Raw genomic sequence first — 57,671 nt, 5'->3', positions numbered from 1 at the left:
GTCGGTTTCAAGTACGATATGTTCCAGGCCGATATGGGGCAGAACCTTATCCAGGCCTCCGTTTTTAAACGTAGCCACCCCGCCGATACCGAGCTTAAAACCCAATTCCGTGGCGCGCCGGGCCTCGTCGAGGGTGCCGACAAAGCAATGAAAAATTCCCGTCAGACCGGGCAGGGCCAGCCGTTCGATCAGGTCGGTCGCTTCGGCAAAGGCGTTGCGCTCGTGACCAGACCGGGTGTGCATCGACACTGGCAACTGCTGGTCGGCAGCCCAGCGCAGCTGTGTCTCGAAGGCCACAAACTGCTGGTCGACATAAGTCATATCCCAGTAAAAATCCAGCCCTATCTCCCCCAAGGCCATGAATGCGTGCTGGCTGAGTAAGGCGGCAACCGAAGCCAGCTCGTCGTCGACGGTGTCGTTGACGTAGGCCGGATGCAGGCCCATCATCGGCAGACATCGGTCGGGGTATTGTTCGGCCAGGGCCATCAGTCCTGCCACGGTTTCCCGGGCGCAGTTGGGCATCCATATCTGGCTTACCTGCTGTGAGGTAGCCTGAGCCAGCATCTCGTCAACGCCACCGGCTTCCGAGTTGAACTGCGGGTCGTAAATGTGGGCGTGGGTATCAATAAGCGTCATAAAATCGGTTCTTCCAGTTGATGCGCGTCGGCAGCCAGTAAAATACGACCGACAACGGCCCAATCAGGAGTTGGTATACGTCGAATAGCAACGTATAGGGCCATAAGTGGGTTCGGCGCAGGCGGCTCAATCCAAACGAAAGTACCGCTGTCTGTACGAAAAGCCGGGTTATGTACAGCCCCACCGCCACGCCAGGCGACAGCCAGAATAGCAGACCAAGCAGCGGCAGCGTGAGGTATTGCGCATACAATAAGGCCACCATCCAGCCAGGCAGTGCTGACGCCCCCCGCATCCACCGCTTTCGCTGGTGCAGAAAATCCCGGAGGGTGCCGACTGGTTTTGTCGTGGCCAGCACCCGGTCGTCCAGCAGATTACGGAAGTCGAATCCTTTTTTCACAATGGCCTGGAACAGGGCGAAATCTTCAGCCACCGAAAACGGTAGGCCTTCATACCCGCCAACAGCCTCATAGGCCTCCCGACTCACGGCCATATTATTGCCCATGGCCGTAACGGGCAGGCCAGCGTAGCTCAGCCAATGGGTTAGGGTCAGGTTATACAGCCAGTCAATGGTTTGCAGTTTGTGAAACAGGCGGGGGCCATCGGGGAGCGTCACCCCCGTTACGATGCCTACCGACCCGGCAAAAGCCTGACTCATGCCCTCGAGCCAGCCGGGAGGTACCTGCGTATCGGCGTCTGTAAAAAACAGTCGGTCAGCCATCGAGTGTCGAGCCAGTTGAGCCAGCACATTGGCCTTTCCGCGCAGGCCGGCAACGGATGCGTCGATGTTAATCAGCTCAAGGGTTAACGGGCGGGCGGTAAAGGATTGAACCAGTGCAGCCGTCTGGTCTGACGACTGATCGTTTCCAACCAGTACGGTAAGTGTCCCAGCTGGATACTGAAGCCGGGAAATAGCTTGTAAACAATCGACAATAACGGCTTCCTCATCCCGGGCGGCAATAAGGATCGCTAGTTCGGGCCTGGCAGAAGCTGCCGGATTGGGTACAGGATTGGGGTCAGTAGCCAGCATAAACGGGTTGCGGAACAGCCCGGAAACTGAAACCCCGATCGGCAAAATGAGCCAGCATACGGGGCAGCACGTAGCGCATCGTCGGCCAGGCTTTCAGGCTGTCATGAAAAACGACAATGGAGCCCGGTTCGGTATACTGTATGGTTTTGCGCAGACATACGTCGGCTGGCTGGCTCCGGTCAAAATCGCCCGTCAGCACATCCCACATGATTACGGAATAATTCTCCATCACCTGGGCAACCTGCGTCTTCTTGATGCGGCCATAAGGTGGCCGAAACAGGTCGGTTTCGACGCCGAGCTGCTCCTGGCATTTTTGAATATTTTCCAGATAGACCGCATCGTCCGTTTTCCAGCCGTTGAGGTGGTTGTAGGTATGATTACCGACCATGTGGCCGCCCTCCAGCACCTTGTACAAAATGTCGCGGTGCTTTCTGACGTTATCCCCGATGCAGAAAAAAGTAGCCTGGGCAGCATACTTGTCGAGCTGCTCGAGTACGAATTCCGTGACATCGGGAATGGGGCCGTCATCGAACGTAAGGTAGATGGTTGGCTCGGCCGGTTCGTCGATTTTCCACCAGAATTCGGGGTAAATCGTTCGAAGTAAAAAGTTTGACTTGTGCAGGAAGAAAGACAAAATAGTGTTCGGTTTGTGGTGAACGGTACCCGGTTTGAGGGGCTAGCCCCGTTACTCCCTATTCGTCAGTCCACCGTAAACCGGATACCGCAAACTGCTAGTTCAGATCTCTGCCTTTCCATCGATAGCCTTTTCCCTGCGCAGCCAGCCCGAAAAAAACTACGTAGAATGGGTACACCAATTGGGTCAGCGGAATGTATAGTACTGACCTCCTTTTTTGCAAAAAAACAAGAACCGCCCGTAAAAACAAAAACTCGGTTACGACCTTCAGCCCTACAACGAGGAAAGTGGTATTTGCGTTTAAAAAATTGAGTAACCAGCCAGCGATCGCCACGACCGGGGTTACATTCCAGATAAACACACAGACGGCCAGCATCGTTGGAATCAGGCTGTTGTAGGCCTGCCATTTGCTGGCCCAGCGTTTGCGCTGGTTGTAAAACGCCCGCCACGATCGGTGCGGGTTAGTCTGAACAATGGCGGCCTGGCTTTTCAGGAACCGCACCCCGCGCGCATACCGGGCAGCAATCTTATGCATCAGAAACTCGTCATCTCCGGAAGCCAGATGATCGACACCCGCAAACCCGCCAACCTCGTAGAAGACCTGTTTCTCGTAACACAGGTTGGCCCCGTTGCACATGGTAGGCAGCCCCAGCGCCAGGGTGCAGGCGCCCGATCCGATCAAACTCGAAAACTCAACCGTTTGCAGGGAGTCAAACAGGTGCTCATCCGTTGTAAAGGTGACCGGCCCGAAGAGCATTTTTGCCCGCGTTTGTTCGTAAAAAGCGGCATAGGCGGCCAGCCAGTCGGGTCCTACCCGACAATCGCCATCGGTAGTCATGATCAGCTCGCCGGTAGCCTGTTCGATACTCTGACCAATAGCCCGCTTCTTGGGCGATGCCGACCCGTTATCGATTAGGGATAGCAGACGGAGCGGAAAGGAAGCCACCGATGCATACGCCTGTACCAGAGCGCGCGTATCATCGACAGACGCATCGTCGGCTACGATGACCTCAAAGCTCCGGTAGGTTTGCCGACTCAAATCATCGAGCAAACGCCCGATATTTTCCTCCTCGTTCCGGACCGGGATAATGACGGTGATACGAGGGCCGGTAACGGGCAAAGCCGCTGGTGCGAATAGGGGAATCCGTAGCCAGGTCAGCCAGAGCAGCAGGGCAAAACAGGCATAGATGACGCTGGCAGCAAGCAAAACGAACACAGATCAGATACGTTTAGGAGACAGACCATTTTAGTTTCCAGACCCAGATCAGACCAACCAGCACCGGAACAAGCAGATTAGCGACCCATAGGGTGAGCGTTGCCGTGACCAGTACCGGGACTGCAGCCTCAAACGGCGCAAACGTCCAGAGTGACGCAGCCTCCCGAACCCCAAGATCACTGAGCAGGTTAAAAGCCGGGGTAATGGTTTTGACCAGGTAAACGACCCCAATACCTGACGTTGCTATGGAAACCGGTAACGTGAGCCCTACCAGCCGTAGCGCCAGAAAAAACTGCACCGAAAAAACCAGATAGCGCAGTGCAGCGACCCCCAGCGCCAGGCTAATTTCCTGGTTGGTATACTGTCCAGCCACAGCCCAGTACCGGGCCCACCGGCGTAGCGCAGCCCTTCGAGCCAGCCACCCGAGCAGCCGCGACCGAACCAGCCCGAATACCACGCCCAGCCCTACCAGACTCAGCAGCACGACCAGCAGAGCCTGCCCGGCAGTATTGGCCCGGGCGGGTACCAGCTGGATATGATGTGCCCAGGCAAAGGCGCCAAAGATAAGCGCCACATAGAACTGCATACCGCCCGATACCAGCGCTGCCCCCACCGCTTCGCCCCGTTGTACGGTCTGCAATGACAACACCCGCCCGGCCGTATCACCCAACTGCATTGGCAACGCAAAGCCGAGGGTAACCCCCGCCAGCACGCCCCGGTAGGCAGCCCAGAAACTGGCTGGTTCAACCCGCCGAAGTAGAATCTGCCACTTCAACGCTTCCAGTCCCCAGTTGACCGGAATGAGCAGCAGCAGGCCGGCCGCCCACCAGCCCGGCTCCTCAACCGCTTGCCAGGACGTTCGGATCAGACTCCAGTCGAACGGTTGTCGCTTCAAAACATGGACTATGTAGGCTAAAAGACCAGCCAGGATGGCGATTTTTAGCCCCAGTACGATTTTTTTAGATGGTTTAAGCGACAAAACGTATAAGAAGACGTTACTTTGTGAAACGCACAACGCCGACACCCCATATGATCATCACCGCAAAAAATGCCACTGTACTGCCCGAGAAGATCATTCTGGGCATTGATCCCGGTACCCAGGTGGCCGGTTACGGCATCATTTCGGTGCAGGGGGGCGTCATGCGGATGATTCAGTATGGCGTTGTTCAGCTGAGCAAATATAGTACCTACCAGCTGAAGCTTCAGAAACTATACGAAACCGTTATCCGGCTCATTGAGGAACATAAGCCCGACGAGATGGCCATTGAAGATCCCTTTTTTGGCAAGAACGTTCAGGCCATGCTGAAGCTGGGCCGGGCGCAGGGGGTCGTGATGGCAGCTGCTCTGTCGCGTAATATTCCGATTGTTGAGTATGCCCCCCGGCGCATCAAACAGTCGGTCACCGGAAACGGGAATGCCAGCAAAGACCAGGTATCCCAGATGGTCGGCCACCTGCTCAAGGAAGATCTAAACCCGCAGTTCTTCGATGCTACCGACGCGCTGGCCATTGCCGTCTGCCATCATTTTCACGAGAACGCCCTGCCCGTAGCGCCGGGCAAGAAAAATAAAAAAGGGGCCTGGGGCGCCTTTGTTAGCGAGAACTCGGAGCGCATTATGTAGCAACTGTATGGCTACGTTTCAACGGACTATATCATTACCCGCCTTTCCGCGCGGCTTCCACCTGATTACCCGCATCATTGAACGCGAGTTTGCCGCCGAACTTCGGCAACTGAGCCAGGGTATGCTGCAGGTCTTTATCCAGCATACCTCGGCCAGCCTGACTATCAACGAAAACGCCGACCCCACCGTCAGGCAGGATTTCGAAAGTTTCTTCAACCGGACAGTACCCGAAAATGCGCCTTACTTCCGGCACAATTACGAAGGCGCTGACGACATGCCTGCTCACCTGAAAGCCGCGCTGCTGGGCCATTCGGTCCTGATTCCGATCACGAACGGGCGGTTGAATCTGGGCACCTGGCAGGGTATATACCTGGGCGAGCATCGTGAGTATGGTGGCTCCCGTTCCCTGGTATTGACTGCCTGGGGTGAGTAGCGATGCATTTTAGTATGATTCGTAGGTGTAAGTCAGCGTTTCGGTTACGGCACTGCTGACGGTTGACACCCGACTGACAGGCAGGTTTGATGCGTTGTAGGTGTACGTGTAGGTTGTTTGTATGTCCCCAACCAGTGATGAACTTGTTACCTTTTCCTGTTTGCTGATCGGGTTATTCTGACTCAGATTCAACTGGTTATCGATGCCTCCGTACAAGGTGTAGTACGGCCCAAATGATCCCGAAACAGGCAAGGGCCCGAACAAGCCCGGTGCTGGGATAATAAACGACCCGTAGAACGGATTGACTTTATCGTCGTAGGCGTAGGTTGTGCTGGAAGACCGGGAAGCAACCGGGATGGAAGGCCCTCCCAACCGAATTACATTATAATTTTCCGTAGCCTGCGTTAGGTTGAAGCCTGTAAAGGTGAATCCGCCCCCGCCGTTGAAGTTCAGGCCTCCCACCGATATGCCTTTGGAGTATCCACTCGGTTGTCCGCTTGCCAGATAGTTCAGTCCCAGACTGAATGTAGATGGCTGGTGCACGAGTCCGGACATCTGCCCGGCTCCGTTGTAACTTAGGGTATAGGTCTCTGCCCCGCTTCCCCGCCTGACAGTAGTCCGCTGGACCTGGGTAAGCTGGTTCTGGGCATTGTACTGATAAACCGTATTCTCGACCGGAGCCGCGCTGCTATCGGGCAAAAAATAGCCGACAATCAGCACCAGCCGTCCCTGCCCGTCGTACTGAAACAAACTGACCGAAGTTGGGTTGTTGGTCGATTCGCGTGTAATGGTTTTAACCCGCAACCGCCCTGGCTCAGAACCGGGAAGTGCAGACGGATTAACATGATCGTTGCAGGCGGCCAGCCAGCCTACCAGGAGTGGCAAGACCATAAAGCTGAATAGTTCACGTGTTTTCATGGTTGGTTTAGAAAAACAAAGAAAGATATTAGTACTCGAATTTAATGCTTTATCAATCAACCACTTAATGCCACTTGCTAATTATACTGAGGGGTCTTTCACGACCCCTCAGTATAATTAGCAAGTGGCATTAAGTGGCGACCACCGGACCTCAACGAATCAATCTAGTAGGTTTCATAGTCGAATCGCAGCGTTTCCAGCACCTGCCCGGTGTTTGGGTTCACAACCTGACGTAGTATGGGCAGCTTACTGGCATTGTACTGATACTCGTAGTTCAGGGTTCCGCCAAAGGTCGAAGTTTCTCTGACGACGTTATTTTGGTTTAGATTGAGCAGATTGTCGAGCCCGCCAAAATACGTGTTGATCGTTGGCTTTATCACGGGGTCGGCAAACCCTTCCGGGTAGGGAGCCGGAATGATGAAGACACCATAAAACGGATTGATCTTATCGTCGTATCGGTACGATCTGCTTGAGCGTGTGGTCGTCGTGAAGAATCGGCTGCTGTTTACCTCTGTCACGTTATTTCCAGTGTAGGTAAAGGCATCGGCCCCCGTTAGTCGAAAACTCCGAAATGTATACTCCCGCTGGCTGCTGATCAATTGACCAACCGCATTGTAACCAAGCGTCAGCGTAAAACCATTCAGGTAAGCTAGTTTTTCGGCCTGGCCCAGTGCATTGTAGGTGTAGGTGTACTGCTCTACGGGATTGGGCTTACCCGTAGCGCCCCGCCTGATTACTTCATGCCGCAACTGGATTAGCCGGTTCTGACTGTCATATTGATAGGTGCTGTACTCGACGTCGGAAACGGTACTGTCGGGCGACTGGTAGGTTTTAATAGCATTCAGCCGCCCCTGGGGGTCGTAACTGAACGCGCTGACTTTAGCCAACCCATCGGATAGATCCAGCGTCAATGTTTTGACCCGTAACCGAACAGCGGTAGAGCCAGGCGATACGACCGAATCGCGATGGTCGGTGCAGCCCAGCCATCCCAGCAGCAGCAAAAAAACCAGATAGCGTTTAAAAGGCACGGAAATCATGGTAGTATTCATACAAGTAAGACGGTTCTAAATAGGTAACGAAACCAGCTAGCAGTCACCTTATCGTTCCTAAGAACGTATCCAGGTAACTGCTTTTGGTCTGATTACCAATCGAATGTACTTACTTGCTGAAACCGTATGCCATGATCAAAATCAGTTTATTTACCTGATTTACTAACCGGTATACTTACCTATTGGTAGTTATTGTACCTTATGAAGCAGCCCCCATACTGCATCGATCGATGTAACGGGTAATTGACAGGCGCGGTTGTAACAGACGTAAACGGTAGTCTGATCATCTACTGGCCCGCGCTGGTACAGAAGAGGAAGCTCACTCCGGCCGGTGGTCCCGCAGAGGACTTTGTTCGGGTAGAAGGCCCCATCCAGCTCGGCCCGAAACCGGTCAGCCTCGGGGCCGACAATGGCCACTTCAGCGGTTGGTTTCGTGCGGAGGGCGAACAGCGCAGCCCAGTTAGTCAGGTAATCGGCGTTCTGTTGCACCAGCGGTTGAACTCGCCCCAGCATTCGGTCCGACCGGTCGGCATAAGCAGGGCGATCCAGCAAGAGACTGAGCGTATACAGGTTTTCGGCCATCATCGAGTTCGACGATGGAATCACGTTATCGAACAGCTCTTTACGGCGAGCAATAAGCTCTTCGCCATTTTTGTCGGTGAAATAGAGAAGGTCGTCAGCGCCATCGGCCTGACTGGCGTCGGCAAAGTTGGCCAGCACATACTGGGTCAGCTGATCGGCCTCCTGCAGCCAGCTCTCGGTGAATGTGGCCTGATAGAGAGCCAGGAGCCCGTCGATCACGGCTGCGTAATCGTCCAGAAAACCAGCCTGTCGGGCGCGGCCGTTTTTATACGTGTGCCACAGTCGGCCATTGCGGGCGTCGCGCATGTTCCTGAGCAGGAAAAAGCCCAGCCGAAGCGCCAGCGTCAGAAACTCAGGTTCGCCAAATACGCGATAGGCGGTCGCCAGTCCTTTCAGCATTAGCCCGTTCCAGGAACACAGGATTTTATCGTCCAGACCGGGTCGGACGCGTTCGTTGCGCAGCCGCATCAGTCGGATGTGGGCCGCATCCAGCCGTACGTTCAGATCAGCCAGTGACCAGCCCATACGTTCGGCAAAGGCATCGTCGGTTTCGGTGCGATGCAGAATTGAGCGGCCGTGCTCCCAGTTTCCGTCGTCTGTACTGGTATACAGATCGGCAAACCAGCTGTAATCGGCTCCCAGCGTTTCGCGCAGCTCGGCCGGGGTAAATGTGTAGAACTTCCCCTCTACCCCTTCGCTGTCGGCATCGAGCGCCGAGTAGAAGCCGCCCTCCGGACTGAGCAGTTCGCGCTGGGCGAAGGCAATGGTCTGGTAAACGATATGCTTGTAGAGTGTTTTTTTGGTTAGGCTGTAAGCTTCGGCGTATAACGTCAGCAGCTGTCCGTTGTCATACAACATTTTCTCGAAGTGGGGCGCAAACCATTCGCCATCGGTTGAGTAGCGGGCAAAACCGCCCCCCAGCTGGTCGTATATGCCGCCAAGCGCCATCCGATCGAGGGTAAGGGTAGTCTGGCGCAAAGCTCCTTCATTGCCCGAAACGGCGTAGTAACGCAGCAGAAACCGCCAAATGCTGGGCATGGGGAACTTGGGTGCCCGGCGCATGCCGCCTTTTTCATCGTCGGCTTTAACGGCCACTTTTCGGTAAAATCCGTCGAGGGTTTCGGGCGCAAAGAGGGGGTCAGCCTCTTTCAGCCCATACCGTTCGGCGTCGGACAGATTGAGCTCGGTGGCAAAGCCCTCGGCCGATCTGGCCAGATCGTCGCGGTGTTCGGCAAAGGCGTCGCTGATATTACCCAGCAGGTTGACCCAGTTCTGGGGGGGCAGGTAGGTTACGCCGTAAAACGGTTTGGCGTCGGGCATCAGGAAAACGTTCAGGGGCCAACCACCCTGCACACCCATCGCCTGGACGGCGTCCATATAAATAGCGTCGACGTCCGGGCGCTCTTCGCGATCGACCTTGATGCAGATAAAGTTTTCGTTCATGACCCGGGCCACGGCCTCTTTCTCGAACGATTCGCGCTCCATAACGTGGCACCAGTGGCAGGCCGAGTAGCCGATGCTGACAATAATAGGCTTATCTTCATCACGCGCCCGATTGAGGGCCTCTTCGCCCCATGGATACCAGTCGACCGGGTTGTTGGCGTGCTGCAGCAGGTAAGGGCTGGTTTCGTACTGAAGTTGATTCGGCATAGCGTTTGGCGAAGCGGTCGGTTGCCTCCGCCGGTTATCGGGTGATGATTACCTTTCGGGTTTGACTACCCAATTCGTTGGTGATCCGTAAAACATACAGACCCGCGGGCAGGGCCGCTACGTTCATCGTTTCGCGGGCCGTCCGTACCGGCTGCCGGCCTACTATCCGGCCGGCGGTGGTCTGTAGTACCAACTCCGTAGCGGTAGCGGGTGTTTGACTCAGCAGAACGGTTAGTTCAGTGGCTGTCGGGTTCGGGAATACCTCAACCGCTGGCGCAACCGGCTCACCGGCCGTGACTACCCCCATATCGAACCGGCACAGATACACGTCACGACCCGTCAGTTCAATAGTACGCTGCCATGTATTTTTGTAGCGTACGGTCAGGCTGGTTTTGGCTCCGTCGGTAGCATAGGGATTCTGGGCTGCAATCAGTATGGTGTTATTTTTCACCACCCCCCGCCAAACGGGTTGCTGCCGTTCCATCAGGTCGCGGGCGGAGGTCTCGATTACCAGTTCATAATTACCCTGAAACTGGTCAGCAAAGCGCGACAACCGGTACAGGCCATGGGTAAAATGCTCATAGGCCGCGTAGGTATCGGTTCTGGTACGCTCGAGCGATGGATTTTCCCAGAGCCACAACCCGGCCGCACCGGAGAAAAACGGAAAGATGGCAGTTGCTTCGGCCATGAAAGGCTGAATAAACTGCATCGGGCTGTTCGACGTATCGTGGTAGCGCAGCCATACCCAGGGCACTACCGGCTTGTTGCTCCAGGCCCGGTTGACCTCTACGTGAAAGAGCAGATAGGCCAGGTAATCGGGAGCCAGCGCGTTGGGATAATCGTAGAAATAATAAGCCGATGGTGATAGCGTAGTCAGCTGCTCATAAAAGGGGCCACCGACCCGCTGCTCGGTCGAATCTTTGACCAGGTAGTTGACCCGGCTCAGGTTGGTTGTCCAGTCAGACCAGCTGAAGGTCGGCACATTCAGGTAGGTATTCAGGATGGGGGTATCGGCATAGCTGCTGACCTGAATGGCCGACAGGTCGGCGTTCTGTCGCAGATACCGCGCGGCTTCGGCGTACAGATTCCGGATGGCCAGCCTGTAGGCTGCTACAAAGGCTGCATCAGATAGATTACGGTATTGCGTCGGCACCCGACTGTCCTGTTTAAGCCGAAGAATCCGGGTGTCCGTTTCAGCAATGCGCTCCACATCCAGCGTCAGCCGGTCGGCCAGAATGATGTACTTACCTTCCGCATTGCGCTGCCCACCCGAGACCTCCAGCAGCCACTGATTCCACTTGGCCCGGTAGGCCGTCAGGTCATTGCCCCAGGGACTGTCGATCTCACTCCAGGGCTGATTGGCCAGACTGGCTACACCGTAATAAACGATGGCCCGCTGCCGGGGCTGCACCACCGTTCCAAATTCACTGTCGGCAATCTGATCGATGTGGCTGAAGCCATGTTGAAGCGGGCTGCCTTTGGTGTCGCCAAAGCGTGGGCCACCATAAATGACGGGAAACGGCAGGGTGAAGGCCGGAAACTTGTCCCACTCAATCCGATTGGGCTGGCTAACGGGCGTGAACGTCAGCCGATCAGCACACTGCTGCTGGGCTCGTGCCGGACCGTTTGTACCCACCCAGAACAGAACACACAGTAAGAAAAAGCCAATTCGGACGCGCATTGCTTGAATTTTGAACAAAACTACTGAATTTTAACCCCAGGCCAGCCCCGTTCACTCGTTCTACAGGAAGAAGAGGTTTATTTCGTTACGCTGCCCCATCCATTTTATAAGCATGAAAACGTTCAAAGTTTCTCCCCTACTACTCCGGTTCGTCGTTCTAATCAGCCTGCTGAGCGCTGGAATGACCGCATGCCAAGATGACGAAGGGACTACCCCTTCCGGCGCGCAGGCCGACCTGCTGGTTGCCAATAACTGGCGTACCAACCGTGTCACAACAGTAGACGGACAGAATATTACCGTTGGCCGACTGAATCTGGCTACGCAGGTACTCTTTAATTTGAACATGCAGTTCCGGTCGAACGGTACCGTGCGCGCTTTAGATCCCAACCAATCCAATACGGTCGTGAACGGAGGAACCTGGACGCTGGCACCCGACGGTAAGTCTATCGATGTTGTAGTAACGGGTTTTACCGGCAATTTCCCGATTGTCGAACTGAATCGAAACAAATTAATTCTTCGCCAGAAAGCACCTGTCGACGGTAAAGACGCCGATATTAATCTTGAATTTATACCGACTTTATAAGGTTAATATATTATATTTTTTAACATACATTTTTGTAAAACAGCCGCATTTTCAATTACCCAGTTGGCATCATCTCTGCCTCAAATCAGTACCAGAAAAATAAGGTGTCGAACTCAAAATAGTTCGACACCTTATTTTTCTTTACCCCTCTCTGCCTCAACTCCCTTACTCTTCAATCTATATCTTATTTATATTCTTTTTAATAATTTTTCAATGCAAGCAAATCCATCGACCTACCTCTATATAATAACTACCTGAAAAACAACACATAATACTTATAGGCAAGCCCTTTGTTATTTTTTTTCAGCGCGAAACCATTTATCTAAAAAGTTACCCTGCCTAAAAATAACGTCTCACCAATCAGCCAAAACACACTGCTGCGATGAGAAACACAATAAGCTATTTCAATCGACTGGTATAACATTTGCAAGGCCTGTATTTCTATAGTTGCCAACGTTATCACCCCTCCGAATACACATCATACAAGTTGTTTTTTACCGCTTTATCCAGTTGAAAGAATTTGTTTCTGCTGGCTAGAACGTGCACGAAGCAATGTGTAATGAATGACTGCCTACTTACTTATCGTTCACAGAATGTTTTACCCATTTAGTCAGATCAATCAAATAGATAGTTCTATTCGACTGAGTATGGTTTCAGTTTGCCTTTTCAGTCTGGTCTGGTTGTGTAGCAGCTGTGTGTCTCCCAAACAAATCGTTTATTTCCAGGAGGACCCGGGCGCGAAGAGTGCTATCCAGGCGGCCGAAACCTATGTCCCCCGGCTTGGCCCCGGCGATGTGCTCGCCATTCAGGTCAGTAGCCTCAACCAGGAGGCCAGTAGCTTCTTTAATCCTTACATGCTCATGCAGACGAACAATGGGCGCACTCAACCCAGCGTCCCAACTGGTCTGCCCGAGATGGCGGGTTACCTGGTATCTCCCTCTGGCACTATCGAGTTACCGCTCGTCGGCACAGTACCGGTTGGCGGTCTGACCGTTGCGGAGTGCAGCGCGCTGATCCGGCAGAAGCTTACCGCCTATCTTAAGGAGCCTACGGTCAACGTCAGAAATCAAAACTTCCGCATTTCGGTACTCGGCGAGGTGGCGCGTCCGTCGCTCTTTACGATCCCAAATGATCAGATAACCCTCATCGAAGCGTTAAGCCTGGCCGGCGACGTCACGATCTATGGCCGTCGGGATAATGTGCTGATCATTCGGGATGAAAACGGCCGAAAAACGTTCACGCGGATCAATCTGACCCAGCGCCAGCTGTTCCGATCTCCGTATTACTATCTGCATCCCAACGACATCGTCTACGTGGAACCTGGCAAAGCCCGCGTTGCCAATGCCGATCGCTTCTATCTGCTGGTACCTGCGGTATTGAGTGCCCTGTCTTTCATTGCTATCCTGTTTACCGGTCGCTACTAACCTACCAGTTATGTCGAAAACTGCTCCGTATTCATACGTTCCGTATCAGGTTATGGATACCGATAATGCCATAGGTGCGCACCTGATGCGGTACTTGCGGCACTGGTACTGGTTCGCGCTTACAGTGGGGCTCATGATCCTGGTAGCTTTTATCTACCTACGGCTCAAACAACCGGTATACCGGAGTCAGGCCAGCCTGCTCATTAAGGACGAAAAGAAAGGCCTGGACTCTGATAATATCCTGAAAGAGCTGGAGATTTTCGCTCCCAAGAAAGTAGTCGAAAACGAAATCGAGATTCTGAAGTCCTATACGCTGATGGACAAGGTGGTTCAGCAGCTCAACCTGGAAATCAGTTATTTTAAGGATACGCCCTACGGTCAGCGCGAAATATACCAGTGGACACCTGTCCGGCTGATTATTGAACAACCCACAGCCGACTTGTACCGCGACGAACCGTTCAGGATCACTTTTTTAAACGCGACGAGCATCCAGCTCGACGACCAAATTTATCCCCTGAATACCAGTGTTAAGACGCCTTACGGACGGCTTCGTTTTTTTTGTCCCCAGCCGGTTTCGGCTCGTACCGAACCCATTTCCGTACAGGTAAGCCCCCGCTCCCGGGTAGTTACCGATCTGCTGCGACTCCTGAAGGCCGAACCGACCAGCAAAGCATCGACGGTTATTATGCTGACCATAGAAACGGGGGTACCTCAGAAAGGAGAGGCTCTGCTGAATCGGCTGATCGATGTGTATACGGAAGCCTCCATTCTGGATAAGAACCGGGTCGCGTCCAATACGCTTAATTTTATTGATGACCGGCTGCAACTGGTTTCCGGCGAGCTCCAAACGGTTGAGAAAGGGGTAGAACAATACAAATCGTCGCAGGGCATTACCGATCTGGGTACACAGGCCAAAGGATTTCTGGAAACCGCTCAGCAGAACGACGCCAACCTCAGCCAGGTCACTATCCAGCTCGAAGCCCTGCGCGACATCGAAACGTACATCAACAGCCAGCCTGAATACCGCAGCGGCACTCCCGCTACGCTGGGCCTTACCGACCCTACCCTGCTGGCCCTGATTGAGTCGTTCACCAAGCTGGAAACCCAGCGCGAACACCTCGCCCGCACCACCTCAGAGCGGAACCCGCTAATGCAGACCGTCAACAGCCAGCTCCGATCCCTCAAAACCAGTATTTCGGAAAACGTAAGCACCATGCGCAATATGCTGGCTAGCGCTCAGCAACAGTTTCAGGCCAACAACCGGAAACTGGAAGGCACCATCCGCACGATTCCGGCTAAAGAACGGACGTTGATGAATATCACCCGTCAGCAGGCTATCAAGAACGAGTTATATACCTACCTGCTGCGCAAACGTGAAGAAACCGCGGTATCCTACGCGTCGGTCATTTCTGACTCACGAATTGTTGACGTTGCCCGCACGGATGCGAAACCCGTAAAACCCAATCAGCAGCTGATTTATCTGCTTTTTGGTCTGGCGGGCTTGCTGCTGCCCGTCCTGGCCTTTTCGGTGTACGATGCGATCAACAACCGCGTCATCCGCCGGTCAGATGTTGAGGAGGGCACGCAGGTTCCGATTCTGGGCGAGATTGTCCGGAAGAAACAGGCAGAAGCGCTGGTGGTGGGAGCCCGCAGTAAAACGGTTATTGCTGAACAGATCAGAACCCTGCGCACCAACCTGAATTATCTGCGAAACAGTCGGGGTGGCAGTCAGGTACTGCTGTTTACCTCCAGCATTTCAGGCGAAGGCAAGTCGTTCATCTCCCTCAACCTGGGGGCCAGTCTGGCCCTTATGGGCCTGCGTACGGTAATTCTGGAAATGGACCTGCGGAAACCGCGCCTGCGCCATTCGCTCAACTACCCCAATGGGCTGGGTCTGAGCGACTACCTGACCGGCGAAACAACCCTGGAGCAAATCGTTAACCCGCTGCCCAACAACGAAAATTACTGGATTATTACCAGCGGCACCCTGCCTCCCAACCCCTCGGAACTGCTGGCAGGGTCCCGGCTCGAAAAGCTGATTCATGATCTGCGCCACCATTTCGATTATATCCTTATCGATGCCCCCCCCATTGGGCTGGTGACCGATGCGCAGCTCATCGCTCCGTTCGCCGACGCTACGCTATACATTGTCCGGCACGATGTCACCCCCAAGAATTGCCTCAAGATGGTGGAGTCGCTGTACCGCGAAAAACGATTCAATAAACTCAACATCGTGCTCAATGCGGTCAGGAATGATGCCGCCAATTACTACAGCTACGGTGGCTATAACAGCGACCGGTACCCGTACGAAACGGTGAAGAAAAAAACATTCTTAAGTCGGTTTAAACTCAATGCCTAACCTCGATTTTCATGGTTACTGATACGATAAAAACCTACTCCCGAAAGCGTCATGCCGTGGCTGACGCCGGTACCCCCTCGTCTGGCTATTGGGGGAAACGCGTATTCGACCTCACGATCAGCCTGTTCATAATAGTCTTTGTGCTGAGCTGGCTCATGCCCGTCATCGGTCTTGCCATTATCCTCTCGTCACCGGGTCCGGCCCTGTTCGTGCAAATCCGGTCGGGTCGAAATGGACGTCAGTTTCGCTGCTATAAATTCCGCACTATGTTCATTGCCCCCCGGCATAACCATCCGTTCCGGCAGGCCTTTCCCGATGATCCGCGCGTTACACCTTTAGGGCGACTGCTCCGCCGAACCAACCTGGACGAAATCCCCCAGTTTCTGAACGTACTGCTGGGCAATATGAGTTTGGTAGGTCCGCGCCCCCACCCAATTGAACTGGATGCCCAGTACTGGTATAAACTACCCGGATACGCGCGCCGGTATGATCTGAAACCAGGCATTACCGGGCTGGCCCAGGTCCGCGGCTATCGGGGCGCGGTAATGAACCCGCTCATGATGAAGCACCGGGTTCGTTACGACCGTTTCTACATCCAGAAAGCCTCTCCAATGCTCGACGTATCCATTTGCCTCCAAACCCTGGTAACCATGCTTACGGGCAATACCGATGCATTCTGATGTCGATCAAGCGCTTTGCCCTCCAGCGTTTAAACCGCATCGACACCCGTAGTCTGCAGGTGTATCGAAACATTGTCGAATCCGTTATTCTAAAGGGAGCCAGTGTTTTGATCGGCTTCGTTACGGTCACCTTAACGGTTCGTTACATTCCCGTCAATGACTTTGGCATCTGGATGACCATTACCTTTCTGACCAACTGGTTTAGCCTGGTCGATGTTAGCTTCGGTAATGGCCTGCGCAACAATCTCGTGCTCTTTTTCACTACTAATGATGAGACCAGCGCCCGGGAGCACATCAGCACCCTTTACTTTCTTTCAGCCCTCTGCGCACTGGGTTTATGCCTGCTGTTTGGCCTGGCGCCCGGGCTGGTAGACTGGACCACACACCTGCATATCACCAGCGATCAGCCCGCCCGCATCAACGCCATCATTACGTACACGCTGATTGGCTTTAGCCTTCAACTAGCCCTGAAACCGATCAATTCCATTCTGCTGGCCGACCAGCGAACCGCTACGGTAGCCCGCATCATGCTGCTCATTAATGCACTGATCGTCGGGCTGATCTATCTGGCTTCGGTCATGTCGACACCTTCGCTGCTGGTCATCGCTCACATTACCAACATCGTACCACTACTTGTATTCGCGCTGACATCGGTCTATTTTTTCCGTACCCAGTATGCCCGGGTCCGCCCTTCCATTCGCCATATCAGGTTCGAACTAACCGGTAAGCTACTAAACATCAGCGGGCAGTTTTTCTTTCTACAGTTAATCAGTGTCCTCGTATTCACGTCGGGCGGGCTGTTTATCTCCTATTTTCTGGGTTCGGCCGATGTGGCCCCGTTCAGCATTGCCAACAAGTACTTCAGCGTGCTGACTTTTTTATATGGTATCGTGATCACTCCCTACTGGTCGGCGTTTACCGATGCCTGCGTTAAACAGGACATAGGCTGGATACAGAATACGATGCGCCGACTGAACCGGCTCAGTCTGGGTGTGGCCGCGCTCGCGCTGCTGATGTTCGTGGTTGCCCAGCCCGTGTTTGCGTTCTGGATTGGGCCCAAAATTCCGATTCCGATCAGTCTGTGCGGGTGGCTGACTGCCTACGTGATCAGCTTCAATTTTTTGAGCAACTACAACTATTTCGTCAACGGAGCCGGACAGCTTGGCCCGCTGGTACGAGCGTCGCTGATTGGGGCTATTCTGTATGTTCCGCTCAACTACCTGCTGTTTCGGTACGTCCAGGCCGGACCAGCCAGTGTGGTTATTGCCGGTACCATCTGGAACTGCTTTCTGCTGATCGTCTGCGCTGGTCAGTACCGGCGTTTTATCCATAACCGGGCCCAGCCTCCTGTCTATGCGGATCTTCTCAGTCATTAGACTTGTCTATCGGGCCGTTCGGTTTATTCGTCGGCGGGTCAGGCGCTGGGGTGGTCAGCAACTGACCCGATTGCGGTTCTATGTCAACGGAGCCACGATAGGGCCCGGCCTGAAAAGTTACGGCATTCCGATCGTTGACATTAATGAGGGTTGCCGCCTGATCATTGGGCACTCGCTGATGCTCAATAACGGCCTGAACCATAATCGCATCGGCCGCCAGCAACCCTGCCTGTTCATTGCTGACCTGGGCGGTACAATTCGCATTGGCGACCGCGTTGGTATGAGCGGAACAGCGCTGGTGTGCCACCAGTCTATCGTCATCGGCGACGATGTCAGCATTGGGGGCAATACCGTGATTTATGATACCGACTTTCATAGCCTCGATCCCCGGCAGCGGGGTACCAGCGCCGATAACGCCCTGGCCAGTACCGCTCCAGTGCATATAGGGAACCAGGTTTTTATTGGTGCGCACGTCACCATCCTGAAAGGCGTCTGCATCGGCGATCACGCCATTGTTGGTGCGGGCGCGGTAGTAACCCGGAACGTTCCGCCCAATGAACTGTGGGCGGGCAACCCGGCCCGGCATATACGTTCACTACACGCACCATCGACCTATGAATAAGCTGCTGCTGATGGGCCTGTGCTTCCTGGCGGCCCAGCTGACTCCTGTTGTGTATCAACTCGGATTTGGTTACCGGGAGGCCTTTCTATATCCCTCTCTGCTCAGCCATACGCTCCTAGTTGTGCCCATCTTCGTCGTCTTTCATCTCAAGAATCGATTTACGAAAGGGTTCCTGCTCATATGGATAGGCTGGCTGTTTGTGGGAGAGGTTAAAATCCTGACCTATTACGCGGTCAATCCTTACTACATCGCTATGGACGAAGGCTGTATCATTTACAACCTGTTCCTCAGCTGCCTGAGCCTGGGGATGCTTATTCATGACCAGCTGACACCTGTCAAACAAGTACCGGCTTCGGCTCAGCAAACCGGCCGTCCTCTCTTTAACGACCTAACCTGGCTGGAGTACCCACTCCTGTTTTTCCCCGTGCTCTGGTTCGCTGATTTCATTAGCCACGTGGGGTATATCCCGATCCTTTCCGGAAGCGATTTTACGGATAAAATGTACGAGATCGACTACGGGTATGTTTACAACTACGGTTTTTTCAACTGCGTGTCGGCGGTGCTGCTGTACGATCGCTACCAGCGCGCCAACCACAAAGCCGCCCGGCTTGCCTGGCTGGTTGCCGTAGTGGGGGCGGTGCTTATCATGACGATCGACAGTAAACGGCTGTTTCTGCTCGTTTCGTTGCTATCCATTTTCGCCTATGACCGAGTCCTGGCGGGTCGGGTGGCTATCAATCTCAAATCGGTAATCATGCTGGCCAGCGCCGTACTACTGTACGCCGTACTGCAAAGCCTGCGACTGGGCAATATGTCCATGTCGATTACCGGTACCGAGGGCTTCCCGCTCGGTGTCGAGTTTCGGGAGTACATCCGTGCCGTTAACGAGTTTAAGCCAGGAGAAATACCCGGCTATGATTTGACAGCCAGCACCCTGGGCTCGCTAATTAACTCATCGGTTCTGAAACTGGCGGGCTTCGACAAATCAGCGCTGGTGTCTAAGGACAGTGCCTTTTCGTTTATGAAGTTATTCGACTCCAGCAACACCCTCGGTATCCGGACGGGCCTGACATCGGAATTATACTTCGCCTACGGATTTTATGGCCTGCTGGTTATTACCGGTTTTGGATATGCCGTCAGTGCGCTGGCGTATTCGCTCTTAACGGTCAGCCGGAAATCAACCCTCGTTCTGCAAATTGTCAGTTTCTCCTTACTGGTGCTGACGGTGTTTGGGCAAAGTTCCGTAACAGCGGGTTGCCTGTGTGTCTTGCTTTACCTGTACGGCCTCATCCGGCTCGTTAGCCCCCGACTACCCCGGTATGCGTTGCCCGTTTACCCGGCCGAGCCGTCTCCTGCCTACTATAGCCGTGATCTACATTATCATCCCCGTACATAACCGGAAGGCATACACCCGGCAGTGCCTGGCCAGTCTGCGCCGGCAGACGTATGCTTCCTTTACCGTGGTGGTCGTTGATGATGGGTCTACCGATGGCACGTCAGCCATGATCCAGGCCGAATTTCCGGAGGTGGTTGTACTTTCGGGCACTGGCTCCCTCTGGTGGGCGGGCGCTACAAATTTGGGTATCCAGTACGCCCTCGACCGGATGCCTGCCGATGCCGACGCCTTTGTGTTAACCCTCAACGACGATACGCAGGTCCCCCCTGACTACCTGACCAGCCTGGTAGATTCCTGGCAGAACCATACCCCCTGTGTCGTAGGATCTATATCCGTGAATATCCATCAGCCCGATCAACTCCTCTATGCTGGAACCCGGCTGAACTGGTTCACAGCCCGGTTCACCGATCTGGCGCGAATCATGTACCGGAACCAGCTTAGCCAGCTGAAAGCCTCGAATCAACACGCCATTGACTCCGACAGCTTACCGGGCCGGGGTATGCTAATCCATCGGTCGGTTATCTCGATGGTCGGGCTTTTCGATGCACACCATTTTCCGCAGTACCTGGCCGACCTCGATTTTTCAATTCGGGCACGCCGGGCTGGCTTTCCGCTGCGGGTATCGATCAGCAGCCTGGTGTATGAACATACCGAAACGACCGGCCTGTCGATGGACAAGGCAAGGTCATGGCGCTCGTTCTGGGATAGCCTGTTTTCGGTGCGGTCGCCAGTACAGCTACGCATACGGTATCATTTTGCCCGACTCCACGCCCCCAGCCCCCCGCTGTTTCTGCTGGCTGACTTAGGCCGGATTCTGGGCGGTTACCTGGTCCGGCGGCTCAGGCGGTAGCCCCTGTGCAGACGTTCTGCCTCCTGCCGACTGAATGGTATCGGTATATAATCGAATTATGGCCTCGCGGGCTGCCTCTTTCGAGTAACGAACGTACTCAAGACGACTATGCCGGGCCAGCTTCCGGCGCAGCTCCGGTTGTTCATCTACCTGACCGACAGCCCGAATCAGGTCGTTGCTATCCCCCGTTCGAAACAGAAGTCCGGTCTGGCCATCCGTTATGATCTGATTCAGGTTGTCCTGGTCAGAACAGATAATGGGAGTACCGGCCGCAAACGCTTCCAGCAATACCGTAGGCAATCCTTCATACCAGACAGATGGTACGATCAGCGCCCGGCAGGTCTTCAGCGCGTCGATGACCGCCGTACGCGACTGCCACCCCTGGTAGTCGATCGTCGGGTGAGCGGCTGCCGCCCGCATTACCTCCGTTGCCAACGGCCCATCACCCAGAATACGCAGCGGGAACGACCGCGCCCGTGCCGCGTCGAGCAGCACATCAATCCCTTTTTCGGCCGACAGGCGGCCAATGAACAAAAAGAAAGCCTGTCGGTGCTCAACATCAGCCGCGCCTACATCGGCTACGAAATTGGGCTTCACCACGACCTGATCGGGCCGCAGTTTCAGCGATGACTGAAGTATTTTCTGACGGGCAAACTCCGTCAGCACCACAAATCGATTGACACTTCGCCAGATCCCGGTCAGCTTGTGCAACAGGGTCGTCAGCGATAGTTGAGCCGACTGCAGATACGACTCGCGGAAGCAGGCGTGACGAATACCCGCCAACGCGATCGTTTGGCTCAGGCAGGTTTCGCACGGCACAAGGCCTTCGCGCATTAAAAGTCCACTCACACAAACCAGCCGGTAGTTATGTAACGTCATCACCACCGGCACTTTACGCTGACGGGCCACCCGAATCACCGACGCCGACGCCGTATAAAACAGATTATGGATATGAACCAAATCAGGCCTGAACCGGGCAATCACCTGGTCAAGCCGTTTGCCCGATTGCGTATTATATAGCGCCTTTACTCCGGAACGAAGGGTACGGACCAGCGTACCGTCGAAGCTTTCGTTGGTAAAGGTGAGCGTTTCTACCGTGACGCCCGCATCGCGGAGCAAACCGGCTTCCTGTTCAAATACGGCGTCTTCTCCGCCCGGCTGCTGGTAGTAATTATGGATGAGCAATATCCGCATGGCTCTCGGTGCTAACCGGTAACCCGGCGATTTCGACGAATAGGGTATATAGTCAGCCAGGTCCGGATTTTATTCAGGATGCGTACCGGGACACTAAATTCCCGTTGAAACTGACGGGTATAGAACCAATTGGGTACGGCCCGGTCGGGCAACCGGAAGTGGCGCTGATGCCCGGCATCCAGCGGGGTTTTGTACCGGTCGAAGATGACCTCGGTGGTTGAATCGAGGGAGTCGATGCCGATGTTCAGGGTCTTGGAAACGGTCGGGTATACGGTCAGCCCCTTTTCCTTGAATTCACTGTAACACAACCGTATATCCCAGGCATCGATAGCTTTGGTATACGCCCGGCGCAGCATCCGGACCCGGTCGGTTCCGCCCGCGTTGAACGCCTGCCTGGCTCGCCGGTCGGTCATGAACGCATCGAAGTCGGTCAGTTCCCAATCGACCCGTTGCCAGCGGTCGGCCCAGATTCCCCAGCCCCAGGCACAAGTTCTGCCAAAGAAATAGACATCGTCGTTGTAATCGGCGGGTTGTCGAAATGGAAATGTATAGCCTCCTACCGAGAACACCGAAGGCGTGTCGGCGTACTGGGTCAGGCACTGATTCATGTAGTCCAGAAAATTAGGACTGGTCACTATATCATCTTCCAGCACGATCGCTGAGGGGTACTTGCGGAGTATTTCGGTAACGCCAGCAATGATGGAGTTGGCACAGCCTTTATTGTGATCACTATACACCCGATGAATGGTTCGGAAACCGCTCAGGCCATCCAGCAGAGCGCGTACCGCCATTACTTTTGCCGATTCGTCGGCCCGCCGGGGACCATCCAGTCGGGGACCATCCACGAAGACGTACAGATCGCTCTCGGCGGCCAGATGGTTGGCCTGCAAAGCCGTCAGCGTGCGCTGAAGCTCGTGAGTACGCTTGTAAGCGAATAAGATAATCGGGGCAGGCATACGTAATTGATCACTGGGGAATACAGGGCAAGCAGCACAGACCAGGCGACTAGCGGTAGCTGTCTGTCAATTCAGCCGGGTCAGCCGGGAGGGGCCGTTGCTGCCGGTACCACTGTTGAACCAGGTAGTAAAGAAACAGGGTGTTGGTAACGGCGTAGCGGGCAAACAACCGACGTGGCTCCTGCATAAATCGATACAACCACTCAAGGGCGGATCGCTGCATCCAGCGGGGTGCCCGCTTCTGTGAACCAACCGTTACCGGGAGCGCTCCACCAATCCCAAGCAGGACAGCCGGTATACGGTCCGACAGGGCCGCCATCCAGGCCTCCTGCCGGGGACATCCCAACGCCACGAAAACGAGCTGGGCTCCTGACATACTGATCTGAGTCGTTACCTGTGCTTCTTCGGACGGACTGAGCGGCCGGAAAGGCGGTGAATACATACCGACAATTCGTAGCGTAGGGTGGTGATGGAGACAGTAGCGGTTACACATGGCCAGCACTTCGCCGGTAGATCCGTAGATATACACGGCCAGCTGATGCCGGTCAGCTTCCTCAAACAAGGTGGGCAGGACGTCGAGGCCCGTGATCCGCTCCTGCCGGATACCATACAACCAGCGAAGCGCCCAGGTCAGCGGTACCCCATCAGCCAGCGTCCAGGTCGATCGGTTAACCGCCTGCCTGAACGTTGGATTACGGGCGGCTTCCACGATCATGTGGGCATTTGCGAAACAGGCATATCCTGACTCCCGATGCCGGGCCGCTTCGATCACCTGCCCGATAAACTGGTCGTATCCACAAGCCGTAATCGTCAGGCCAACGAGCTTATGTCGGGGGCTGGGCGCTGGCATTACCCGGGTGAGGTTAGCTTTCATGATCGGTACCTGGTCTAAACCTGTACTACCCAGACGTACAACCAGACCGGATGTAACAAGGCCTGTTCCTAAAACGTGGATCATCGGGCCTGCGAATTGGCCTGCCTGACCGGGCCAGTCGTTTGGTACCAGTTTAGCCGTACATTTACAGACTGTATAGTTAGTGCTGCGTATCCACCAGCTTCAGGTAATGAATTCTCTACATAGCTTGCTACGTCAGTTCAGGTCCCTGATTCCAGGCTGGCAGGGTGTTACCCCTGCAGAAACGACCTGTTTCTGGCAAACCGACATTCACTCGCACCTGTTACCGGGCGTCGACGATGGTGTATCGACGCCGGAGCAGGCGCTTGACTGTTTGCAGCAGCTGGCAACCGGCGGGATTCGCCATGTAATCACAACACCCCATGTCAGCCAGGACTGGTACCCCAACACCCGGGCCACCCTGCTGACGGGTCTGACTTCCCTGCGCCAGCTGGTTGCCGAACACCAGCTCCCGCTAACCATCGATATGGCGGCCGAATACCTGGTCGATGATCTTTTCCTCGACTTGCTCCAAACCGATCAGCTGCTCAGCTTTGGTCCGGAGCGGTATGTACTCTTCGAAACCGGCTGGGCCTCGGCGCCCCATTTTCTCAACGAGATTCTGTTTCACCTGCTGGCTCAGGGCTATCAGCCGGTGCTGGCCCATCCGGAACGGTATACCTACTACCACGACCAGCTAAAAACGCTGGATGAACTCCGGTCGAAGGGGTGTCTGTTCCAGCTCAACTGGGGCTCGCTGACCGGGCGATATGGCAGACGCGTAAAGACGCAGGCACAGCAACTCCTCCGGCAAAAATGGGTTGACTTTATCGGCTCCGACGCCCATCGTCCCTCCGATCTTGCCATATTGCCCACACTGATTGCGTCGGCCGATTATGAGCAGCTTCGGCAACAGCCGCTGCGCAACCAGAGCCTGCTGGGGCTGTCCAGTATCCCACCTGCTGAATCACTCTGCTGACTACTTTACCCTATGCAAAAGAACGATCCTCGAACCCTCACTGCCTGGACATTCTACGACTGGGCCAACTCTGTTCACTCACTCGTTATCGTATCGAGTATTTTCCCGGTTTATTTTTCGGCAACGGCACTCAACGAAGCCGGTGGCCCGGTCATCGATTTTCTGGGCATGTCGATCAAAAACTCGGTGCTGTTTTCCTATACGGTGTCAGCCGCGTTTCTGCTCACCGCCCTGCTGTCGCCGGTCTGCACGGCGATTGCCGACTATAGCGGCCGGAAGAAAGCATTTATGAAAGGCTTCTGTTACACGGACGCCATCAGCTGTAGTCTATTGTATTTTTTCACCCAGGATACCACTACCTTCGCCGTTATCTGCTTCTGGCTGAGCCTGATTGGCTGGAGTGGCAGCATTGTCTTCTACAACTCCTACCTCCCCGACATTGCCACCGAAGACCGCTTTGACCGGGTCAGCGCACGGGGTTTCTCGATGGGGTACATTGGCAGTGTATTGCTGATGATACTCAACCTGGTTGTTATCCTGAAGCGCGACTGGTTCGGCAATATTTCCGAAGCAATGGCGTCCCGCCTGGCTTTCCTGACCGTTGGCCTGTGGTGGATCGGGTTCGCGCAGATTCCCTTCAGCCGGTTGCCCGATGGTGTCCGCAAAGCGGCTGCCGTCAATCCGTCGGCGGGCAGCAGCTACCTGCTCAACGGATTTAAAGAGCTCAGAAAGGTATTTTCTGAACTACAGATGTTGCCGATGGTAAAACGGTTTCTGCTGGCTTTCTTCGTATACAACATGGGGGTGCAGACGGTAATGTACGTAGCCACCATCTTCGGCAGCGACGAGCTTAAAATGGAAGGACAGAGCCTGATCATTCTGATTTTGCTGCTGCAGCTCGTTGCCATTCCGGGGGCTTACGGGTTCTCGCGGCTGTCGGAGCGGATCGGGAATACGTATGCGCTGATGGTAGCGGTTGTGATCTGGATCGGTATATGCGCAGCCGCCTATTCAGTGCAGACCGAAATGCAGTTTTTCGCGCTGGCGTCGATAGTAGGCCTGGTGATGGGCGGGGTGCAGTCGCTGTCGAGGTCTACCTACTCCAAACTAATTCCGGCTACGACCGATACGGCTTCCTACTTCAGCTTCTACGACGTTACCGAAAAATCATCCATCGTGCTGGGTACGCTGTTATACGGCCTGATCGAACAACTAACGGGCAGTATGCGAAATTCGGTGCTGGCCCTATTGGTGCTGTTTGTCATCGGGTTAGTGCTGCTGTGGCGGATTCCGTCGCAAAAAATCTACCGGAGCTCATTAGAAAAAGCAGAACTTTTGTAAATTTGCTCCACGAAGGAGGTTAGCTCAGTTGGTTCAGAGCGCTGCTTTGACAGAGCAGAGGTCAGCGGTTCGAGCCCGCTACTTCCTACCAGAGAACTCGAAAGCAACCCGCTTTCGAGTTTTTTTGTGACCCGTTGGCGGCTTAAACACCCGCTGCGGGCCCACTATGCAAAACAGGCCCACGTACAACTCTGTACATGGGCCTGTTTTGCATACTCCTTTAATCATCTAGTAAGGCTGGGCCGACTGCGATTCTTCGGCGGCCTGGCGAACGCCATCAGCCTGCGTCTCCATTGGGGTAGCATGGCCATTGCTGGGTTCGCGAAGTCCCTCGGCCACACGACGGCCGTAGTCCTCATCACATTTCGTGAACAGCTCGATCATCTTATCCTGTACGATCTTATGTGCCGGCTTAAGCGCTCCAACCAGATTGTTGATCAAATCGTCGCGCTCCCAGTCCTCGAACAGGCGATACCGTTCACCCGCCTGTTTGAAGTCGTTGGTGCGTTCAATCTTCTGCCGCACCAGGTTTCCCGCTACATAGGGGGTATGGTCCGGGCCAACCTTAGCCGACTCTTTCAGGCCACCCAGCGACGAAGGTTCGTAGTTGACGTGCGGATTCTGGCCCGGGGCCGTATCGACATGGTAAGCCATCTGTCCGTCACGCTGGTTGGTCGCCACCCGTTTCTTCGGCGCATTGATGGGTAGTTGCAGGTAGTTGGCGCCCACCCGGTACCGCTGGGTATCGGAATACGACAGCGTCCGCCCCTGCAGCATCTTGTCATCCGAGAAGTCGAGTCCGTCGACCAGCACTCCGGTTCCGAAGGCCGACTGCTCGACCTCGGCAAAGTAATTCTCCGGGTTTCGATCCAGCACCATACGCCCTACCGGCAGGAACGGGAATTGGTCGGTTGGCCAGAGCTTGGTATCGTCCAGCGGATCAAAATCCAGTTCAGGGTGCTCGTCATCGCTCATGATCTGTACACAGAACTCCCATTCCGGAAACTCGCCCCGCTCGATTGCATCATACAAATCCTGAGTCGAGTGGTTGAAGTTCTTACCCTGGATCTGCTCGGCCTGCTCCTGGGTCAGGTTCCGGATGCCCTGCTTGGGTTCCCAGTGGTATTTTACCAGTACAGCTTCTCCCGCTTCGTTAACCCATTTGTACGTGTTCACCCCCGACCCCTGCATTTGTCGATAGTTGGCCGGGATGCCCCAGGGCGAAAACAGGAACGTGATCATGTGCATCGCTTCCGGCGTGTTACTAATAAAATCGAAGATACGCTCGCCGTCCTGCCGGTTCGTTACGGGATCGGGTTTGAAGGCGTGAACCAGATCCGGGAACTTCATAGCGTCCCGGATGAAGAACACCTTCAGGTTATTACCCACCAGGTCCCAGTTTCCGTCTTCCGTATAAAATTTGGTGGCGAAACCGCGGGGATCGCGTAGCGTTTCGGGGGAATGACCACCGTGGATCACCGACGAGAAGCGTACGAATACAGGCGTCTGCTTTCCTTTCTGCTGAAAAAGCTTGGCCCGGGTGTAGGTCGAAATGGGCTCGTCGCCAACGGTTCCGTAGGCTTCGAAGTACCCATGAGCGCCTGCTCCCCGGGCGTGAACGACCCGCTCCGGAATACGCTCCCGGTCAAAATGGGTGATCTTCTCCAGAAACTGGTAGTTCTCAAGCGTGGTTGGGCCACGACTGCCGACCGTACGGGTATTCTGGTTATCGCGGATGGGGTGCCCCTGCCGGGTTGTCAGGGTTTGATCATCGGTGCTGCCGTTCTGCGCTGACTGACCATTCGTTGGATGTCCGTTGCCGCTTTGATGTTGTGCTTCCATGGGTTCAAAGGCTATACTTTATTCTCTATTAAAACAACAGACTATAAAGGGTGTTTGGTCCGGTTGAGAATTTTATAGCTATTGTCCTGATAAAGAACCCGGAACCCGACAAGATTTTCATGTCGGAGGGGTGTATAGCGGTGCCTATACTGACCGGATAGCGGCAAAACGCCCCGACTTTACATAAGTCGGGGCGTCCTGTTCAGTTCGTAGAGCGGGGTAAATCAGTGATTGACCAGTACTTCCTGCTCCGGACGACGCCGGGTGCTCAGGTTCACATCGCGTAGCTCGTACTGAATGCCCTGCGCGGCAGCAATATCCTGAAAGTCGTACAGCATGTTATAAATATCGTGATCGATGAACGCAGCTTTTTGCCCGTCGACAACAACTTCATCGCCCGTACGCAGGCTCCCGAGCGCTTCTTTCAGCTGAGGCTTGCTCAGGAAAAACAAATCTTTTTCGACCAGAATGAGCACCTGATTCCCCTCGCGCACCAGCCGGAAGGTAGACTGAAAATTGGTATAGAGTACGTAGATAATGCCTACAACGGTTCCGAGCGCAATGCCCTTCAGCAGATCGGTGAAGACAATACCAAGCACCGTCACGATAAACGGGATGAACTGGCTCCAGCCATCTTTATAGCTCTTTCTGAAGATAGTAGGTTTGGCCAGCTTGTAGCCAACCATAATGAGCACGGCGGCCAGGCAGGACAGCGGTACCAGGTTCAGCAGTGGGCCACCCAGAAAGACCGCTACCAGCAGCAGCACCCCGTGCAGCACGGTCGATATCCGAGTGCGGGCCCCTCCATAGACGTTAGCCGACGACCGTACGACCACCGATGTAATCGGCAGCCCGCCAATCAGCCCCGATACCATATTGCCGACACCCTGGGCAATCAGTTCCTGGTTCGTTGACGACACCCGTTTTTGCGCGTCGAGCCGGTCCGACGCTTCAAGGTTCAGCAGGGTTTCCAGACTGGCAACCAACGCGATAGTGGCCGCGATGGCATACACGCCCGGATTGCTCAGCACGCTCAGGTCGGGAAAATCGAAGATCGAGAAAAAGCTTTTCCCCGGAGCGATGGTGGGGATCTGGACCATGTGCTGATGGGCCGTGTCGCCCAGGTACCAGGACGGTACGCTAATCCGAAAAAACTCGTTCAGCATCACGCCCATAACCACCACAACCAGTGCCGACGGAAAGTTTTTGAAGAACGCTCGGGTGCTGCGCCCGGCGATCCGCTCCCAGCCGATCAGAAACAGCAGCGATGACAGACTGATGACAACCGCGCCCGGGCTGGCCGTTTCTATGGCCCGGTATATTTCTGACAGAGTATTTTCTCCATCGGCCAGCTGCTGAAACTCGAACTCGCCCTCGTAATCATTATCACGGCCGAGGGCGTGCGGAATCTGTTTCAGAATGATAACGATGCCGATGGCTACCAACATTCCTTTGATAACGCTATCCGGGAAAAAACCGCTGAACCGACCGGCTTTGATCAGCCCCAAGACCAGCTGGAAAAGGCCAGCCAGGACGACCGCTACTAGAAATGCCTCATAAGAGCCTATTTTTGCAATAGCATCGGCCACGATAACCGCCAGCCCGGCAGCCGGACCACTGACGCTGACCTCAGAGCCCGACAGCAGACCAACGACTATGCCGCCAATGACGCCGGCCACCAGGCCCGAAAATAAAGGAGCCCCGGACGCCAGCGCAATGCCCAGGCAGAGCGGCAACGCCACCAGAAAGACAGACAGCCCGGCGGGAATATCCTGACGCAGCCAGGCTGATTGATAGCTCGTAAGCGTACGAACTGGACTTACTCGTTGCATAAAGAGGGCGGATTCGGTCAGCTGGCGAGTCGGTCAATGCCAGTCACACGTAAAACATTGCACGTTGTTTAAAGAGGTTAAAATTACTCAATTACTTATCCTGCCTTATATTTTGACCAGACTTTCTGAAAAAGAACAGCAGTTCATCCGCGAGCACCGAACCGATGATATCGGCGCGCTCCTGCTGCGCCCCAATCCCGCCGGGCTGGACCTGAAAAAGCTGGCCGCCCAGCTGAGTGCCCGTCAGAAAGCCCGGTTTAAATTGCCTACCTGGTATGAAACCGACGAACTGGTGTTCCCCCCTGCCATGTCGGTAGAACAGGCTTCTTCAGAAGCCACCGCCCGGTACAAGGCGTCGCTGGTCCAGGGCGGGTTGCTGCTCGATCTTACGGGCGGTATGGGGGTTGACACCTGGGCCTTCGCGCAGCGCTTACGTACGGTCATATACGTAGAGCAGCAGCCGGAGCTGGCTAAACTGGCTGCCGACAACCTGGAGACCCTTGGCCTGACCAACGTTAGGGTGCAGACGGGTAATGGACTGGTGGTTGTTCAGACCCTCAGCGAACCGGCCGACTGGCTGTACCTGGACCCGCACCGGCGCGACGGGCAGGGCGGCAAAGTAGTTCGGCTGGCCGACTGCGAGCCGGATCTGTCGAAACCGGACGTGCTGGCTGACCTGCTGACCAAAGCCAGTACTATCCTGCTGAAAACCTCGCCCCTGATCGACATCGACGCTACGATCCGGCAGCTAAGCGGCCCGGCACAGGGCGTACGAGCCGTTCATGTTGTCGCCTTGCAGGGTGAGGTAAAAGAAGTACTGTTCATCATTGACGGTCAGCCAGTAGATCAAGCGATGATCGAGGTTAACGCTGTTAACTTATTATCAGATAATACTATACGCATTTGTTTTCAGCGACAGGAAGAGCGCACCGCCGAAGTTACCTTTGGTCATCCAGAGACCTATTTGTACGAGCCCAACGCGGCTGTGCTGAAAGCTGGCGCCTTTCGGCTGGTTGCCTCCCGTTTTGGCCTCCTCAAACTGGCTCCTCACTCGCATTTGTATACCAGTGATGCGTTACGTGCTGACTTTCCAGGTCGTATATTCAGGGTTGATCAGTCTGTCCGGGCCGATCGTAAGGCATTGCAGGCCGTTGTGCCGGGCCTGAAAGCGAACCTGACCGTTCGTAATTTCCCGCAGACGGTTGCCGAACTGCGCAAAAAACTGGGCCTGCAGGAGGGCGGTGAACAGTACCTGTTTGCCACCACCCTGCTCAACGGCGACAAGCGGCTGATCGTGTGCCGCAAGGCGAATTGACCCCAACGGAACATTTTTACCGCCGGAACCGTATGCATGTTGGCTTACCTTCCGGTAACGCCATCCGGTATCATCCCACTGACCATACATTCAATGAAAAAGAACCTATTTCTCGCCCTGCTGATAACGCTACTGTCAGCCCGCCTGAGCGCCCAGACCATCTACGCGGGCGAAACCACCGTCGATAAAGCCAAACTAAGCGGGCTCTACCTGACCCTGCAGGGTGATGGCAAACAAATTGAAAAAGACTGGGAGACATTTCTGAAGAGCTATGGGCGCCTGTCAGCGTCGCGGGGTACGTACCGGGTTCCCAATGCGGATATTTCTGCCATCTCGCCCGAACCCATCAACCTCACCAGCACGGTAAAATCGTCCAGGACCTCGGCTACCATTTTTGCTTCTTTCGATCTGGGAAGCGGCAACTTTGTGAAGGCGGGTGACCCGGCCTATGCGGCCGCGGAGACCCTGTTAAAAGAATTTTCGAGCCGATCACAGTTTGATCAGGAGGTGCGGCTGGCGCAAACGGGTTTCGACGAAGCACAGAAGAATCACCAGAAATCGGTCCGCAACGGCGAGCGGCTCCAGCGCGAGATTGAGGCTAATGCCAAAGAAAAAGAGCGCCTGCTGAAACGTCTGGACGAAAACGCGAAGGAACTCGAGCAACTCAAGAAAGATATCGAGACCAACAAAACCGAGCAGGCCAGCGCCCTCACCGAACTCGAGAACCGTAAGAAAAACGTGGAAGCCGTTAAGGCCAAAAAGGCAAACTAAACGCAGAACTCCCCGGGGCTGCTACACAGGCTGTCGGTGTAGCAGCCCCGGGGGCTTCCGTTAGTTCCCTTCTTTGACAAATACCCGTTTTACCCGTTCGCTGACGCCGGTTAGGAGTTCGTACGGAATGGTGTCGATCTGGCGGGCCAGTTCGCTGATGGGTAGCTCAGGGCCAAACACAATCACTTCGTCACCTTCCGAAGCCGGAGCATGGGTTATGTCAATCATCACCATGTCCATGCACACGTTGCCGACAATGGGGCATAGGGTATCGTTCACCACAATCTGCCCAACGCCGTTTCCCAGCCGCCTGTCCAGTCCATCGGCATAGCCAATGGCAAGGGTAGCGATCCGGGCCTCATGGTCCAGCACCCCCCGGCGGCTATACCCGACGGACTCACCCGCCGGAACGGTTTTGATCTGGCTGATAACCGTTTTGAGTCGGCCAACGGGTCGAAGCGCGGCCGTATCCAGATGGCTGGCTTCTACCCCGTACAGGCCAATGCCCAGCCGGACCATGTCCAGTTTGTAATCGGGAAACCGAACGATACCGGCCGAGTTGAGCAGGTGCCGCACGGGCATGTAGCCCAGACCGGCTTCGAGCGCGTCGGTACACCGCCGAAAGGTTTCGTACTGCTGCTGCGAAAAGGCGTTGAAATGCGACTCGTCGGCCCCAACCAGATGACTGAATACCGTAGCTACCCGCAGTTCAGGGTGCTCCCGCAGGTAGTCGATCACGCCGGGTAGTTCGCTCTCCAAAAAACCGAGCCGGTGCATGCCTGTATCGATCTTCAGATGGATAGAGGGCACCGACAGCGGGGCAGGTGTGACCGAGTGTATGTCGTTCAGAAAGCGGGTCCACTCCTGCAACATCCGCAGGCTGTACATTTCCGGCTCCAGCTGGTATTCGAGTAAGGTAGCAAAGGTTTCGGGCGCGGGGTTCATCACCATAATCGGCAGGGTAATGCCATTCTGGCGAAGCGATACGCCCTCATCGGCATAGGCCACAGCCAGGTAATCGACCCGGTGAAACTGGAGCAGCTGAGCCACTTCGGCGCTCCCGCTTCCGTAGGCGAAGGCCTTGACCATCACCATGATCTGGGTATCGGCCCCTACTTTTTCGCGGTAGTAGTTAAGATTATGGGTCAGCGCGTCGAGATTGATTTCCAGCACGGTTCCGTGGACTTTCCGCTGCAGCCGGTTTACAATGCGCTCGAACGAAAACGGCCGGGCGCCCTTTACCAGTACCGTACTATCACGCAGATCACCAACCCGAAACTGAGTCAGAAACTCCTCCGTGGTTTCGTAAAACAGGCTGTTGTCGGCAAAAAACCGGGCGTAGCGACCCATGACCGGCCCAATCCCCACGAACAAGGCCACGTCGCCCGACCGGATCAGCCCCGCCACTTGTTCGTAGAGTTCCTCCTCGGGCTGGCCTGACTGTAGCACATCCGACAGGATTACCACCCGACGGCTCCGCGTGCTTTGCTGGTTCAGAAACCGAAGGGCCAGGGTTAGCCCCGCCACGTCGTTGTTGTACGAGTCGTCGACCAGTTCGCAATTATTGATGCCTTCTTTCTGCTCCAGCCGCATCGATACGGGCCGCAGCCGGTTCAACCTCCCCTGGAGGGTTTCCGCATCGAACCGGCGCAGGGTCAGCATCGCCACCAGACAGTGAATCAGGTTTTCGACCGAAGCCGGATCGGTGAACGGCATCCGCAGTTCATACGAACCCGCCGGGCCGGTCAGCAGCAGCCGATCGCCGGTCAGGGTGGCCTGATAGAGCGCGTCTTTGCCGGTCAGTGACCAGGTCATGAAACGCATGTCGGGGTTCACTGCTTTGAGCAGAAGCCGGATTTCTTCATCGACATCGCTGTAGTCGACACAGTATACCAGCGAGCTGGCGTGAATAAACAGCCGTAGCTTCTCGGCTATTTTCTGTTTGCGGGTCCGGAAGCCCTCGTCGTGGGCAGTACCGATATTGGTGAAAATACCCAGCGTGGGCCGGATAATAGCTTCGAGGGCCGCCATCTCGTGCGACTGCGAGATGCCGGCTTCGAAGATGCCCAGCGTATGCCGCTCGCTGAGTTCATGCACCGACAGCGGCACCCCCAGCTGCGAGTTATAGCTTTTAGGGCTTCGGGCAATTACGTATTCGTCGACCAGCAACTGGGCCAGCCACTCTTTTACGATCGTTTTGCCGTTACTACCGGTGATGCCTATCACCGGAATCCGAAACTGCCGCCGGTGTTCGGCCGCCAGTTTTTGCAGCAGGTGCAGGCTGCTGTCGACCTCGATAAATTCCGCGTCGGGGTAGTTGATCAATTCGGCCTGCCGGTCGGGGGTGAGCGCTCCCCGTTCCACGACAAACTGACGAACGCCGGTCTGGTAGAGGTCATGAATGTAGTCATGCCCATCGTGGTGGCTTCCGCGGATGGCAAAGAAAACGGCTTCGTCGGCCGCACCGGCGCGCTGTCGGGAATCGGTGAGCCAAACGGGCCGGATCGAATGTTGGGTTGGTGTCATAAGCAGGTGCTCCCTTCTGGTCACATCCAGCCCCGGCGCTTAAAGTAGATCACCTCGCCCACAGCGATAGCGGTCATAGCGGCCAGCGTCCAGAAGTAACCAGTCTGGGTGCGTAGTTCAGGCATATTATCGAAGTTCATCCCGTAGATACCGGCGATGAACGTCAGCGGAATAAAAATCGACGAAATAATTGTCAGTGTCTTCATGACCGAGTTCATGCGGTTGTTTATGATGGAATAGTACACATCCATCAGCCCCGCAATCTGCTCGCGATACGACTCCAGGGTTTCAATAACCTGGTTCACGTGGTCGGCCAGGTCGCGCAGGAACGGCATGGTTGATCGCTGGATCAGGTCCGACTCTTCGCGCAGCAGAACGCCCAGCATATCGCGAAGCGGGTTTACCACCCGCCGGATATAGGCCAGCTCCCGTTTCAGCTGGTAGAGCGTAGCCAGCGTCTGCTGGTTGGCCCGTTGCTGCACGATATAATCTTCCAGCTCGTCCATTTTTTCGCCGATCCGCTCGGTAATGACCAGGTAGTGATCAACAATCAGGTCCATGAGCGCATACATTAAGTAATCAGGGCCGTTCCGCCGGGTTTTACCCGACGACGCCTTGATTCGTTCGATGACGGGCTGAAAAATATCCATCGATCGCTCTTCCTGAAACGTGATCAGAAAATTTTTTCCCAGCACCAGACTGATGTGTTCCGCTTCGATCTCCTGCTGCCGCCGGTTGTGGTGCAGCATCTTGAGAGTCACGTATACAATACTTTCGTTGGCCTGCGTATCGTCGTAGAGATCGACTTTGGGTTTCTGCTCCACGTTCATTACATCTTCGAGCAGCAGCGGGTGTAGCTGAAACTGCTCGCCCAGTCGCTGCACCACTTTAGGCTCATGGATGCCGTCTACGTCGATCCAGGTGATGTGGGGGATCTCCTCCGCGGGCAGGCGGCACGCGCTCAGCCGCGCATTATCGTCGACATGATATTCGGTGCTGTTGTAGTCGATGCGCTTGATTCGGGTGGCGTGTTGAATTTCTTCGCCTACGTAGGTAAGCGTACCGGGCGAAGTACCGAGCATTTTCTCGGCCGAACGGTACCGTCGGTGTTTCGACATAAAGTGGCGTTTACGCGTGATTCCCTGCGTTTCGGACTCGTCTCCGTGGCTGCATTATTTTTTACGACCCAAAGATAAACCAAGTCGGTTGGTAGGTGGTCAAATGAACACAAATTCGTAGTTTACGACCATGCACCGCCCTTCCTTACTCATCGTTATTCTTGCCGGTCTGGTTACCGCCTGTAGCAGCGGTCAGACGGCCCTTCGCCACGGTCAGTTCGATCTGGCCGTGCAGCGTGCCTCGTTCCGGCTCAACCAGAACCCTGGCCTGAGCAAACGGGGCCATCGGCTGGCAGGGCTGGTTCTGAAGGAGGCTTTTGAACGCGCCTACCAGCAACACCAGTCTACGATTCAGCGCCTGTCGGCGACCGATAAGCCTCGCCCCGGCGAGCCCGGTCCGTTTCGCTGGGAAGCCGTTCATGCCGAATATGAGCAGCTCCAGACTCTGACCAATAACGCAGCCCGATGCCAGAGCTGCGCCGACTGGCTTTCGGCGTATCCGGCCTCGTATGCCGACCGCCAGAACGAGATTCGGCAACTGGCTGCCGCTGATCGCTACGAGCTGGCCGAAGAAGCCTTTGCCTACCGGGAAGAGAACCGACTCGCGGCCCGGGATGCGTATGCAAACTATAAAAAAGCGCTCGACTGGGTACCCGATTACCGCCAGGCCCGGGGCAAGGCCGCCGATGCGTTTCCGTTCGCCATTCTGCGCGTGGTCGTTGAACCCCTCAGCCCAACGAATGAAATCAGCCCGTCTGACAACGCCGAACTGGAAAAGCTTATTTTTAACGAGCTCAGGCAGAACGACATTCCCGCCCCTCTGGTACGACTTTACCCGCCCACCGAAACCGCGGGCGACGGCTACCTCATTCATGAGGTGGTTCAGATGCAGGTGACGGACTACGACTCCTACGATGAAAACCGATCTTCGTCGACGACAACGGTCTACAGCAACAAGGAGTACAAAGTGGGCGAGAAAAAAATCAACGACTCCACCACCGTCGATGTTATGGAGAAAGTATCCGGTAAACTGACCACCTACCGGCTGGAGATCAGCGCTGAACTCGCCCTCCGGCTGCGCGCCCTCGACACCCAGACCGGCCGCGAACGCTGGCACGACACCATCTGGGAAACCCGTAGCTGGGTAACCGAGTGGCAATCGTTCAGTGGCGATAACCGGGCGCTCAACGGAAGCAGTCTCTTATCGGCCAACCCATTCCCTCCGTCGCGCTGGGAACTGTACCGAAGCATGCGCGACGAACTGGCCGGCGATGTTGCTCGTCGGCTCCGGAGCCGATACGCCCGCGAGGAACCTTAATAGCCCTTCTGCTTACATCCCTGCCGTTCTTAAGACTGGATGCTGGTATCTACGTTTGTTTTCATCCACACCCCTGTTCACCATGCGCATCGTAAAAGCTGCCGGCCTGCTGGTCGGTGTCATTGCTGCTCTGGCAGCTGTCTACCTGTTCATCAGTTACTCCCACGTATCCCCCACCGTTCGGGCTAAAGAGCGGCTGTTGGCCAGCGCCCTCCGAAAAGCCGGTTACCAGCCCCGCTACTGGTTGATTTCAGGCTACCGTCCGCCCTGGCTAAACCGACTGATGCCCCTATCGGCTAAAAAAAGCACTCATCAGCAGGGGCTGGCCATCGATATTTGGGTAGGTGACATCAACCGGGATGGGAAATGGACCGATGCCGATGTACAGATCGTAGCCCGCCTGCTGGACAAATTGGACCAGACAAACCCGGCCAGCCAGGGCGGACTGGGACTTTATCATAAGTCGGCCCCCCGCATGATCCACTTCGACGTATCGGGCAAACACCGGCATTGGGATTACTGACCGGGCCCTATCTTTACCGCCCCTAACCATTGCTTTTCATGGCTGACCCCGCCCTTCTTCATCTCGTACAGGACCCAGTAATGGCTCGCATCATTGCCGAAACACCAAGCCCGAAAATTTTTGGCGACTACGCCGACGACGTTTATCTGGCGCTGCTGGAAAGCATCGTTTCGCAGCAGATCTCGGTGAAAGCCGCCGACGCCATCTTCACCCGGTTTCGGGCGCTCTTCCCGGACGGGTACCCCCATGCCGATGCGCTGCTGGCCAAACCAAACGACGAGCTGCGCGGAGCAGGGCTATCGGCCCAGAAGATCAGTTACCTCCGAAGCGTAGCGGAATTTTCGCTGAGTCGGGCGGGCCAGTCCGATGAGGCCGAACTGATGGCGTTTGACCGGGCGCGCCTGGATTCAATGACCGACGAAGCGATCGTTCAATACCTGCTGCCGATCCGGGGCGTGGGCCGCTGGACCGTGGAGATGCTGCTCATGTTCGTGCTGGACCGGCCCGATGTATTCCCAATCGACGATCTGATTATCCGCCAGCGGGTTATCCGGGCGTATCCCGAACAGACGGAGGGGCTGTCGGGCCGGGCGCTCTACAGGGCCATTCACCAGATTGCCGACGCCTGGCGACCCTACCGAACCACCGCCAGCCGCTATCTCTGGCGCTGGAACCCTACAGCCGTTTCACCAGCACCTGCACCTTAGACTGCACGCTGATCAGGACCTGCACTCCGTCGGGCCGGACCACGATGCGCTGGGGCACCATACGAAATTGGTCTACATCCAGCGCCGTTTTCTCGCCCCCTTTGCTGCGCGCAAAAGCGGTTTCGATCTTGCCCGGTATCTGATCGATCTGGGTCCGGAGCGGAACGACCATGGCGGCCTGGAGGGTATCGCGCAAACGGTCGTGCAGGAGCCAGTCGGCCGTAGCAAAAATTCGCTCTTTCGTATCGACGTCAAAGTCAACGTATTCTACTTTGAGCGTATTATTAAGGGTGTCATAAGCAGGCTGTCCCCGGAAATAGAGTGTACCGTTGACGGAGCCCCGTACGTCGGTTCGAAGAATCAGCGACCGTCCGTTGCCGTATACGGTAGCGTTCTTGACGGTAATGTTTCCGCCGGCCAGCTCCAGCTTGCGTTCGGGCAAACTCCGGGTTAGTACGCGGTTCAGATCGGCATACGGAATAAACGCCAGCACCTGCAGCCGCGATGCGTTGGGCAGCTTATTGCGCCGTTGCAGCCGGGGCAGCTTTTCCAGCTCCAGATCAACGGGCCGGGGGCCAACGCGCGTATCGACCCGAAAGGCGATCTGTAATGGTACCGTAATACGCTGCCGGTTACCATAGACCGGAGCAGCCGCCACACTGAACGGACGCGGTATCAGCCATAACTCCTCAGGCTTGCGCGTAATCCGGAGGGGTTTCTGTACGTCGCGCCAGATTTTTCGGATGTGTTTATCGAGCCGCAGCTCGTTATGAACGGCTTTATCGATGGCGAGTTCTATCTCGGCCTTGCGCTTGTTCAGGATTGTATCAGCCAGTTTGGTGATGTTGACCTTGATACCCAGCAGCCGCACCGTGGGCTTTTGTATCCACTGGTAATTCTCGAAGCGCGAACGAGTAGCCAACCGCCAGTTTTCGCCAACGGTCAGGGGCGATGCGAAATTGACCGACAACGCGCACAGGGTCCGCCGTTTCCGGTGCTTGCGGAGTCCGATGGGGTTGCTGTACCAGACTTTCAGCGGAGCCGACAGATACACCCGCTGTCGGTCATACCGAATCTGTACCGGACCGGTTCGCTCGACCCGCAGCCGCCAGGCCTCCCCTTTCTTACCTTCAAACGTCTCTTCCGTAACCAGCACCGGATTGAGCGACTGGTTGATCTTGCGTTCGAGGTCTTTAATCTGGAAGGTAATGTCTCCCGCCACATACGAAATAGGATCGGGTATGGCGGGTTCAAAATCCTGCTGGGCTGGCGCTTTGGACCGAACCCGGTTACAGCTAACCGAAAGGCTAAACGCCAGCGCAAAAACTATAAATCCGATGATCCGTTGAGCATTCATTTGCTACAACAAACCACCGGATTGCCAAAATGTTAGCCTACTAAAACAGTAGTCTTTATTTCCGAATAAGCACCCTGGGCGTCGAATCTGCTTCGCAACCGCATCCTTTACCACAACCAGCCTGTTTTACCGCCACCGACCGGTAAGCCCGCCAGCCCAGATAGCCCAGTGCCAGCCCCAATAAAAGTAAAATGATCAGCTCCTGCATGACAACGCCATTATAACGGTGAATGATAAACGATAAACGCGATTGAGATCAATATCATTCATCATTCATCATTCATCATTCATCATTCATCATTCATCATTCATCAAAATCATTTCCAGCCGTTGCGCTCGGCGAGCCGGTTGATGTGCTGGTAGTGGTGTTCGCTATGCCAGGCATAATGAGCGGCCTGCTCGGCGAGGGTATAGGTGTAGCCGCTGCCGGGATGGTAGAACGTACGGGCTAGCCCAGCTTCGTCGAGCTGACTCAGCACAGCCACCCAGCGCTGGTGCAGACTACGCAGAATAACCAGCGACGGTGCGATATCGAGCCGTGAGTCGGGCAGCGTGGCCCAATCGCCTTCTTCGTAGGGTTTTATGGTCGGATTGGCTTCGGTCAGGGCCAGCTTGGTCCGTATGTAACCGTTCATATGGCTATCAGCCACGTGGTGTATAAGTTGCCGGACCGTCCAGCCTTCGGGGCGGTAGGGCGTATCGAGCCGCTCGTCGCCCCACTTCCCAACCAGTTCGGTTAGTTTTATAGGTAACTCGTCGAGGCCGACAATATGCTGGCTGGTTTCGGCAATGGTGTAGGATTGGCCGAAGGTAAATGTTCCGATCGGGTACCGAAGCGCGTCAGAATCCTGCATAGCTGATCAGATAGTTGTTTTAGACTGAACCGGGTTGAGTGAACCCATTTTTTGTGGGTGTGAAGTACGTTTTTTTATCGGGAAACCGCATTAAGTTGGTCAGAGTACCACCAAAAGTTGTTGGGGGGTTTATGCAGGCGTGTAGCAACAGAGTTTATCCATCTGCTAGCCCTTGATCACCACGGCCGTACAATCAACTTGTTACGAACGGCACTGAGGACGGCCATATTGATGGCCAAAGAAATCCATACCGGCAAGCTGACAGGCGGGGTTGCAGCTTGTAGAGGAAAAATGCCCAGCCACGGTGTTTACTGATGGCAACTGGCTGAGCCCCAATCAGCAACCGACCCTCACTTGTTGGGGCTTAGTGTTCCCTGAAATTCCATTTGGAGTTATCGCTGCTGACATCAAATTCGGCCAGTGTTGGGGTACTGTCCCCGGAAGAGACCAGCGCTAGCTTCTTTTTCGAATTCGGCACGATCTTCGGCATTATCCGGTAGGTACCGTCTGTCAGTTGATCGATTCGCCACAGCTGTTCAGGTGCACCGGTAAAGGCCGAAACCGTGGTTACTTCGGCATCGGCAGTAGCCGCCAGGGCCCGATCGGTTCCGGCCAGCACGATTTTGTAGTAGGGGCCACCCAGATAGCCGGTGGTATCCGGCGCATCGGTAATGGTCCATTTCTGATGGGGGCGGTCCATATAGTCCCCTATTCTTACCTTGATCTCTCCGGTTGGCCAGTTTTTCATGACATCGGCTAATTGCTGAGCCGGAACCGGCTTTATGGGGTCGTTGCTGGGTTGGCCAAAGCCGCGTACAACGGGCATTCGGGTGAAATCAACGGCCAGTTCGAGGCCATAGCCTCGTCGGACAGATTCGATTTCATACGTACCTTCTTTAAACTTTTCACCGGCAACCGGCCACCCGTCTTTCCAAACCACCGGCAGTATACCCAGCACACTACGACCACCCTGCTCCAGATCGGCTTCGTAATGCAGAGACATTTTTTCAACCCCTTTCTCCAGTATGATGTGGCCAAAATGCCCGGGGCCGATCAACCCGCCCCGGGTGGCCACCACCAGTTTACCGCCCCCTTCCAGCATACTCCGGCCCACGTTATCGAGGTAAGGGCCGGTTATTTTTTTAGATCGCCCCACCACCACATTGTAGGTCGAATTGGCCCCATCGCAGCAACTGCCGTGCGTGGCCAGCAGGTAGTACCAGCCGTCGCGGTAGACGAGTGTACTGGCTTCGCAGACGATGGCTAGGTCTACGGGTTTGTTTCCGGCCTTGAGTTTTCCGGTTTTGGGGTCTAGTTCAACCAGGCGGGTATAGCCAAAATAGGTGCCATACGTCATCCAAAGACGCCCGGTAGTCGGGTCCAGCATCAGGCCGGGATCAATGGCATCGTTCTCTTCGTAGCCATCGGAGGTCGCTACGACAACTGGCTCGGAGTACTTGAAATCAGGGGATTTGGGGTCCAGACTTTTATTCCACATGGTCAGAATGGCGCCTTTGTGGCTGGGTGAGCCACCGGTGGCGCCATAGACAACCAGGTAGCGATCGCCAATTTTGAGAACGTCAGGTGCTGCGCCCCCACCCGGCCTTACCCCACCCCCGTACCAGGTCCAGCCATCGTCAGAGATCAACCCGCCACCGCCGGTCCCAAATGTGAAATACTTACCGTCACATGCAGCGATCGTTGACGGATCGTGGATAAAAGGCCTTCCGATCTGGGCTAGTACGGTTTGCGTTATCAATAAGACAAGTAAGGTTATCCGGCCAGTTACGTGCATTCGTTTCATGAAGCGGTTCGTTTTACTACCTTAAGGTTTTATCAGGAGGGCTTTTGTCATACCGACGGAAGGGGCTCTGGGCATTCAGAAAGCAGATTCCTCCTTTATCGGAATGGCAAAAAATGGATGCTATCAATTAGCCAATTACTCAGATCCGATTCGGAAGTTTTTCACGGGCTCCCCTTTTTCATCCAAAAAGCGAACACAGAAATTAGCCATACCCGGTCCGTTTATGACGGCTCCCCGAATGATGTTTCGGCCCTTTTTTAGCGTCAGACGGGCCGAGGTTCCGTTATCGGCAATCATATCCCGGTCGCCGGAAAGCAGCAGGGCTTCCTGACCATTCAACCACCACATGCTACCGGAATTACAGCCAGCCGCCAGCCGGACATTTTGCATTTCTTCGAACATTCGATAACCGTGACCAGCCAGACCAGTATGCCGTATTTTGGCTTGTTGAGGGCGTAGGTAAAATGGTATAAATTAACGTTGAAGGCCTTGCTGTCCAGCGCGTACCACCGCAGTTCCTGGGGTCCCACCTTTACGGTTTCGCCAGACCGGGGAACGGTGGCATAATCACTGGAGAAATTATCGGCCGAGAACGTGGTTCTGAGATAGTTGTCGGTGAATATATTATTTCGGGCGATATCTTTCTTTACGGGTTCCAGCACCAGCCAACGCTGAATAAAACCCCTAGCATCCGGTGCTTTTTTAGCCGCTGTAGCCGGTATGAAGTGTTTGGTGAGCGTATGAGTCGTATCGCTTTTCAACGGGATGGGCGGGAGCGGTGGGCGTTGTCCCTGCCCCTGCGCAAAGGCGGTAAAACTACCGGATTGAGATACAAATAAAACGACCAGAGTAACACCCAGCCGCCAGGGTTTAATTAGTCCATTCATAGCAGATTTCCAGGCTAAGGATCTGTGTTTCTACAGTAAGCTTAGATTGCCCAAACCTACTCTATGCCTCACTTCTAAACGAGCTGAAGGGTTTTGCCCGGAGCTACCCGGAAACGGGCCAGACGACCGGTAGGACTATACAAGTACAATACCTGCGCCGAATCAACTAAATTAGCCTTCGCGGTTTGGTTCTGCGTCACTCAATAGCGGTACGCAACGATAGCCGCGTTGATAGGTACAGATACGTTAGCCCAACAGGTAGCCAGAATCAGGGTTCACTCGCAAGTGCAACCCTACAGGCAATCAGACCCTGATTTACCAACAGTAAGCCAGTATACTGGTTAAGGCTGAGAGCCAGGCTCGTAAGTCTTGTTTGCTAATTCTTATTGTCGACCAAAGCCTTTTCGCTATGCTGTCAAAATATCTTTGGATGACTGGCTCGCTGATCATCGCTGCCCTGGGCGGTATTCACCTGTACCTCACGTTTTTTACCACTGCATTTCTGTCCGAAAACAAGCAGATGGTCGAGCAGATGAAAGCCTCTAAGCCAGTGCTGAGCCCTGCCATAAATATGTGGAAGGCGTGGATTGGATTCAACGCCAGTCACAGCAGTGGGCTCCTGTTCATTGGACTGATTAATTTCTATCTGGCGTTTCGCTACTTTGGTTATGTCCGGTCCGACCCTTTTTTCTTCATCATGACAATCCTTACGACTGGGTTTTACGCTTGGTTAGCCAGAACATACTGGTTTACGATTCCCTTCATGGGTGTGTCGACGGCCCTGATTTGCTACGTGGTTGCTTACGTAGTCATCTTAATGAACCAGTAACTCAGCGACGCCCCTATTCTGCTACTTACAGCCGTTGTCCAAGTGAGTTGACCCTCTTGAGGTCTGTCAATTACGGTTCATAGGGGCCAAGCCCCCTGTTTTATAAGCAAGCAACCGTTGACGATAAGGTTCAGAGTAACATATGCATCCCGCAGTACATGGCAACGGTGCTGAAGAAAGTAGTTTTTCTTCTCTGGCTTTGGTACCCTGATGGCGTACAGGGGCGTATCCCCTATCCGGGTTCGCCCAGCCAGAGCAAGCGTTTGCATCGCGGGAGACCAGCCCGTTTTGATTTACCCAACCCCAACGCGCAGACCGCCTACCGCTTCACCCACAGGCCAGCCATCACCCGTCCGGCTGGCGTTTGGCATTGGCTGGTGATGGTACGCCGGTAGCCTTGCCGAAGCAGGTCCTCATTGGTTCTGGCAAATTCAGCGTAGCTTATCCCGTGTCGGGCCACCCAGGCCGGTGGGTTAGGTATCTTGTCATAAATCACGCAGTAGCTGGTCTGCCCATCCATGAACGCCACGTTGATACTGGTCGGCATATACCCCTGGCGGGTCCAGGTGTTAAACTCGCGTTGGTAGGCCTCGTGGCTTAGGGCGTGCCGGGCCGCCCAGGGCGTCGTGTCAGGCCGTTTCTCGAAGACGCCCCAATACCCCAGCTGAGGTCGCTCGCCGGGCTGGTAATCGATAACCTGCAGAGTGTTGGCCGATACGCTGATGGGTCGATAGCCTTGAGCCACCAGCCGGTCAAACTGGCGTTGATACTCGCGGGCCGTTACATTTTTCACTTCGGTCCGCTGGGCGTTTGCGGACAGGTGGAGCACCACTAGCAGTGGGAGCAGATACGGTAGCTTTTTCATAATTTCGGTTCGTAAACAACTGCCCCGTTAGTCGTCTCAACCAACTCAACAACAAACCCGAATGAGCAAGCGGTCAATTCTCAACCCTAAACCGCCCCTCCAGCCCACAGCGATCGATGAGCCGCGTCACTCTAATCGTCTAGGTCCTCGTCCCACCGTGGTCCCCACGGTGAGAGCCGTTGGCCCCTACGTATTCACCATTCACAAAACAGGGACGGCCCAATCGATCCGGTATCGATTGGGCCGTCCCTGAATTAATTGAGCTTGTAACTTTTCTTGAGCAGTACCCCCTTATAGTGGGCTGGTCGCAGCGTTCCAGTGCTCCTGGATAACCCGCAGCAGTTCGGGATGTACTCCACCCCCGGCAATGACGTCGCCCCGGAACAGGTACTCCTGACCACCCGCAAAGTCGCTGACGGTACCGCCTGCTTCGCGCACCAGCAGTACCCCCGCAGCCATATCCCAGGAGTTCAGGTTGTACTCGTAAAAAGCCTCGAACCGACCCGCTGCCACATAGGCCAGGTCGATAGCCGCCGAACCCATCCGGCGCAGGCCGTGCGTTTGCTGCATCAACGACTCCAGAATATGCAGGTATGTCTGCATCTGCTCGAAGCGGTAGTACGGAAACCCCGTTGCAATCAGGCTCTCGCCCAGCGTCGGGGCCGCCGATACGCGAATGGGGCTGCCGTTGCAGTAGGCGCCCCCACCCTGCCAGGCCGAAAAACACTCGTCGCGGTTCGGATCATACACGACTCCCGCAATGGGGGTGCTGCCTTCGGCCAGGCCGATGCTGACCGAGAAAACCGGCAGGCCATGAATGAAATTGGCAGTTCCGTCGAGGGGGTCGATGATCCAGTTGAGGGCCGTCTGGTCGGCGATCTGCCCCGTTGTACCTTCTTCGGTAATAAAGCCGGCTTCGGGCAGCAGCGCGTGCAGCTGGGCAACGAGTTGCTTCTCGGTTTCCTTATCGACGTACGAAACGAGGTTGTTCAACCCTTTGTACTCGATCGCTTCACGCTGAAACTGAGCGCGTTCCTGAAGCAGGAACGCGCCAGCCGAGCGGGCAATAACCACAATTTGATCGGTCAGTTCAGCCAGATTATAGCGCATTGGTCCGTTTAGTTAGTCGGCAGGCCGTTGGAGTATCAGGCCATGATGGTACTTAACGCAGGTTCGTATAGCCCTTTGGCATCGGCACTCGTCATCACGGTATTGCCGTCGATGACGTACTCACCGGTTGCCGTTACCAGGCCCAGCTTCACGAAAGGCAGAATCGTATCTTCCAGATAAGCCTCTACCTGCTGCTGTTGGTCGGCCGATACCGATATCACCACCCGGCTCTGGCCTTCCCCAAACAGGAAAGCATCGGTCCGGTGCCGGTCGTCGGTTTCGATGGTGAAGCCTTTGTTGCCGGTCATGGCCGACTCCGCCAGCGCCACGAACAGACCGCCGTCCGATACGTCGTGGGCCGACTGCAGCCAGCCGTTCCGGATCATGGTCTTGGTCGCTTCCTGCACGCGCCACTCGGTGTCGAACTCAAAATAAGGGGCCGGTGCGGCTTTGATACCGCGGTACGAATACAGGTACTCCGACGACGAAATGTCGTTGGTCGACGGACCGATCAGGAAGATGACATCACCCTCGTTTTTGAAGTTCAGCGTCATCTGGTTCGACGGATCTTCCATCAGACCGAGCATCCCGATGGTTGGCGTCGGGAAAACCGGCCCGTCGTCCGACGACTGGTTGTAGAAGCTCACGTTACCGCCCGTTACGGGGGTACTGAACCGGCGGCAGGCTTCGCCCATGCCTTGAACGGCCTCCACAAACTGCCAATAGACCTCCGGTACGTAGGGATTGCCGAAGTTCAGGTTGTTGGTAACGGCCAGCGGCTCACCACCCGTACAGACGATGTTACGGGCGGCCTCGGCCACGGCGATCATAGCCCCCCGGCGCGGGCTGGCGTTCACGTACCGGCTGTTACAGTCGACCGTAATCACGATGGATTTGTTGCTCAGGCCGGTTTCGGGGGTTTTTACCCGCACCACGGCGGCATCGGACGGGGCGTTAGTGCTGCGGTTGGCGGTGCCGACCATGGAGTCGTACTGCTCATAGACCCACCGGCGCGAGCAGATATTGGGGTGGTTCAGCAGGTGCTCGGCTACCTTCCGGATCTCGTCGGTGTCGATATCGTCAACGTCGTCGGCGTCGAAGGCTTCGTATTCCTTTATATAGGCGGGTTCGCGGTATTCGCGCTGGTACTGCGGGGCGCCCCCACCCAGCACGAGGTCGTGGGCCGGTACGTCGGCGACCAGTTCGCCGTGGCGGTAGAAATGGAGTCGGCCTCCACCTTCCGGAGCCGGGGGGGTCACCTCCCCGATCTGGGCGCAGTTCAGGTCCCACTTGTCGAAGATGCCCTGAATGATGTGCTCCTTTCCTTTTTCAATCACCACCAGCATCCGCTCCTGCGACTCTGACAGCAAAATCTCGAACGGCGCCATGTTCGGCTGCCGGGTGGGTACGAGGTCCAGGTCAATGCGCATCCCGTGTTCCCCTTTCGCGCTCATCTCGGAAGTCGAGCAGATGATCCCGGCCGCGCCCATGTCCTGAATACCGATTACGTAGCCCGTTGCGATGATCTCCAGCGTAGCTTCGAGCAGCAGCTTCTCCATGAACGGATCTCCCACCTGTACGGCAGGCAGCTTATCGGTCGAAGCCGCGCTGATGTCTTCCGACGCGAAGGTAGCACCGTGAATACCATCTTTACCCGTGGCCGAGCCTACGATAAAGACCGGGTTCCCGACGCCGTAGCTGGTCGCTTTGGCTACCTTGCCCGCGGCCACGATACCCGCCGAGAACGCGTTCACGAGCGGGTTGGTGTTGTAGCACTCGTCGAAGAACAGTTCACCACCCACGGTCGGAATCCCGAAAGCGTTACCATAGTCGCCGATGCCTTTGACTACGCCCCGCAGCAGCCGCCGGGTTTTTGGCAGGCTCAGATCGCCGAAGCGCAGGGAGTTGAGCTGGGCAATGGGCCGGGCCCCCATCGTAAAAATATCCCGGTTGATGCCGCCCACGCCCGTTGCTGCACCCTGGTAGGGTTCGAGCGCCGAGGGGTGGTTGTGCGATTCGATTTTAAAGGAGCAGGCCAGCCCATCGCCGATGTCGACCAGGCCCGCGTTTTCTTCGCCGGCTTTGGCCAGCATCCGATCCGAGTCGCGGGGCAGGGTTTTGAGCCAGACGATGGAGTTTTTGTAGGAGCAGTGCTCCGACCACATGACGGAGAAGATACTCAGTTCCGTAAAATTGGGCTGGCGACCCAGAATCTGGACGATGCGGTCATATTCATCGGGCAGCAGGCCCAGTTTGCGGGCTGTTTCGACAGTGGGGAGAGCTTCGAGGGTATCCATTCGTGCGAAAGAGTAAGACGGAGCGTGGGGGCTGGCGGATGCCGGGTGACATGGAATGGCCGGTCTGCTGACCCGTTCACGCAGTAAATACGCCACAAAACTACGGTTTTCGGCCCAAAGAGTCCGAGGGTGGGTTGACAAATCTGCAAACGTTCGTATATTTGCATCACCACAGAGAGATGGCAGAGTGGTCGATTGCGTCGGTCTTGAAAACCGAAGACTGTAACAGGTCCGGGGGTTCGAATCCCTCTCTCTCTGCAGAAAGACCTCATATAATGTCAGAAGCCCGAGACATAGTCGTTTCGGGCTTTTTTTATGCCCTCCCCAAACAATAGATCTCAGCTACTTTAAAAACTACAGGCAGCCCCTGACCCATCATACAATCTGGTATAACAATACGCAGAAACAAACTACCGATGCGGTGAAGGTGCGGCAACAGCCCGCCCGGCCGTATTACGGCAGTCAGACGGTTAGCGTGCCCCACAGCCAAGCACCGTCAAGCTACTGCGCTATGCCGAGTCAGCCCTGAAGGCAATCTTTCGATTTGGCATCATCCTGTCGAATTTCGTTGCGGCCGATCATCGGCAACAGGGCGTATTCGTGAAGGTGCCAAATGAGCGACTGCTGACATATCGGGTGTCATAGACCGGCAGAACCGACGCCACGGCCGGGATCGGGCGCGGCTGGACAGTCAGTCGTTTACCCCCAACTAGGGACACCGGCAGGGGCGGACTGACGTGCTGGACTAGTCGCTGTTTAGGCTTTTGGCAGGATTGACAAGTGCCGCTTTGACGCTTTGGAAGCTAACTGTTAGTAAAGCAGTGCCGACTGCCAGCAGGCCCGCCAAACCGAAGACCCACCACTCGATGCTGACTTTGTAGGTGAACGCCTGCAGCCAGCTTTGCATGAGGTACCAGGCAATTGGCGACGCGATGAGGATAGCCACGACAACGAGTTTCAGAAAATCGCTGGAAAGCAGCGCCACGAGGCTGGCCGTGCTGGCGCCCAATACTTTACGAACCCCAATCTCTCTGGTACGCTGCGTCACGACGAATGATACCAGCCCGAACAAGCCCAGACAGCCAATGAAAATGCCAATCATGGCAAAGAGCGTCAGAAAATTAAACAGCTTACGTTCGTCATCGTAAAAAGCGCGCAACTCCGCATCCAGAAACGTCGGCTCAAAATAGTGGTTGGGAAAGAGGGCTTTCCAGTACTGCTCGATGTGGGCCAGCGCTTTGGTCGACTGGTCTCGTCTTATCCGGATGCTGGCCGTCTGAAAATTCCAGTCGGCATACAGGAATACGTGCGGCACGATCGCCGACCGCAAACTCTGCGAATGATAATCCTTCACCACGCCCAGAATGGTAAATGGTTTATCGTAATACAGCCGGATCGATTGGCCGATAGCCCGTTGGGGGTCCCGGAAGCCCAGATCACGGGCGGCTTTTTCGTTGATGACAGCTACTGTGTTGGTATCGGCACGAGTCCACGAGCGACCAGCTACCACCGGAATCTTGAAGAAACGAAAGTAATTGGTGTCCGCGTACTGGAACCGGAAGGTATACTCCCCGTTGGGCAGGTTGTGATGCCGTACCGTTTCCCACCACCAGTTCCGCTGGCCCGATGGCGTTGTTAACCCGAATGATACATCCTGAATGTCCGGATGCTGCTTCAGCTGCTGCCGAAACCGCTCCTGCACCACCGCGTTTCCCTTGTCGGGCATAGGAACGGTTACGACGTTCCGCTTATCGAAACCAAGGTCTTTTTCATACACGTAGCGAATCTGTCGGACACCGACAAGGGTACAGATGACTAGAATCTGGGCAATGACGAACTGAATGACGACCAGCGACTGCCGCAGGCTTACCCCCGACAGATGCGGAGCCGGCAACCGACTTCGCAAGATGCCCACAGGCTGAAAGCTGGCCATCACCAGCGCCGGGTACCCACCGGCCACCAGGGTGACCCCTATTCCCAGCAGCAACAGAAACAGACCGGTTGAGCCGTTCCACACGGCAGACTGGGCCACCTGCGTGTTCAGCAGTTGGTCAACGTACCCGACACACTGCGTGGCCAGCAGACTACCCAACCCAATGGCCCCAAAAACCAGCAGGGCCGTTTCGCCCAGGAACTGCGCTGCGAGTTGGGTTCGGCTGCTACCGAGCACCTTTCTGACGGCAATCTCGCGGCCGCGCCGGGTAGCCTGCGCCGTAGCCAGGTTGATAAAGTTAATGCTGGCCACGACAATCAGCAAGACGCCAATACCGGCGAGTGTGTAGAGCATCCACCGCGGAATAACGTAGTTGAAGGGGTCGGTGTCCATATCGAAATGGGCCTCCGTTATGGGCAGCAATTCGTACGAAACATAGTTCGATTCGTCTTTATGCAGGCTGGCAAGCCGGTTGAGCCCGCTTTCAATGGCAGACGGAGCCGCATCCGGTCTGAGCAACGCATATCCATGAAACATGGAATCGCCCCCGCCCCAGTGGTTCTCGTTGGCGTACGCATCCGACAGCCGGGGCAGCGTAGCATAAGAAATTAGCATCCGGATCGGAAACATGGTATTCGGGCGGCTCGTGCGGATAACCCCCGAAACCGTTAGGGTGACCCTGTTATCCAGTCGAACCGTTTTGCCGATGGCGTTCCCCGAAAACCACTGGCGAGCGGTTTTCTCGTCCAGAACAACCTGATTGGGCGCACTCAGCGACTGAACGGGCGAACCACTGATCCATGCCACATCGATCATCTCCAGGAGGGCTGGTGGCGCGTAGAAAACCCCGGTTGCGTTGAAAACTTGCTGCCCGATTTTGACGCTTACCGTGTTGCCGGTTCCTTTTACGCTGGCCACCTTTTCTACACCCGGAAACTGCGTCTGTACCGCCCTGACAATGCCCTGGGGTACGTGCGAGTTGACTTCACCGTATTTGTCATAGCTGCGGATCTGAAAGAGCCGGTTGGCATGTTGGTGAAACCGATCAAAACTGGATTCAAACCGAACGATCCAGAACAACACGATAGCCACGCCCAACCCCAGCGTCAGCCCGATTAGGTTGATGAGTGCGTAATGGCGGTGGCGGACCAGGTTTCGCCAGGAAGCCTTTGCGTAGTTGCCGAGCATAAGATAGCGTTTAGAAGAACCAGTCAGCCTGGGTCAAAAAACATACCAGCTCCCCGCAACCCCTCCAGCAGGCTGTCAGGGGCCATCTGCCCAGTCAGGTCTGTACGAATTCGGACACCCGTGTCCGCTCCGAGTACATCCGTGGCACAGCCGGCTGAATTAAGGAAAAGCGCTCAGTCCTTTGGTTTGTAAATAAGCCATGGCAGCTACCCATACGGCAACGGCGACAATAGCAATCAGACCAAACAGACTGATCGTAGCAGCCAGCCAGACAACGGCAATGATACTGGCGACCACCCACAGCATATCCAGCGTACAAATCAGCCTTACCACCCGGGGATTGATGGGGGTCTTAAGACTGGTAATCAGCACGAAAACGCCGAATACGAGCAGAAACAGGCCGACACCGATGAACGGATCGGTAGCCGCCACACCAAACAGGGTAGCTATGGGGCTGGCCAGCAGTATCAGCAGCAGACCCGTTGCGGCCGAGCTTACGCCATTGATGAGGAGGGTTGTTTTGAGAGAAATCATCGGAATAATCGATTGAGGTGAAGAGAATGATTTACGTCCGTTGCGGGCTTAGCGGCCCCAGAACTCGTCTTCCTGCCTGAGGTCCGCCGAAAAAATGGTCGCTGCTACCAGCTTTCCGTCCTCGACCGTATAGACGTCAATATTGTCGACGTCCAGGGTGCCCCCGCCTGGCTGCACGGCCTGCCAGTGCACCAGGCAGGCTACCTGATTACCATTAACCATCAGCGGTTTGACGTCGGTCAAGCGCAATGTACCCGCCGACGCTTCCATCATGATACCAACCATCTGGAAGACCTCCTGGCTGGATTTTTTCAGTCCGGAGAAGCGGTGGCGGCCCGGCTGCGACCAGTGGATGTTAGGGGCTACCAGCGCGGCTAGCTGGGCCTGGTCCCCGCGCTGAACGGCGGTCAGAAACCGGGTAACGATGTCGGTAGGTTGATTTGTCAGGGCGTTTGCGGACTGATTAGGTTGATGACCAGCTGACGGATAGACCTGTGCGGGTGCGGGCTGGCCAACCGCAAGCAGTGACAGCAGGCTCAGGCTGATCCATCGGTAGGCAACATGGTTTTGGCTCATACTCATTTTCGGTTTGCGTAACTGAACAGCACAAAGGTCGGCGGGCCGCTGCGGGGGGTATTGATAGTTTACGCCAAATTCAGCGTATTTTGCGCCAACGCTTACCGGCAACCGACTATGGCAACGACGCTGTCCTCCCTTCATCTGGCCAACCTGCTGGAGTATGCCGCCTGCAAAGGCATCGACCGTTCTGCCCTGCAACGCCTGCTGTATACCCCCGACGCCGACCGAACCGACGGACAGGGCCGCGTCAGTCGCAACGAGTACTGCCAGGTCTGGGAGCAGATGCTACAACAAAGCCGGGATACGCACCTCGGCCTGCATTATGGTTGTTTCCTGAATCTGAAGGCTCTGGGCCTGATCTACCAGATTTCGCTGGCGGCTTCCAGCATCGGGCAGGCGATGCGGCTGCTGGACGACTACCTTAACCAGACATTTTCGGTAGTGAGCCTGACCAGCGATATTGGTCCGGAGCATCTGGTCATTACCCTACAGAGCGACCTGCCCGAGGGGGCCGTTCGGCGGCATATTCTGGATTCGGTGCTGTTTCTGATGTACCGCGAGCTGGGCGTAATGATTGAAGGGCCGGTTTCGGAGGTGCAGCTTCCCCACGACGACCTGAGCGAGTACCGGCGGCTGTGTCAGAGTTCGGTGGTAAGGACCGACGCGCACCGGCTCCGGCTGATGACAGGGCAGGTGGCTGGCCCGATTAACCGCCGACACCTCCAGCAAATTGAAACCCTGCTCCCGGTTTTTCTTCAGCTGCTCGACCAGTCGCCCAACCCCCAAGCGCCATTTGCCCATCAGGTGCGTACCATGACGCTCAGTCTGTGCGCCCCCGAGCTGCCAACGCTGGACCAGGTGGTAGCCCAGTTTTCGCTGAGCCACCGAACGTTTCAGCGCAGGCTTACCCAGGAAAACACCTCGTTTCGGGCCATTGCCGACGATCTCAAACGGCAGTTATCGCACTATCTGGCGCAGGGCCGCTCGCTTCGTACCCAGGACATCGCCTTCGTGCTGGGTTACTCCAGCCCCAGCGCTTACCTCCATGCCGTCAAAAAATGGCAATCGCACCCTGATGGCCTTTCCGTCTGAAGCGTCAAAACGACTCATCCAATGGAAAAAACCACCAGGGTGCGGGCCTCTGGCTACTGCACAGTATGGTCCTACCCTTTTTTACCCGTCAACGCGTTCGTCTGCCCGGTTGATGGATACCCTGGCGACGGGTATAGTGTATCCTACGTGTTAGGGTGTTAGTACCCGGGCGCTGGAGGGGTTTACTTTCGGTTAGGAAAATACCTGGCCATGAGTTGCCGGAACGCATCGGTGGTGCGAAGGGAAGCAAAGTCGGGGTCTTTACTGATTCCCTCATAATCATCGTATTTCTTTTTCAGGGCTTCTTCAAGGTACTTCAAAGCATCAGCACGTTTATCCTGTAATGCATAGTTGCAAGCCATATTATACAGGTAAACGCTGGATTCGGACGGGTTCAACTCAATCGCTTTCCGGAAGCAGACTAAGCCCTCCTCGAAACGTTTGGCATAGGTCAGGCTAATGCCCAGGGTATTTAACGTTTGGGTGTTGGTTGAGTCTAGTTGCTGGGCGCGCCTGAGTGCGTTGATCGCGGCCGGATACTTCTTTTGGTCATAGTACAACCGCCCCAGCTCCCGGTGATACGACGCCCGGCCCGGATTTAACTCAATGGCCTGTTGGTAGCGGATGGCGGCTGAGTCGTACTTTGTCTGGAGGGCGTAATCGTAGCCGGAGCAGTAGTACGCCCAGGCCGTTGGATGCAACGAAGCGCTCAGCTGATAGCTCCCCTGCGCCATGGAGTGATCCTTCAGCAACATCATGCTGTTACCGATTTTGACCCAGTACTCAGCCCGCTGCGTTTTACTGTCCGTTTGTTTTACCGCTGCCATATAAGCCAATGCGGCTTCTTTGTACTTGCCCTGTTCGAAAAGTAAGTCCCCCTGTTTGACCAGTTTTTCGGTCGATCCTTCCGCGTTGGTCTCAGCTGGCTTCGACGCAACAGCCAACTGTACCTGCTCCTGAAACGACCGTCGGCTCTTCTGCGACTGAGTATACAGATCTTTGAAATTTTTTACCAGTACGGGCGAGAGTGTGGCCCCAAAAACGTCCTGCAACCGTCGGCGCTCATCGGCGATTGGATCTCGGGCATCCTGCGGGAAATCATGGATATAGATGGTTAGTTTACGGCTCGAGCTGTCGGCCAGACTACCGGTTACGGTGTATCCCTGAATTTTCCGGTTAAAGTTATCCCGCAGCCAGTTGGCTTGCGAAGTGGACGGAATCTCCCGGGTGAAGCGCGTCAGTAGCCGGTAATAAGCTGGGTCATAGCCCGTCTGAAACGAGTACCGGTAGTAGGTTTCCGCTTTTGCCCACGACCGGCCCGCCGGCGCGTGTTCAAACAAATAGCCGAGCGCATAATAGAACAAACCGGGCTGGCTGGTTCCTGCCCGCAGCGAGTCTACTAGCTGTTTGGTCGATTTTTCGGTATCGTTCAGATCGACACCCAGATAGGTAACGACCGATTGTCGCATGTAGGCGTTCAGGCTGTCCAGCTGGTTATTTTGAATAGCAGCCTGTGCTTTGGCCGGGTAATTCACCAGCCGGGCGGTCGTCTTCTGCTTATCTTCATTGGCAGCATTGAGCGCATATACGCAAAGGTCCTGAAACGAAACTCCGTTCTTCACGGCCAGTGCATATAACTTCCCAAAAGCGTCGATTACCTCCTGCCCTATGGAAGCTTTGCGGGTTTCTTTGATTCGGCGGAGTTCGTGCTGGATTGGCTCGTTGGGATCGGGCGGGAAATCTTCGATGTATAGGTCTACCGGGGCTTTATTTCCGTCGGCCAGCGTTGCCGGAATTGTAAACTTCTTACGGCCTTTTTCGGTGTTTTTCCGAAGTCTTTCAATCTCTGCCTTCACGTCGTCGATGCGAATCTGGCGCGATTGATACAGCTGAATAAGCCGTTGAGCCGCAATGACATTGCCCATCTCAGCGGCAAAACTATACCACCGGGCCGCAGCCGACAGGTTGGTCGGCTCGCCATAGCCTTTCTCTGCCAGGTAGCCTAAGGCGTAATAAGAGAATATATTTTCATTCTGGCTAACCGTCCGCAAAAACTGCTGTTTTGCTTCCTGATACTTACGCTCCTTAACGTATCCACTTAGCTCAACCCCCTTATTAAGCATCGTGACGGCACTATCGAGCCGGTTTGTTACCCGGTACACATCGGCCAAGTTTAACCAGGTGTCATTGTTGGATGGGCTAATTTTCAATGCTTTCTGGTACTCGGCCAGGGCTTCCGGGTACTTTTTTTGTTGATACAGGGCGTATCCCAGCCCTCTGTAATAGTATTCTGACTGGCTGCGTAACGTCTGGGCCTGCCGGAAATACGCTTCCGCTTTAGCATAGTCTTTTTTAACGGTATAAGCATGACCCAGGTTGCCAAGCGCAAACGCTGAATTCGGGTTCAGGCGCAGGGCTTGTTCATGATCCCTGACGGCTTTGTCGTATTCGCCCTGTTCCTGAAACACATTACCCCGGGCACTCACATACGTATCTTCTTCGGGGTCAAGCCGTATGGCTTTGTTAGCCGCTTCCAGGGCTTTGTCATATCGCTTTGTGCTTCTGTATATGTCTCCTAAATTGGCGTAGTAGTTGGCATTCAGGCTGTCCCGGTTGATAGCTTCCAGATAATAGCGTTCCGAGTTTGCCCAATCCGAAATCTGAAGGTATTTATACCCCAACTCAGCATATGGGCGTGCATCGTTGGCCCATTGGGTCATTATTCCGTTGAGAAGCGCATCAACCTTGTTGGTCTCGTAGATTTCGCTGTAATAGTTGGCCAGGGTCATCCGGCTATCGATGTCGTTGGGGTCACTGTTGTCAACCGCCAGCTTGTAATAGTACTCAGCCAACTGACGATTCTCCCGTTTGCGGTATAGGGCCGCGTATTGCTGATACACCCAGGTCAGACTGTATCGGTAGTAAGCGTCTTTTGTTGCATTGCACAGCACCAGCGCCTGGTCCAGCATCTGGCGACACTTCAGCGTATCGCCTTTTGCCAGATAATGCTGAGCCACATTACTGTAGGCCAGATCCATTTTGGGGTTAAGCTGAATACACTCCTCGAAGAGTTTAATCTTCTCCTCCCGGTCGTTGAGGGAAATGGCCAGATTGTTTCGAGGGTAGGTCCAGCGGGGGGCCAGTTCAATCGCTTTCCGATACGCTTTCCTGGCTTCCTCTGTCTGGCCCAGATTCTCGAAGTTGCGGCCCAATGTATTAAACAGATAAGCCGCTTCGGGATCTAGCTGAACAGCCCGTTTGAGATCATTTACAATGGCCTGGCGCTGTTTCCGTTGCTCGTTCTGCGAGTTTCGGTAAATACCCAGGGTTATTTTTTGTGATTCGTTGTAGCTGGCCAGCCAGATTTGTTGAGCCTGCAGGCGTTTGTACTCATCGTCGGAGGGCTGCGATGCGTCCAGCACATGCCGCATCATCCGGGCAGCCCGCTCATACTCAGTAGGGTCCTGTATGGGGCGTTCGTTCAAATAAACCAGCACCAGCTCCTGGGCATAATCCTGAAACGCAGCTTTCCACTGCCCCCGAATCTGGTTCAGCAAAGCCGGGGCCACGCGATCGTCGCGCAGGATGTCGAAGTAGTGCAGTACGTTATCTCCCGCCGGTTCTATATACCGACGGGCGGCCAGGGCTTTCGTGAACTGCTCGTAGTGCCGCATCTGGGTTGGATTGAGCTGATCACCGATCAGTTTTTTCTCGTCGTACTCGGCGTAGGCGATGGGCTGGGAGGAGCCCGTTTTCTGGTCGAGCAGGCAGTCGAATTCGGTTTTGCTGCCCCCCTGCCAGCCATTGAGTAACAGGTTGTTCTGATATTGGACCACCGGGTCCTGGCTGCCCTTCGTTTTCTCGCGTACCTTGCCCGGCAGAAAATCATTCATATCGGCCAGGCTTATCCGATTATCTCCGTCCTTGTCGGCTTCTTTGAGCAACCCTTTTATCAGAAAATAGGTAAACACCCCGTGGCCTCCGCAGAGCGATGGATCTTCGGCGGCCAGTTGATTGGACCGAGATGCGAGAATCTTGATTACGTTTCCCTGTTGCTGACTGAGCCGTTCGTTAATGATGGTGGCCATCTGCTGATTATTGGTACTATTTCCCGCATGGCAGGCATCCAGAATACAGATGGTGGTCGCTTTTTTAGTAACCGAGATCTGATTATTCATCAAGTCATCGACTTCGGTCATTTTGATGGCTCTGGAATCGTTCAACGATGCCAGCGAGCTTTTGTAGGGAATCAGGTAGGCCTGCCCCCGGTTGATGCCAACGTTGTCAAT

The 57,671-nt window shown here is 55.2% G+C and carries 48 protein-coding genes and 2 tRNA genes (2 of these 50 cut by a window edge); 21 read left to right on the top strand and 29 right to left on the bottom strand.

All coding sequences use genetic code 11. From position 1 onward, the window contains the following. From FBR45_RS09370 to FBR45_RS09350, 5 genes are all read right to left on the bottom strand, one after another. Window positions 1-636, bottom strand: the 5' portion of a protein-coding gene (locus tag FBR45_RS09370; RefSeq protein WP_138501415.1) for a TatD family hydrolase. It extends 180 nt beyond the left edge of the window; 636 of the gene's 816 nt are visible here — the first part of the coding sequence; its start codon is at window positions 634-636; the stop codon falls past the left edge of the window. Further along, window positions 623-1,663, bottom strand: coding sequence for a glycosyltransferase family 2 protein (locus FBR45_RS09365; protein ID WP_138501413.1), 1,041 nt, complete (start codon window positions 1,661-1,663; stop codon window positions 623-625). The genes FBR45_RS09370 and FBR45_RS09365 overlap by 14 nt, the downstream gene beginning before the upstream one ends. After that, window positions 1,650-2,297 (bottom strand): polysaccharide deacetylase family protein, encoded by a 648-nt coding sequence (locus tag FBR45_RS09360; RefSeq protein ID WP_138501411.1) that lies wholly within the window; start codon window positions 2,295-2,297, stop codon window positions 1,650-1,652. The genes FBR45_RS09365 and FBR45_RS09360 overlap by 14 nt, the downstream gene beginning before the upstream one ends. Before the next feature lie 97 nt (window positions 2,298-2,394). Continuing rightward, entirely contained in the window at window positions 2,395-3,513 is a 1,119-nt protein-coding gene (locus FBR45_RS09355) for a glycosyltransferase family 2 protein (RefSeq protein WP_138501409.1), read from the bottom strand. A 13-nt stretch (window positions 3,514-3,526) separates the two neighbouring features. Further along, the gene (locus FBR45_RS09350; protein WP_138501408.1) at window positions 3,527-4,492 is read right to left on the bottom strand and encodes a lysylphosphatidylglycerol synthase domain-containing protein; all 966 of its coding nucleotides are present in this window, start codon (window positions 4,490-4,492) and stop codon (window positions 3,527-3,529) included. Between the two features lie 50 nt (window positions 4,493-4,542). Between FBR45_RS09350 and ruvC the strand changes: the two genes are divergently transcribed. Both ruvC and FBR45_RS09340 read left to right on the top strand, forming a co-directional pair. Continuing rightward, window positions 4,543-5,133 (top strand): crossover junction endodeoxyribonuclease RuvC, encoded by a 591-nt coding sequence (ruvC, locus tag FBR45_RS09345; protein WP_138501406.1) that lies wholly within the window; start codon window positions 4,543-4,545, stop codon window positions 5,131-5,133. Window positions 5,134-5,140: 7 nt separating this feature from the next. Further along, window positions 5,141-5,566, top strand: coding sequence for a secondary thiamine-phosphate synthase enzyme YjbQ (locus tag FBR45_RS09340; RefSeq protein WP_138501404.1), 426 nt, complete (start codon window positions 5,141-5,143; stop codon window positions 5,564-5,566). A gap of 9 nt (window positions 5,567-5,575) precedes the next feature. Here FBR45_RS09340 and FBR45_RS09335 read toward each other — a convergent pair whose 3' ends face one another. The 4 genes from FBR45_RS09335 to FBR45_RS09320 all read right to left on the bottom strand — a co-directional run bounded on the left by FBR45_RS09335 (window position 5,576) and on the right by FBR45_RS09320 (window position 11,446). Beyond that, the gene (locus FBR45_RS09335; protein ID WP_138501402.1) at window positions 5,576-6,484 is read right to left on the bottom strand and encodes a hypothetical protein; all 909 of its coding nucleotides are present in this window, start codon (window positions 6,482-6,484) and stop codon (window positions 5,576-5,578) included. A gap of 164 nt (window positions 6,485-6,648) precedes the next feature. Further along, window positions 6,649-7,533 carry a hypothetical protein gene (locus tag FBR45_RS09330; protein ID WP_138501400.1) on the bottom strand — a complete coding sequence of 295 codons (885 nt, stop codon included), beginning with the start codon at window positions 7,531-7,533 and terminating at the stop codon, window positions 6,649-6,651. Between the two features lie 189 nt (window positions 7,534-7,722). Beyond that, window positions 7,723-9,765: a thioredoxin domain-containing protein gene (locus FBR45_RS09325; RefSeq protein ID WP_138501398.1), complete on the bottom strand. Its 2,043-nt coding sequence runs from the start codon at window positions 9,763-9,765 to the stop codon at window positions 7,723-7,725. A 34-nt stretch (window positions 9,766-9,799) separates the two neighbouring features. Next, window positions 9,800-11,446: a T9SS type A sorting domain-containing protein gene (locus FBR45_RS09320; RefSeq protein ID WP_138501396.1), complete on the bottom strand. Its 1,647-nt coding sequence runs from the start codon at window positions 11,444-11,446 to the stop codon at window positions 9,800-9,802. A 181-nt stretch (window positions 11,447-11,627) separates the two neighbouring features. Here FBR45_RS09320 and FBR45_RS09315 point away from each other — a divergent pair, with 181 nt between their 5' ends. From FBR45_RS09315 to FBR45_RS09280, 8 genes are all read left to right on the top strand, one after another. Next, window positions 11,628-12,029, top strand: coding sequence for a hypothetical protein (locus FBR45_RS09315; RefSeq protein ID WP_246082168.1), 402 nt, complete (start codon window positions 11,628-11,630; stop codon window positions 12,027-12,029). A 695-nt stretch (window positions 12,030-12,724) separates the two neighbouring features. Continuing rightward, entirely contained in the window at window positions 12,725-13,453 is a 729-nt protein-coding gene (locus FBR45_RS09310) for a polysaccharide biosynthesis/export family protein (RefSeq protein WP_246082167.1), read from the top strand. A gap of 10 nt (window positions 13,454-13,463) precedes the next feature. Next, on the top strand, window positions 13,464-15,812 hold the full coding sequence (locus FBR45_RS09305) for a GumC family protein (RefSeq protein ID WP_138501390.1): 2,349 nt from the start codon (window positions 13,464-13,466) through the stop codon (window positions 15,810-15,812). Window positions 15,813-15,823: 11 nt separating this feature from the next. Further along, window positions 15,824-16,492: a sugar transferase gene (locus tag FBR45_RS09300; RefSeq protein WP_138501388.1), complete on the top strand. Its 669-nt coding sequence runs from the start codon at window positions 15,824-15,826 to the stop codon at window positions 16,490-16,492. Beyond that, window positions 16,492-17,868, top strand: a complete 1,377-nt coding sequence (locus tag FBR45_RS09295; RefSeq protein ID WP_138501386.1) for a lipopolysaccharide biosynthesis protein — start codon at window positions 16,492-16,494, stop codon at window positions 17,866-17,868. Before FBR45_RS09300 ends, FBR45_RS09295 begins: the two co-directional genes overlap by 1 nt. Next, the gene (locus FBR45_RS26815) at window positions 17,846-18,490 is read left to right on the top strand and encodes an acyltransferase (protein WP_138501384.1); all 645 of its coding nucleotides are present in this window, start codon (window positions 17,846-17,848) and stop codon (window positions 18,488-18,490) included. Before FBR45_RS09295 ends, FBR45_RS26815 begins: the two co-directional genes overlap by 23 nt. Next, window positions 18,483-19,886 (top strand): hypothetical protein, encoded by a 1,404-nt coding sequence (locus FBR45_RS09285; protein WP_138501382.1) that lies wholly within the window; start codon window positions 18,483-18,485, stop codon window positions 19,884-19,886. The genes FBR45_RS26815 and FBR45_RS09285 overlap by 8 nt, the downstream gene beginning before the upstream one ends. Then, window positions 19,858-20,736, top strand: a complete 879-nt coding sequence (locus FBR45_RS09280) for a glycosyltransferase family 2 protein (RefSeq protein ID WP_138501380.1) — start codon at window positions 19,858-19,860, stop codon at window positions 20,734-20,736. The genes FBR45_RS09285 and FBR45_RS09280 overlap by 29 nt, the downstream gene beginning before the upstream one ends. Here FBR45_RS09280 and FBR45_RS09275 read toward each other — a convergent pair. The 3 genes from FBR45_RS09275 to FBR45_RS09265 are packed head-to-tail and all read right to left on the bottom strand — an operon-like array spanning window position 20,689 to window position 23,760. Continuing rightward, window positions 20,689-21,930: a glycosyltransferase family 4 protein gene (locus FBR45_RS09275; RefSeq protein WP_138501378.1), complete on the bottom strand. Its 1,242-nt coding sequence runs from the start codon at window positions 21,928-21,930 to the stop codon at window positions 20,689-20,691. The two genes, FBR45_RS09280 and FBR45_RS09275, sit on opposite strands and share 48 nt — an antisense overlap. An 11-nt stretch (window positions 21,931-21,941) precedes the next feature. Continuing rightward, on the bottom strand, window positions 21,942-22,886 hold the full coding sequence (locus FBR45_RS09270) for a glycosyltransferase family protein (protein WP_138501376.1): 945 nt from the start codon (window positions 22,884-22,886) through the stop codon (window positions 21,942-21,944). 49 nt (window positions 22,887-22,935) lie between these two features. Beyond that, window positions 22,936-23,760 (bottom strand): WecB/TagA/CpsF family glycosyltransferase, encoded by an 825-nt coding sequence (locus FBR45_RS09265; protein ID WP_138501374.1) that lies wholly within the window; start codon window positions 23,758-23,760, stop codon window positions 22,936-22,938. Window positions 23,761-23,950: 190 nt separating this feature from the next. Between FBR45_RS09265 and FBR45_RS09260 the strand changes: the two genes are divergently transcribed. From FBR45_RS09260 to FBR45_RS09250, 3 genes are all read left to right on the top strand, one after another. Beyond that, window positions 23,951-24,760 carry a tyrosine-protein phosphatase gene (locus tag FBR45_RS09260; protein ID WP_246082166.1) on the top strand — a complete coding sequence of 270 codons (810 nt, stop codon included), beginning with the start codon at window positions 23,951-23,953 and terminating at the stop codon, window positions 24,758-24,760. A 12-nt stretch (window positions 24,761-24,772) separates the two neighbouring features. Then, window positions 24,773-26,101 carry an MFS transporter gene (locus FBR45_RS09255; RefSeq protein WP_138501372.1) on the top strand — a complete coding sequence of 443 codons (1,329 nt, stop codon included), beginning with the start codon at window positions 24,773-24,775 and terminating at the stop codon, window positions 26,099-26,101. Between the two features lie 13 nt (window positions 26,102-26,114). Continuing rightward, window positions 26,115-26,192, top strand: a tRNA-Val gene (locus tag FBR45_RS09250). A gap of 137 nt (window positions 26,193-26,329) precedes the next feature. On the opposite strand, the gene FBR45_RS09245 is transcribed toward FBR45_RS09250, so the two are convergent. Beyond that, on the bottom strand, window positions 26,330-27,943 hold the full coding sequence (locus FBR45_RS09245; RefSeq protein WP_138501370.1) for a catalase: 1,614 nt from the start codon (window positions 27,941-27,943) through the stop codon (window positions 26,330-26,332). A 224-nt stretch (window positions 27,944-28,167) separates the two neighbouring features. Then, on the bottom strand, window positions 28,168-29,775 hold the full coding sequence (locus tag FBR45_RS09240) for a SulP family inorganic anion transporter (protein WP_138501368.1): 1,608 nt from the start codon (window positions 29,773-29,775) through the stop codon (window positions 28,168-28,170). Between the two features lie 112 nt (window positions 29,776-29,887). On the opposite strand from FBR45_RS09240, the gene FBR45_RS09235 reads away from it, so the two are divergent. After that, window positions 29,888-31,090 (top strand): THUMP-like domain-containing protein, encoded by a 1,203-nt coding sequence (locus tag FBR45_RS09235; RefSeq protein ID WP_138501367.1) that lies wholly within the window; start codon window positions 29,888-29,890, stop codon window positions 31,088-31,090. A 93-nt stretch (window positions 31,091-31,183) separates the two neighbouring features. Next, complete coding sequence (locus FBR45_RS09230) at window positions 31,184-31,861, top strand: hypothetical protein (RefSeq protein WP_138501365.1); 678 nt, start codon at window positions 31,184-31,186, stop codon at window positions 31,859-31,861. Between the two features lie 60 nt (window positions 31,862-31,921). Here FBR45_RS09230 and FBR45_RS09225 read toward each other — a convergent pair whose 3' ends face one another. Both FBR45_RS09225 and corA read right to left on the bottom strand, forming a co-directional pair. Then, window positions 31,922-34,387: a bifunctional UDP-N-acetylmuramoyl-tripeptide:D-alanyl-D-alanine ligase/alanine racemase gene (locus FBR45_RS09225; protein ID WP_138501363.1), complete on the bottom strand. Its 2,466-nt coding sequence runs from the start codon at window positions 34,385-34,387 to the stop codon at window positions 31,922-31,924. Between the two features lie 20 nt (window positions 34,388-34,407). Beyond that, window positions 34,408-35,505, bottom strand: coding sequence for a magnesium/cobalt transporter CorA (gene corA, locus FBR45_RS09220; protein ID WP_138501361.1), 1,098 nt, complete (start codon window positions 35,503-35,505; stop codon window positions 34,408-34,410). A 130-nt stretch (window positions 35,506-35,635) separates the two neighbouring features. Here corA and FBR45_RS09215 point away from each other — a divergent pair, with 130 nt between their 5' ends. From FBR45_RS09215 to FBR45_RS09205, 3 genes are all read left to right on the top strand, one after another. Then, window positions 35,636-36,823 carry a hypothetical protein gene (locus tag FBR45_RS09215; RefSeq protein WP_138501359.1) on the top strand — a complete coding sequence of 396 codons (1,188 nt, stop codon included), beginning with the start codon at window positions 35,636-35,638 and terminating at the stop codon, window positions 36,821-36,823. 82 nt (window positions 36,824-36,905) lie between these two features. Then, window positions 36,906-37,346 (top strand): DUF882 domain-containing protein, encoded by a 441-nt coding sequence (locus FBR45_RS09210; RefSeq protein WP_138501357.1) that lies wholly within the window; start codon window positions 36,906-36,908, stop codon window positions 37,344-37,346. A 38-nt stretch (window positions 37,347-37,384) separates the two neighbouring features. Continuing rightward, window positions 37,385-38,053, top strand: coding sequence for a DNA-3-methyladenine glycosylase family protein (locus FBR45_RS09205; protein WP_138501355.1), 669 nt, complete (start codon window positions 37,385-37,387; stop codon window positions 38,051-38,053). Here the strand turns inward: FBR45_RS09205 and FBR45_RS09200 are convergent. The 6 genes from FBR45_RS09200 to FBR45_RS09180 form a co-directional block, all read right to left on the bottom strand. Continuing rightward, on the bottom strand, window positions 38,022-39,410 hold the full coding sequence (locus FBR45_RS09200) for a DUF4403 family protein (protein ID WP_138501352.1): 1,389 nt from the start codon (window positions 39,408-39,410) through the stop codon (window positions 38,022-38,024). The two genes, FBR45_RS09205 and FBR45_RS09200, sit on opposite strands and share 32 nt — an antisense overlap. Window positions 39,411-39,465: 55 nt before the next feature. Next, complete coding sequence (locus FBR45_RS09195; RefSeq protein ID WP_138501350.1) at window positions 39,466-39,618, bottom strand: FeoB-associated Cys-rich membrane protein; 153 nt, start codon at window positions 39,616-39,618, stop codon at window positions 39,466-39,468. Between the two features lie 109 nt (window positions 39,619-39,727). Then, window positions 39,728-40,264 (bottom strand): YfiT family bacillithiol transferase, encoded by a 537-nt coding sequence (locus FBR45_RS09190; protein ID WP_138501348.1) that lies wholly within the window; start codon window positions 40,262-40,264, stop codon window positions 39,728-39,730. Window positions 40,265-40,628: 364 nt separating this feature from the next. Next, window positions 40,629-42,068 (bottom strand): family 43 glycosylhydrolase, encoded by a 1,440-nt coding sequence (locus FBR45_RS09185; protein WP_138501346.1) that lies wholly within the window; start codon window positions 42,066-42,068, stop codon window positions 40,629-40,631. A 135-nt stretch (window positions 42,069-42,203) separates the two neighbouring features. Then, entirely contained in the window at window positions 42,204-42,416 is a 213-nt protein-coding gene (locus FBR45_RS26580; protein ID WP_246082165.1) for a hypothetical protein, read from the bottom strand. After that, complete coding sequence (locus tag FBR45_RS09180; RefSeq protein WP_246082164.1) at window positions 42,404-42,955, bottom strand: hypothetical protein; 552 nt, start codon at window positions 42,953-42,955, stop codon at window positions 42,404-42,406. The genes FBR45_RS26580 and FBR45_RS09180 overlap by 13 nt, the downstream gene beginning before the upstream one ends. A gap of 409 nt (window positions 42,956-43,364) precedes the next feature. Between FBR45_RS09180 and FBR45_RS09175 the strand changes: the two genes are divergently transcribed. Then, complete coding sequence (locus tag FBR45_RS09175) at window positions 43,365-43,784, top strand: LIC_13387 family protein (protein ID WP_138501344.1); 420 nt, start codon at window positions 43,365-43,367, stop codon at window positions 43,782-43,784. A 319-nt stretch (window positions 43,785-44,103) separates the two neighbouring features. On the opposite strand, the gene FBR45_RS09170 is transcribed toward FBR45_RS09175, so the two are convergent. The 3 genes from FBR45_RS09170 to purL all read right to left on the bottom strand — a co-directional run bounded on the left by FBR45_RS09170 (window position 44,104) and on the right by purL (window position 48,056). After that, window positions 44,104-44,649, bottom strand: a complete 546-nt coding sequence (locus FBR45_RS09170) for a hypothetical protein (RefSeq protein ID WP_138501342.1) — start codon at window positions 44,647-44,649, stop codon at window positions 44,104-44,106. A gap of 291 nt (window positions 44,650-44,940) precedes the next feature. Continuing rightward, window positions 44,941-45,759, bottom strand: coding sequence for an inositol monophosphatase family protein (locus FBR45_RS09165; protein WP_138501340.1), 819 nt, complete (start codon window positions 45,757-45,759; stop codon window positions 44,941-44,943). A gap of 35 nt (window positions 45,760-45,794) precedes the next feature. Beyond that, a complete protein-coding gene (gene purL, locus FBR45_RS09160) occupies window positions 45,795-48,056 on the bottom strand; it encodes a phosphoribosylformylglycinamidine synthase subunit PurL (protein WP_138501338.1) in 2,262 nt (753 codons plus the stop codon). A gap of 173 nt (window positions 48,057-48,229) precedes the next feature. Between purL and FBR45_RS09155 the strand changes: the two genes are divergently transcribed. Continuing rightward, window positions 48,230-48,314, top strand: a tRNA-Ser gene (locus FBR45_RS09155). Between the two features lie 487 nt (window positions 48,315-48,801). On the opposite strand, the gene FBR45_RS09150 is transcribed toward FBR45_RS09155, so the two are convergent. From FBR45_RS09150 to FBR45_RS09140, 3 genes are all read right to left on the bottom strand, one after another. After that, window positions 48,802-51,177 (bottom strand): ABC transporter permease, encoded by a 2,376-nt coding sequence (locus tag FBR45_RS09150; protein WP_138501336.1) that lies wholly within the window; start codon window positions 51,175-51,177, stop codon window positions 48,802-48,804. Between the two features lie 159 nt (window positions 51,178-51,336). Continuing rightward, window positions 51,337-51,711 (bottom strand): hypothetical protein, encoded by a 375-nt coding sequence (locus FBR45_RS09145; RefSeq protein ID WP_138501334.1) that lies wholly within the window; start codon window positions 51,709-51,711, stop codon window positions 51,337-51,339. Between the two features lie 48 nt (window positions 51,712-51,759). Further along, on the bottom strand, window positions 51,760-52,287 hold the full coding sequence (locus FBR45_RS09140; protein ID WP_171044860.1) for a nuclear transport factor 2 family protein: 528 nt from the start codon (window positions 52,285-52,287) through the stop codon (window positions 51,760-51,762). Window positions 52,288-52,404: 117 nt separating this feature from the next. On the opposite strand from FBR45_RS09140, the gene FBR45_RS09135 reads away from it, so the two are divergent. After that, on the top strand, window positions 52,405-53,382 hold the full coding sequence (locus tag FBR45_RS09135) for an AraC family transcriptional regulator ligand-binding domain-containing protein (RefSeq protein ID WP_138501330.1): 978 nt from the start codon (window positions 52,405-52,407) through the stop codon (window positions 53,380-53,382). 182 nt (window positions 53,383-53,564) lie between these two features. Here the strand turns inward: FBR45_RS09135 and FBR45_RS09130 are convergent, their stop codons facing one another. After that, window positions 53,565-57,671, bottom strand: partial view of a DUF2610 domain-containing protein gene (locus FBR45_RS09130; RefSeq protein ID WP_138501328.1) — the 3' portion only. 390 nt of this gene lie beyond the right edge of the window; 4,107 of the gene's 4,497 nt are visible here — the last part of the coding sequence; the start codon falls outside the window, past its right edge — the gene reads right to left on this strand; the stop codon is at window positions 53,565-53,567.

The organism is Spirosoma lacussanchae, assembly GCF_005870035.1.
Taxonomy (GTDB): Bacteria; Bacteroidota; Bacteroidia; order Cytophagales; family Spirosomataceae; genus Spirosoma; species Spirosoma lacussanchae.
This window is presented reverse-complemented; position numbering and strand designations above follow the sequence as displayed.

Excerpts from the sequence above, each read along its gene's own strand:
- FBR45_RS09260 (WP_246082166.1), top strand. The coding sequence starts at position 23,951 with ATGAATTCTCTACATAGCTTGCTACGTCAGTTCAGGTCCCTGATTCCA.
- FBR45_RS09205 (WP_138501355.1), top strand. The coding sequence starts at position 37,385 with ATGGCTGACCCCGCCCTTCTTCATCTCGTACAGGACCCAGTAATGGCT.
- FBR45_RS09170 (WP_138501342.1), bottom strand. The coding sequence starts at position 44,649 with ATGAAAAAGCTACCGTATCTGCTCCCACTGCTAGTGGTGCTCCACCTG.
- FBR45_RS09315 (WP_246082168.1), top strand. The coding sequence starts at position 11,628 with ATGACCGCATGCCAAGATGACGAAGGGACTACCCCTTCCGGCGCGCAG.
- FBR45_RS09200 (WP_138501352.1), bottom strand. The coding sequence starts at position 39,410 with ATGAATGCTCAACGGATCATCGGATTTATAGTTTTTGCGCTGGCGTTT.
- FBR45_RS09305 (WP_138501390.1), top strand. The coding sequence starts at position 13,464 with ATGTCGAAAACTGCTCCGTATTCATACGTTCCGTATCAGGTTATGGAT.
- FBR45_RS09285 (WP_138501382.1), top strand. The coding sequence starts at position 18,483 with ATGAATAAGCTGCTGCTGATGGGCCTGTGCTTCCTGGCGGCCCAGCTG.
- FBR45_RS09320 (WP_138501396.1), bottom strand. The coding sequence starts at position 11,446 with ATGCGCGTCCGAATTGGCTTTTTCTTACTGTGTGTTCTGTTCTGGGTG.
- FBR45_RS09240 (WP_138501368.1), bottom strand. The coding sequence starts at position 29,775 with ATGCAACGAGTAAGTCCAGTTCGTACGCTTACGAGCTATCAATCAGCC.
- FBR45_RS09330 (WP_138501400.1), bottom strand. The coding sequence starts at position 7,533 with ATGAATACTACCATGATTTCCGTGCCTTTTAAACGCTATCTGGTTTTT.
- FBR45_RS09340 (WP_138501404.1), top strand. The coding sequence starts at position 5,141 with ATGGCTACGTTTCAACGGACTATATCATTACCCGCCTTTCCGCGCGGC.
- FBR45_RS26815 (WP_138501384.1), top strand. The coding sequence starts at position 17,846 with ATGCGGATCTTCTCAGTCATTAGACTTGTCTATCGGGCCGTTCGGTTT.
- FBR45_RS09195 (WP_138501350.1), bottom strand. The coding sequence starts at position 39,618 with ATGCAGGAGCTGATCATTTTACTTTTATTGGGGCTGGCACTGGGCTAT.
- FBR45_RS09265 (WP_138501374.1), bottom strand. The coding sequence starts at position 23,760 with ATGAAAGCTAACCTCACCCGGGTAATGCCAGCGCCCAGCCCCCGACAT.
- FBR45_RS09255 (WP_138501372.1), top strand. The coding sequence starts at position 24,773 with ATGCAAAAGAACGATCCTCGAACCCTCACTGCCTGGACATTCTACGAC.
- FBR45_RS09210 (WP_138501357.1), top strand. The coding sequence starts at position 36,906 with ATGCGCATCGTAAAAGCTGCCGGCCTGCTGGTCGGTGTCATTGCTGCT.
- FBR45_RS09150 (WP_138501336.1), bottom strand. The coding sequence starts at position 51,177 with ATGCTCGGCAACTACGCAAAGGCTTCCTGGCGAAACCTGGTCCGCCAC.
- FBR45_RS09225 (WP_138501363.1), bottom strand. The coding sequence starts at position 34,387 with ATGACACCAACCCAACATTCGATCCGGCCCGTTTGGCTCACCGATTCC.
- FBR45_RS09325 (WP_138501398.1), bottom strand. The coding sequence starts at position 9,765 with ATGCCGAATCAACTTCAGTACGAAACCAGCCCTTACCTGCTGCAGCAC.
- FBR45_RS09190 (WP_138501348.1), bottom strand. The coding sequence starts at position 40,264 with ATGCAGGATTCTGACGCGCTTCGGTACCCGATCGGAACATTTACCTTC.
- FBR45_RS09230 (WP_138501365.1), top strand. The coding sequence starts at position 31,184 with ATGAAAAAGAACCTATTTCTCGCCCTGCTGATAACGCTACTGTCAGCC.
- FBR45_RS26580 (WP_246082165.1), bottom strand. The coding sequence starts at position 42,416 with ATGTGGTGGTTGAATGGTCAGGAAGCCCTGCTGCTTTCCGGCGACCGG.
- FBR45_RS09245 (WP_138501370.1), bottom strand. The coding sequence starts at position 27,943 with ATGGAAGCACAACATCAAAGCGGCAACGGACATCCAACGAATGGTCAG.
- FBR45_RS09140 (WP_171044860.1), bottom strand. The coding sequence starts at position 52,287 with ATGAGCCAAAACCATGTTGCCTACCGATGGATCAGCCTGAGCCTGCTG.
- FBR45_RS09275 (WP_138501378.1), bottom strand. The coding sequence starts at position 21,930 with ATGCGGATATTGCTCATCCATAATTACTACCAGCAGCCGGGCGGAGAA.
- FBR45_RS09295 (WP_138501386.1), top strand. The coding sequence starts at position 16,492 with ATGTCGATCAAGCGCTTTGCCCTCCAGCGTTTAAACCGCATCGACACC.
- FBR45_RS09135 (WP_138501330.1), top strand. The coding sequence starts at position 52,405 with ATGGCAACGACGCTGTCCTCCCTTCATCTGGCCAACCTGCTGGAGTAT.
- FBR45_RS09185 (WP_138501346.1), bottom strand. The coding sequence starts at position 42,068 with ATGAAACGAATGCACGTAACTGGCCGGATAACCTTACTTGTCTTATTG.
- FBR45_RS09270 (WP_138501376.1), bottom strand. The coding sequence starts at position 22,886 with ATGCCTGCCCCGATTATCTTATTCGCTTACAAGCGTACTCACGAGCTT.
- FBR45_RS09335 (WP_138501402.1), bottom strand. The coding sequence starts at position 6,484 with ATGAAAACACGTGAACTATTCAGCTTTATGGTCTTGCCACTCCTGGTA.
- purL (WP_138501338.1), bottom strand. The coding sequence starts at position 48,056 with ATGGATACCCTCGAAGCTCTCCCCACTGTCGAAACAGCCCGCAAACTG.
- FBR45_RS09145 (WP_138501334.1), bottom strand. The coding sequence starts at position 51,711 with ATGATTTCTCTCAAAACAACCCTCCTCATCAATGGCGTAAGCTCGGCC.
- FBR45_RS09215 (WP_138501359.1), top strand. The coding sequence starts at position 35,636 with ATGCACCGCCCTTCCTTACTCATCGTTATTCTTGCCGGTCTGGTTACC.
- FBR45_RS09165 (WP_138501340.1), bottom strand. The coding sequence starts at position 45,759 with ATGCGCTATAATCTGGCTGAACTGACCGATCAAATTGTGGTTATTGCC.
- ruvC (WP_138501406.1), top strand. The coding sequence starts at position 4,543 with ATGATCATCACCGCAAAAAATGCCACTGTACTGCCCGAGAAGATCATT.
- FBR45_RS09365 (WP_138501413.1), bottom strand. The coding sequence starts at position 1,663 with ATGCTGGCTACTGACCCCAATCCTGTACCCAATCCGGCAGCTTCTGCC.
- FBR45_RS09300 (WP_138501388.1), top strand. The coding sequence starts at position 15,824 with ATGGTTACTGATACGATAAAAACCTACTCCCGAAAGCGTCATGCCGTG.
- FBR45_RS09180 (WP_246082164.1), bottom strand. The coding sequence starts at position 42,955 with ATGAATGGACTAATTAAACCCTGGCGGCTGGGTGTTACTCTGGTCGTT.
- corA (WP_138501361.1), bottom strand. The coding sequence starts at position 35,505 with ATGTCGAAACACCGACGGTACCGTTCGGCCGAGAAAATGCTCGGTACT.
- FBR45_RS09175 (WP_138501344.1), top strand. The coding sequence starts at position 43,365 with ATGCTGTCAAAATATCTTTGGATGACTGGCTCGCTGATCATCGCTGCC.